Genomic DNA, 57,238 nt, shown 5'->3' on the forward strand with positions numbered 1-57,238 from the left:
GTCACTCCACCCGGATCTCCAGCGCGGCGCGCGCCAGGCGAGGGCCGCCGGCGGCTTCGAAGATCCCGTCCAGCGCCTCCGCCAGCCCGTCCGGCAAGGGCGTGCCGGAGGCGTCGAGCAGCGCCGGCGGCAGCGCCGGCCCGATATCCCGCTCCGCCAGCCAGCAGCGCACGCGCTCCGTCCCGCGCGGGCCGGCCCGCAGCGCCAGGCTCTGCCGTTGCGCCGAGAGCGAGGCCGGCGCGGCGGCGGGCAGCCGGGCGCCGCCGACGGCACCGGCCGGGAAGACCGCCACCACCCCGCCATCGCTGCGGGCCGAGACGCAGTAGAGCCAGCCATCCTGCCCGGCCATCGCCACCAGGCCGATCGCCTCGGCCGGGGCATAGACCGGGCTCCGCCCGCGCTCGGTGCTGAGCCAGAGCTCGGGCGGCAGGCTGGCCCGGGCGAGGCGGCGCAGCGCCGCCTCATGCTGCTCGCGGCAGCCGAGCAGCAGTCCCTGCGCCAGGGCCGCGGCCTCGGAGGGCGCGGGCGTGGCCAGCACGCGGAAGGTGAGCGTCGCCAGGACCTGTCCCCTGATCTCCCCTCTGATCTCCCCCCTGGCCTGCCCCTCCGCCATCACCTCGAAGGCGTCGCCATCCTCGATCGTCAGGTCGCCCGGCCATTCGATGCGGGCGGCGCCCGCCGGCCAGGCGAGGCGGCGCAGGCTGCCGCGGCGGCGCAGGGCGATCTCCGTCCGCTCCGCCGCGGGACGCAACAGCCAGACCGTATCCGCGGGGCGCAGGCACCAGGTGCCCGACCGATCGGTCTCCACGGCAATGTCGGCCGGCGGCGGCGACCGCCGGCCGAGGGTCGCGCGCGTGCCGCCGATGGCGCTGGCATCGAGGCCGCGCAGGCGGAAGGCGCCGGCGAGCGCTGCCGCCGAGCCCTCCTGCCCGCCCGGCAGGGTGGGATCGAAGCGCGTCTCGAGCGGGCCGCGCAGCCGCAGCATCTCGCCCGAGCGGAGCAGCAGCGTCATGCTGGCGCCGTCCGGCAGCCGCAGCCGCTCGCCGGGCGCGAGCACCATGCCCGGCGCATAGCCGGGCGCCGTCGCGCTCAGCAGCACGGCGCCCTCCGCGGCCCGCGCGGCCTGGCCGGCGGCGCAGCCCAGCAGCAATGCCGCGATGATGGCGGGGAGGCTCCTCGGCAACATGGCATCCTCCTACGCGCGGCAGCCTGCCGCAGGCGGCGCATCCCTGCTGTGATGCGCGGCACAGGCCGTGCGGGTCCGATGATGCCGAAAACGTTCCTTGAACTCGGGCGGAGGGCGGCGTGCAGTTGGCACCGGCCAGGTTGCCCTGGGGACACCCGCTCTTGACCGAGGGAGAGGGCAGGATGACGGTCAGCCGACTCCTCGTGGTCCTTTTCGCCGCGCTGCTGCTCGCCGGGCCGCCGGCCAGCGCGCAGCGCCGTTCGATGCCGGAGGAGGCGCGCGTCTACATCCTCTGGCCCTATGACGGGATGGCGATCCGCGGCGGCTTCTGGGTGCGGATGGGGCTGAGCGAGGGCGGCATCGCGCCGGCGAATGTCGAGAAGGCGCTGACCGGGCACCACCACCTGCTGGTGGATGTGGACCTGCCGGCCATGGACAAGCCGATCCCGAACGACCGCAACCACCTGCATTTCGGCCTCGGCCAGACCGAGGCGCGGCTGGAACTGCCGCCGGGCAGGCACACGCTGCAACTGCTGCTCGGCGATGCGGACCATGTGCCGCACGACCCGCCGCTCTATTCGAAGCGGATCACCATCACCGTGCTGCCCTGAGGCGGGGCGGTGACGGTCTGAACCGGTCCGCCCGGCCGGGCGGGCCAGCAGGGAGGGAGATGGGGATGCCCGCCACGCGACGCCTCGTGCTGCTGGTCTCGGCCGCCGCGATGGGCCGCGCCGCGGCCCAGGTTCCGGCCCAGGATCAGCCGCAGGACCCGGGCCATGCCCATGGCGCGCCGCCGCCCGGGGAAGGCCAGGCCGCGACGCCGCGGGTGCGCGTCCCCGCCCCGCCGGATGCCTATTGCTATATCGGCTGGCCGCAGGACCGGCAGGTCATCAGCGGCACGCGCTTCAAGGTCTGGTTCGGCACGCGCAATTTCGGCGTCGCCCCGGCCGGCGTCACCACGCGCAATACCGGCCACCACCACCTGCTGATCAACGTGCCTCTGCCGCCGCTCGACAAGCCGATCCCGAACGACCGCAACCACCTGCATTTCGGCCTGGGCCAGACCGAGACCATGCTGGAATTGCCGCCGGGGACGCATACCCTGCAACTGCTGATGGGCGATGCGGACCATGTGCCGCATGACCCGCCGGTGATGTCGAAGCGCATCACCATCACCGTGCGTCCGGGCCGGCCGCAGGCGATGGCATCGGGGCCGCAATAGGCCGCGCCGCGCAGGTGCTGCACCGTGCCCGGCGGGCTCGGCCATGGCCTGGAAGGGCCGGTTGCGCGGCCTGGTCGGGTCCAGTCAGGCCGCGTTTGCTCCACCGCAGATCGTGGCGGACCGTGAGAGGCCGCGCGCCCGACTCTGCCCGCTGTAGTGGCACGGCTTATTCCAGGTTGCGCGCCACCCGGAAACCATTCACCTGGTAGCGCACCGGCGCATCGTAGAAATTGCGCGCGACCGGCAGGATGTCCTCGCTGCCCGAACGGAAGGAGCCGCCGCGCAGCACGCGCCGCATGCAGCCGCGCGACTCCCGCGCCGAGCCATCCACCGGCGCGCCCTGGTAGTTCGGCACCCAGCAATCCTGCACCCATTGCGCGACCCCGCCGAGCATGCCGTAGAGGCCGAAGGCATTGGGCCGGAAGCTGTCCACCGGCATCGGCCCCCGCGCATCCTGGGTGCCGCCGCATTCCTCGCAATTCGCCTGCGCGACGCCGACCTGGTCGCCCCACCAGTAGCGGGTCTGCGTGCCGGCGCGGGCGGCATATTCCCATTCCGCCTCGCTCGGCAGGCGGTAGGGCCGGCCGGTCACGCGCGACAGCCAGCGGATGTATTGCTGCGCGTCGTCCCAGCTGACGTTGTGCAGCGGCGTCGACTCCTCGGCCACGGACTGGCGCGGCAGCGGCCCGCAGCCGCCCTGCGCGGCGCAGGCCTTCCACTCCGCCACCGTCACCGGATACTGGCCGAGCGCGAAGGCGCGCAGCGTGACGCGGCGTACCGGCCGCGCGGCGCTGTCATTGGCGCCCTGGCCCATCATCAGCGTGCCCGCCGGCACCCGCACCATCCAGGGACAGTGCGGGCAGTCCTGGAAATAGCGTTCCTCCGCGGCGGGCGGCGCCGGCACCGGTGTGGCCCGGGGCGGCGGCACCGGCTGCAGCGCCGCGAGCCGCTCGCCGGGCGCGGGCGGCGGCATGGGGGTGGTGGCCTGGGACGCGGCCGGCGGTGGTGCGGCAGGCGGCACCGGGGCCGCCGCCTGGGAAGCCGGCGGCGAGGCAGCCGGTGGCGGGGCAACAGCCTGTGTGGCAGGCAGGGAGGCTGCCGGCACAGGGGCAGCGGCCTGGACCGATGGCGGCGCGGGTGCAATGGCCTGGGCCGGGGGCGGCGAGGCGGCCGGCGGCGGCGTGGCGGGCGGCACAGGGCCAGCGGCCTGGGCAGGCGGCGGCTCCGGCGCGGGCTGTGCCGCCCGCAGTGCCGGGTCCGCCCCGTTGGCCGCCGGGCCGCGCAGCTCCGCCAGCCGCCGGCGCGCCGCCGGCACATAGCGCGAATCCGGGTAGAGCCGGAGGAAGGCCTCGACATCCTCCGCCCGGCCGCTGCCGCGCAGCCTTTCCCACAGCGCCGTCTCGGCAAGCTGGGCGGCGGCCTCGGCGGCGTCCATCACCTCGATCTCGACCGCCCCCTCCGCCCTGCCGCCGCGGCTGTCCTCCACCGCATAGGCCAGGCGGCCGGCGCTGCCGGTGAAGCCCGGCTCGGGCAGGTAGACGAGGGATGCCAGCTCCTCCGGCCGCAGCCGCTCTCCGCCGCGCAGCGCGACGGCGCCGTTGCGCACCACGCCGCGCGGCAGGGTACGGATCGTCACCACCATGGCGTCGCCATCCGGATCCTCCGGCCGGGCGATCTCCAGCCCGCCCGTATAGATGCGCAGGCGGCGCGGCGCCTCCACCAGCGGCGCGCGGTTGGTGGGCAGGACGGCGATGGCGAGGCTGCCGAGCGCGCTGCCGCCCCGCCCGTCCTCCACCAGGATGTCGAGCGTGCCGACCGGCCCGGTCGTGCTGCCATCCGGCTTGTAGGTGGCGGAGGCGAAGCGGTCCGCGGCATAGACCGCGCCGGGGGTCACCACCCGCCCTTCCACCCGCACCTCCCCCGCGCGCGGCAGGCCGGTGATGCGGATGGAAAGCGGGTCCTGGTCCGGATCGGTCGGGCGCGGGATCGGCAGTGGGGTCGGCCCGGCGCTGTCCTTCACCTCCAGCGCCGGGATGGCGGCCAGCAGCGGCGGCCGGTTGGGCGGGCGCGGGTAGAAGTAGAAGGGCTCGGCGCCGAGCGAGCTGAAGATGAAGGGCTCCTGCCGGTTGCTGGTGGTGCGCAGCACGGTGTCGCGCACGCTGCGGAAGAACAGGCTGAGCTCCAGGCCGGGGATCTGGAAATGCGCCAGCAGCGCCTCGGCGAAGGGGCTGTGGCTGCCGGCGCCGTCCTCGGCGATCTGGTCCGCCTTGGTCGCCAGCACCACCATGGTGTTGCGCGGGACATTGTCCACGCGGGCGAGGCCGGGCGCGGTGGAGCCGCGGCCGGCGATGGTCATGGACCGCGACATGCGGTCGACAAAGGGGTTGTTGCGGCAGGCATCGAGCAGGACGATGCCGATCTTCCGGGCCTGCGACGCCTCGCCGAGGATGAGCTCGAGCGGCATCGCCTCGTAGAGCAGGTCGCGCTCCCGCTCCAGCCGCGCATCGGCGGGCAGCAGGTAGTTCTCCCGCGCCACCTGCACGCCATGCCCGGCATAGTAGACCAGGGCGACATCGGCCCGCTGCGCCTTCACGCCGAACTCCCGCACGGAGCGGGTGAGGCGGCGCGCATCGGGGTCGAAGACCTCGTCCACCTCGAAGCTCAGGCGGCGCAGCGCCTCGCCGACGGCGCGCGCGTCATTCACCGGGTTGGCGAGCGGCGGTGCGTTCTGGTAGGCGCCGATGCCGATCACCAGCGCCACGCGCCGCTCGGGCGGCGGCGTCGGCTGCGCCGGTCCCGCCGCCGGGACAAGCATGGCCGGCAGGACCAGGATGAGCAACAGCAGCGCCCACCGCAGCAGCGGCGGGCGGCGGGGCTGTCCAGGCCTCATCGGGTCACCTCGATCGGCAGCCTCGCATCCTCCTCCCGCGCAGCCGCGGGGTCAGGCAGTCACGCCTCCATGGCCTGCGGGGCGAGGACGACAGCATGGGCCCAAAGCCGCGCCCGGGGCTGTGCGCCATGTCGCATGGCCTGCGCAATTTCCGGTGAAGGAGACATGGCGGAAACCGCAGGCGGGGCGATCCCTCAGCCCGGTTCCACCGGGCCCGGTTGCGCTTGCGCCTGCAGCGCCAGCACGGCGGCGCGGTCGATCCGCCAGGCCCCCATCCGCGCGTTACGGTTGCGCAGCGCCACCTCCCCGATCGGCAGGCCGGGGACGGTGCCGTCCAGCAGCCGCCAGCTCGGCTCGCCGAGGATGATGGTGCAGCGCCCCGGACCCTCGCCGCCATGCTGCTTGCCGAGCTGCTCCAGCCGCGCGCCGACATTGACCGTGTCGCCCAGCAGGCAGAACTCCATCCGCTCCTTCTGCCCGACGCTGCCCGCCACCAGCGGCCCGGTATGGATGCCGATGCGCAGGCCCGCCTCCGGCAGTCCCTCGGCCCGCCATTCGGCGTTCAGTGCCGCCAGGGCCTGCTCCATGGCGAGGGCGCAGCGCGCCGCGGCGCGCGCATCCTCGGCCACCGCCGCGCGGTCCTGGCGCGGCACCGGCACCCCGAAGCCGATGAAGATGCCATCGCCGAGGAAATGCAGCACCACCCCGCCATGCGCCAGCGCCACCTGCGCCATGCGGTCCATGTAGCGGTCGAGCCAGGTGATCAGCGGCGCCGGCGGCAATTGCTCGCAGATGCGGGTGAAGCCGGCGATGTCGGAGAAGAGGACCGTCGCCGTCAGCTCCTGCGGCTTCGGCCGGCCGCCGGCAAGGAAGAGTTCGCGGTCGCGCAGCAGCGCCTCGGCCACCTCCGCGCCGAGGAAGCGGGCGAAGAGGCTGCGCACCACCGCGCGGTCGCGCCGCTCCGCCGCGCCGGCCCAGGCCCGCGCCGCCCCGCCGGCGAGCAGGCCGGCGAGCGGCGGCGCGAGCGCCGGCCAGCCGGGGGCGCCGGCGGCATTCGCCGCCAGCACCGCCGCCGGCCAGGCGAGCAGGAGCAGGCCGAGCACCAGGATCAGCCGCCGGCCGGCGAGGCGGAGGCCGGCGAGCAGGCCGAGCGTCGCCAGCGCGGCCGCCGCCAGCACCTCCCGCCAGGGCAGGAGGCTGCCGCCGGCCCGGCCATCGAGGAGTTGCGCCAGCACCTGGGCATGGACCTCCACCCCATAGCTCGGCGGGCCGAAGGCGGAGGCGAGGGTGCGGTGCTCGTCGCTGCCCGGCAGCAGGGCGCCCACCAGCGCCACCCGGCCCCGCAGCCAGTCGGGCGGCAGCAGCGGCACCGCCTCGGCCGGGTAGAGCGGCGCGACCGGGCCGGTGGCGGTGCGGCGCCAGTGCATCGGGAAGGGCTGGTCCGGCACCGCGGCGCCGGCCGCCAGGGCCAGCGCGGCCGGGAAGCTCGGCGCACCGGTTTCGGGATGCCAGGGCAGGTGCACGCGCACCAGCCCGTCGAAGACGTCGCGCGCGAGGTTGGCGGTGCCCGAGGGCAGGCCCTCAAGGAAGCCCGCCAGCACCTGCGCCCGCTCCGGCGGCAAGGGGGTCTCCGGCCCGAGCGAGATGACGATGGTGGGCACCGCCTGCCGCCGGAGCGCCTGCAGCAGCGCCGCGTCCTTGGCCGGCTCCGTCGCCCGGTCGAGCAGGATGTCGAGGCCGATGGCGGCGACCCCGGCCGCCGCCAGCCGCTCGACCAGGGCGGCGAGGAAGCCGCGATCCACCGGCGAGCGGTAGGGGAATTGCGCGAGCGTCTCCTCGGTGATGCCGATCAGCACCAGGCGCGGATGCGGCGGCTGCACCGGGGCGAGCCAGCGGAAGGCGGCGGCCTGGAACAGCCGCTCCGCCGCGGCGAGCGGCAGGGGCGGCGAGACGAGCAGCAGGCCGAGGCCGGTGGCCAGGACCAGGAGGAGCGCCGCCCGCGCCGCATCGAGCATCCGCCGCCGGGGCATCGCCTCCTCGTCTCGGCAGGCGGCCATCCTCCGCGCAGGCGATGGCGGGGCGCAATGCCCGCGGCGCGCCCACCGCGTCACGCCCTGCGGAGCGCCTGCCCGCCCCGGGCTGGCCGGGCCAGGGCCGAGGGCATTCCGGCGGCGCGCCTGCCGCCCCGGCCGGGTTGGTGCCGCCGCGGAGGGCCCCTGCCGGGGCTGCCGCCGGGCCGGTCCCTGCGTCCCGGAACGTCACTTGGCAGCGGTCCCGCCCACTCCCTACAGTTTCCATGGCGAATGACGCATCGCGCAGCAGACCTGGATGCGCGGGGACGGGAGCCCAGGCCGCCGCTTCGGCGGCGACCCGCTGAACTGTCGCGCCGGCCCGCCGCCGGGGCCGCCCGCAACGTCCTGCCTGCGTTCGGGCAGGCAGGCCCGAGCCGCCGGCCGGATGCCGCGTCGCGGCCCGGCTGCAAACCAGACCAACCGAGGGGGACGCCGCCATGTCAGGTTTCGCCAGCACCAGGGACCTTGCGGAGAAGCAGGTCTCCTTCGAGGAGCTCGGCCCCGGCCTCTATGGCTGGACGGCGGAGGGCGATCCGAATTCCGGCGTGGTCATCGGCGATGACAGCGTGCTGGTGGTGGATGCGCAGGCGACGCCGAGGATGGCGGCCGACGTTATCGCGAAGATCCGCGGCGTCACGGACAAGCCGGTGAGGCATGTGGTGCTGAGCCACTACCACGCGGTGCGCGTCCTCGGCGCCTCCGGCTACCAGGGGGCGGAGATCATCGCCTCCGACGTCACGCGCGACCTGATCGTCGAGCGCGGGCAGCAGGACATGGACAGCGAGATCGGCCGCTTTCCCCGCCTGTTCCGCGGCAAGGAGAGCATTCCGGGCCTGACCTGGCCGCACCTGACGTTCCACCGCAGGATGACGCTGTGGATGGGCAGCCGGGAGGTGCAGATCATCCATATCGGCCGCAGCCACACCGCGGGCGACACGGTGGTCTGGTTGCCGAAGGAGAAGGTCTGCTTCGCCGGCGACGTGGTGGAGTTCGGCGCGACGCCCTATTGCGGCGACGCGCATTTCACCGACTGGCCCGGCACGCTGGCGGCGCTGAAGGCGCTGGGGGCGGAGAAGCTGGTGCCCGGCCGCGGCCGCAGCCTGATGAGCAGGGCGGAGGTCGAGGAAGGCATCGCCGGCACCGCCGCCTTCACCAGCGACCTCTTCGCCATCGCCAGGGAGGGCGCGGCCAGGGGCGCGACGCTGAAGCAGGTCTATGACGAGGCGATGGACCGGATGCGCCCGGGATACGGCCATTGGGTGATCTTCGAGCACTGCATGCCCTTCAACGTCTCCCGCGCCTATGACGAGGCGAAGGGCCTGGACCACCCGCGCATCTGGACCGCCGAGCGCGATATCGAGATGTGGCGGGCGCTGGAGCAAGGCGCGGCGGCAAAGTCGGGCGAGATCAAGGCCTGAGAGGGAGGAGGCGAGTGCGATGACCATCGTCCAGCCCATGACCCCGGCGCGCATGGGGACCGCGGAGCCCGGCTACATGGCCGGCTTCGGCAACCAGTTCGAGACGGAGGCGCTGCCGGGCGCCCTGCCCGTCGGCCGCAACAGCCCGCAGAAATGCGCCTATGGCCTCTATGCCGAGCAGTTGTCAGGCTCCCCCTTCACCGCGCCGCGGGCCAGCAACGAGCGGTCCTGGCTCTACCGCATCCGCCCGACCGTCGCGCATTGGGGGCGGTTCGAGAGGATCGATGCCGGGCTCTGGCGCACCGCGCCCTGCGCCGAGGTGGAGATGCCGATCCAGCCGCTGCGCTGGAACCCGGTGCCGATCCCCGAGGAAGGGCTGACCCTCATCCAGGGGATGCGCACCATCACCACCGCGGGCGATGCCGCGGCGCAGTCCGGCATGGCGGCGCATGTCTATGTGGCGACCCGGTCCATGCAGGACGAGGTCTTCTACAACGCGGATGCCGAGATGCTCTTCGTCCCGCAGCAGGGGGCGCTGCGGCTGGCGACCGAGTTCGGCATCATCGACATCGCGCCCGGCGAGATCGCGGTGGTGCCGCGCGGGGTGAAGTTCCGCGCGGAACTGCCGGGCAGTCCGGCACGGGGCTATGCCTGCGAGAATTACGGCGGCGCGCTGACCCTGCCGGAGCGCGGGCCGATCGGCGCCAATTGCCTGGCCAACCCCCGCGACTTTCTGACGCCGGTCGCAGCCTATGAGGACAGGGACGCGCCGACCCGCATGGTGGTGAAGTGGGGCGGCACTCTCTGGGCGACGGAGCTTACCGCCTCGCCGCTCGATGTCGTGGCCTGGCATGGCAATTACGCGCCCTACAAATACGACCTGCGGCGCTATTCGCCGGTCGGGCCGGTGCTGTTCGACCATGCCGACCCGTCGATCTTCACCGTGCTGACCTCGCCGAGCGAGACGCCGGGCACGGCCAATATCGACTTCGTCATCTTCCCCGACCGCTGGATGGTGGCGGAGAACACCTTCCGGCCGCCCTGGTACCACATGAACATCATGAGCGAGTTCATGGGCCTGATCTACGGCCAGTACGACGCCAAGCCGCAGGGCTTCGTCCCCGGCGGCTTCAGCCTGCACAACTGCATGCTGCCGCACGGGCCGGATATGGACGCCTTCGAGGGCGCGTCCAACGCGCCGCTGAAGCCGCACAAGCTGGAAGGCACCATGGCCTTCATGTTCGAGACGCGCTTCCCCCAGCGCGTCACGCGCTACGCCGCCGAACTGCCGGAGCGGCAGCAGGAGTACGGCCTCTACGGCGCGAAGCTGCGGAAGCACTTCAACCCGGATCGGCGCGAGCCCTGATACGCGGCGCAGGATGCCCCGGCATTCTGCGCCGGGCCAGAAGCCGTTCCGCGCCGCGGGCGGACGGCACCCCCGCCTGCGGCAGGCGACCCGTATGCCGGCCCGCAGCGGTCAGCCGCGGATAGCGGCCCAGCCGGGCAGTCCAACCCTGCCGGCCGCCCCGGCCATGCCAGCGGCCGTGTCCGGTGGCCCCGGCCGCGCGGGTGGCAGCCCGTGCCGACGCAGCCTCTGCCGCCCGCCGCGCATGCGGCGCTCCTGCCCGGATGCGGTCACGCATCCGGGCCCCTGGCATCAGTCCCGGTGCACGCGCAGTGGCGCGAAGCTCTGCACCACCGGCATCACCTGCAGCGTGTTGACATTCACCCGTGCCGGCCGCGTCGCCACCCAATGGACCGCATCCGCGATGTCCTCCGGCGTCAGCGGCTCCGTCCCGGCATAGACGCTGTTCGCCTTGGCGTCGTCGCCCTTGAAGCGGACACTGGAGAACTCCGTGCCGCCGACCAGGCCCGGCTCGATATCCGTCACGCGCAACTTCGTCCCGAACAGGTCGGCGCGCAGGTTCAGGCTGAATTGCCGGACGAAGGCCTTGGTCGCGCCATAGACATTGCCGCCGGGATAGGGCCATTCGCCGGCGGTCGAGCCGATGTTCACAATATGTCCGACATCGCGCGCGACCATGCCCGGCAGCACCGCGCGCGTCATGTACATCAGGCCCTTCACATTGGTATCGACCATCGCGTCCCAGTCATCGAGATCGGCGGACTGCGCCGGCTCCAGCCCGCGCGCCAGGCCGGCATTGTTCACCAGCACGTCGATGGCGGCGAAGGCGGCCGGCAGGCCGGCGATGGCCGCCTCCACCGCCGCCCGGTCGGCGACGTCCAGCGCCACCCTGTGCACGCGCTCCTCGCCGAGTTCCGCGGCGAGCGCCGCCAGCCGCTCCTGCCGCCGCCCGACGGCGATGATGCGGGCGCCATCCGTGGCGAAGCGCCGGGCGATGGCAAGGCCGAAGCCGGCGGTCGCGCCGGTAACCAGTACGATCATGAATGTTTCCTTCGCAGTTGCGTGATGCCTGGATCAGGCCAAGGGGGTTGAACCAGCTTACGGGATATCCATTGTGAGCAGGTCGGCCGGCGTTGCAGACCGCGAACCTATTGCGGCGTGTCCTGCCAGGAAGGACCTAATTGAGCCGACGCGCGCCCTCGCTCAATGGCGCGCATATGCGGGCGCTGAGCCGTGCGCCTCCCGTCTCGTCACGATTGGGGGCTTCATCTGTGTCTTCCGGAAACACCGCACGCCTTTGGCTGCGTGCCCTGGCTGTTGTCGCGACCTTGGCGTCGCCGGCGCTGGCCCTGGCCGCCGAACCCGTGGGCAATGACGTCCTGCTGCGGATGGATGAGCGGCGTGCCCGCGCCGCCGGCATCGACGTCACCCGGGTGGAGGCCGAGGCCGGCACCACGCAGACCATGCTGCCCGGCACCGTCGTGGTGCCGCCGCAGCAATTGCGCATCGTGGCCGCGCCCGCGGCGGGCCTGGTCGAAGCCGTGCTGGTCGCGCCGAATGAGGCGGTGCGCGCCGGCGAACCCATCGCCCGGCTGCGCAGCACCGACCTGCTGGAGGCGCAGCGCACCTATCTCCAGGCCCTTTCGGCCGAGGAGCTGGCGCGGCAGAGGCTGCGGCGCGACGAGCAGATGTTCAAGGAGCGCATCATTGCCGAGCGCCGCCTGCTGACGACCCGCGCCGACTACGACTTCGCCCGTACGACCCTGCAGGAGCGCGAGCAGATGCTCGCCCTGCTCGGCATGGCGGAGCCCGATATCGGGGAGTTGCGCGAGAGCCGGAGGATGGTCGCCGCGCTGACCGTCACCGCGCCGGTCGATGGGGTGGTGCTGGAGACGAAGGCCAGCGCCGGCGAGCGCGTCCCTGCCTCCGACCCGCTCTTCTCCATCGCCCAGCTCAAGCCGCTCTGGGTCAACCTCCAGGTGCCGTTGCCGCAGGCCATGGTGATCGAGCCGGGCACGCGCATGAGCGTCCCCGGCACCACGGCGCAGGGGGAGGTGGTGCGGCTCGGCCGCCTGGTCGACCCGACCACCCAGTCGGTGACGGCGGTGGTGGAGGTGAGCGACGGCGCCGAGGCGCTGCGCCCCGGCCAGGTCGTGAATGCCTCGGTCGCGCTGCGGCCGAACGGTGCGCCGCAATGGCGCGTGCCCGCCGGCGCGGTGGTGCGCCATGCCGGCAAGTCCTGGGTCTTCGTCCGGACGGCGGAGGGCTTCCGGGCCAAGCCGGTGACGGTGATCGCCGAGACGCCGAACGCCACCTCGATCCGCGCCGGCCTCGCGCCCGACGACCAGGTGGCGTCGCGCGGGATCCTGACGCTGCTCGCGGAACTCACCGACGTCTACGGGGGCTGATCAGCCATGCTCGGCCGTCTCGTCAACCTGGCGCTGCGCCAGCGCCTGCTTATCCTGCTGGCCACCCTGGGCCTGCTGATCTGGGGCATCGATTCCTATCGCAAGCTGCCGATCGACGCCTTCCCCGATGTCTCGCCGGCCCAGGTGCTGGTCGCCATGCAGGCGCCCGGCCTGCCGCCGGAGGAGCTGGAGGCGCAGGTCACCAACCCGATCGAGATCGCGATGCGCGGCATCCCGAACCTGGTCGGCATCCGCTCCATCACGCGCTACGCCGTCGCGCTGATGACCTTCGAGTTCGCGCCCGGGACCGACATCTACTGGGCGCGGACCCAGGTGGACCAGCGGCTGGACGACCTGGAATCGCAATTGCCGGACGGCGTCTCGGGCGGGCTCGCGCCGGTCGTCACGCCGCTCGGCGAGATGCTGATGTTCACGCTGGAGGGCGGCGCGCTCTCGCCCATGCAGCGGCGGACGATCCTGGACTGGGTGATCCGCCCGCAGCTTCGCGGCCTGCCCGGCATCGCCGATGTCAACACGCTCGGCGGCTTCGTCCGCACCTATGAGGTCGCGCCCGATCCGGCGGCGATGGCCGCGCGCGGCATCACCACCGCGATGCTGGCCGAGGCGCTGGAGCAGAACAACCGCAACGACGGCGCCGGCCGGGTGCGCGATGGCGAGGAGGCGCTGCTGGTCCGCGCCGAGGGCCGCATCCGCACCATGGAGGATATCCGCCAGATCGTCGTCGCGGCCCACCCCACGGGCATCGTCCGCGTCTCCGACGTCGCCGATGTGCGCGTCGGCGCGCTGGCCCGCAACGGCGTGGTGACAAGGAACGGGGAGGGCGAGGCGGTCTGGGGCATCGTGCTCGGGCTGCGCGGCGCCAATGCCAAGACCGTCGTCAACAACGCCAAGGCGAAGCTCGCCGAGATCCAGAGGACCCTGCCGGAGGACGTCCGGATCGAGGTCTTCTACGACCGCAACGACCTGATCGAGAAGGCGGTCTGGACGGTCCAGAAGGTGCTGCTGGAGGCGATCGCACTGGTCGTCGTCCTGCTCATCCTCTTCCTCGGCAACCTCCGCGCCGCGCTGGTCGTCTCGCTCTCGCTCCCGCTCGCGGTGCTGGCGACCTTCGGCGTCATGAAGCTGACCGGCATCTCGGCCAACATCATGTCGCTCGGCGGGCTCGCCATCGCCATCGGCCTGCTGGTGGACTGCGCCGTGGTGGTGGTGGAGAACACCGCCCACCGCCTCGGCACCGCGCATGGCAAGGCGGACTACCGCGCCCGCATGCGCATGACGGCGGAGGCGGTGCGGGAAGTGGCGGTGCCGCTCGTCTCGGGCGTCGTCATCATCATCACCGTCTTCCTCCCCCTGCTGTCGCTGCAGGGGCTTGAGGGGCGGCTCTTCGCCCCCGTCGCGCTCACCATCACCTTCGCGCTCTGCGCCGCGCTGCTCGTCTCCCTCACCGTCGTGCCCGCCATGGCCGCGACGCTGCTGAAGGTCGGCGGGCACGAGAGGGAGCCCTGGCTGGTCCGCCTGCTGCACAGGGGCTACGACCCCTTCCTGGCCTGGGCCATGCGCAACCCGCTGAAGGTCGGCGCCGTCGCCGTCGCCGGCCTGGTGGTGGCGGGCCTGCTCTTCACCCGCATCGGCTCCACCTTCATGCCGGTGATGGATGAGGGCACGCCGGTCATCACCCTGCGCAAGCACCCGACCGTGAATGTCGATGCCGCCGCCTCCACCGACCTCATCATCCAGCAGCAGATCATGGCGGCGGTGCCGGAAGTGCGCGGCATCATGGGCCGCGCCGGCGCCGATGAGCTCGGGATCGACCCGGTCGGCCTGAACGAGAGCGACCTGTTCCTCGACATCGTGCCGCGCGAGCAGTGGCGGCAGCCGAAGAACCGTGACTTCGTCCTGGACGAGGTCCGCAAGGTGCTGGACCACATCCCCGGCATCTCCTACGCCATCAACCAGCCGATCGACATGCGGGTGCAGGAGATGATCATCGGCGCCCGCGGCGATGTGGTGGTCAAGGTCTTCGGCTGGTCGATCCCCGAGCTGAACCGGCTGGCGGGGGAGATCGAGAGGGCGGTGCGGGGCATTCCCGGCGCCGCCGATGTCTTCGCCCTCCGCAACGAAGGCATGAAGTACCTGAAGGTGGATATCGACCGCTTCGCGGTCGGCCGCCTCGGCCTCAATGTCCGGGACGTGCAGCAGGCGCTGCGCGTCTGGGTGGACGGCCGCGAGCTGGGCCTGGTGCTGGAGCAGGAGCGGCGCATCCCGCTGATGCTGCGGGGCGAAGGGAGCCTCCGCCGCTCCGCCACCGATCTCTCGCGCGTCATCCTCGCCCTGCCGGGCGGGCGCACCGTCGCCCTCTCCCAGGTCGCGCAGATCTCCGAGGAGGAGGGGCCGATCCAGGTGATCCGGGAGGGCACGCAGCGCTACGCCACCGTGCTCGCCAATGTCCGCGGCCGCGACCTGGTGGGCTTCGTGTCGGAGGCGCAGGCGGCGGTCGCGCAGCAGGTGCAGGTGCCGGATGGCTACCGCCTGGAATGGGGCGGGCAGTTCGAGAACCAGCAGCGCGCCTCCGCCCGGCTGGCGATCGTCGTGCCCATCGCCCTCGCGCTGATCTTCCTGCTGCTCTACTTCACCTTCAACTCCGCGCGGCAGGCGGCGCTGGTCTTCTGCAACGTGCCCTTCGCGGCCATCGGCGGCGTGATCGCCCTCTACCTCTCCGGCGAGTTCCTCTCCGTCCCCGCTTCGGTCGGCTTCATCGCGCTGGTCGGCATCGCGGTGCTGAACGGCGTCGTGCTGGTGTCCTACATCAACCGGCTGATCGCGGAGGAAGGGCTCAACCTGCGCCGCGCCGTGCTGGAAGGTGCCAGGCGGCGGATGACGCCGGTGACGCTGACGGCGACCATCGCCGCCTTCGGCCTGGTGCCCTTCCTCTTCGCGGAGGGGCCGGGCGCCGAGATCCAGCGGCCGCTCGCCATCGTCGTCATCGGCGGCCTCGTCACCGCCACCATCCTGACGCTGGTGCTGCTGCCGATCCTGTATGACCGCTTCGCCCTCGGCCGGGCCGGGCAGGCGGAGGCGCACCCGCCCGCGGCGCCTGCCCCGGCGGCACAGCCAGCCCCGGCGAAGCAGCCGGCCGTCGCGGAGTAGCGCGCATGCATCGGGTCTTCCTCGCCGCGGCGGGTGCCGCGGCGCTCCTCGCCGCGCAGCCCCGCGATGCGGCGGCGCAACAGACGCCGCTCGCCCGCCCCCCGCTGGCCCTGCCGCCGGACGCCAACCCGCAGGGACCGGCGGCGCGGCCGCCCGCGCCTGCCCCCCGCCGCGCGGCGCCGCCGCGGGAGGCGCCGCCCCCGCCCCTCCGCGCCCGCCGTGCCGTGCCGCCGCCGCCGCCCGTCGCGCTGCCGGCCGAGAGCACCGGCCTCGCCCGCGACCTCGACGCCGCGCTGGCGATCGACGCCACCGCGCGCGCGATCCAGGGCCAGCGCCAGGCGGTGCAGGCGCGCGACGCGCTGGTCCGCTCCCCCATCCCCGGCTCCCCCGCCATCGGCGGCTCCTTCCGTTCCGACACGCGCGGGCCGCGGCTGGCGAATGAGTGGGACGTGGAATTCGGCGCGCCGCTCTGGCTGCCGGGGCAGCGCGGGGCGCTGGCCGGCACCGTGGCCGCTGGCATCGAGGAACAGGAGCGGCGCCTCGCGCTGCGCCGGCTGGAACTCGCCGGCCTGCTGCGCGACGCCTACTGGGCGGTGGGCGCCGCGGAGTCCGAGTTGCGCGTGGCGCGCGACAGGCTGGCGACGGCGCGCGATATCGGCCGCGACGTGCAGCGCCGGGTGGAGCTGGGCGACATCCCGGCGACCGAGGCGCTGCTGACCCGCAACGAGGAGCTGGCCGCGGCGCTCGACCTGGCCAGGGCAGAGGCGGCGGTGAGCGCGACGCGCGCCGCCTACCGCACGCTGACCGGCGGCACCGAGGCGGCGCTGCTGCCCCCGGGCACCGCGGCCGGGATGGCCGGCGCGCGGCCGGAACCCGTCATGACTGACGGCAACGGCACTGCCCACCCGGCGCTCCGCGCCGCCGCGGCCGCGCTGGCCAATGCCGAGGCGCGCGCCCGGCTGGTGGCGGCCACGCCGATCGACAATCCGGAGCTCGGCCTCTTCACCCGCGGCCAGGGCGGGCCGCTGACGGAGAACGGCACCTCGCTGGGGCTCCGCGTCCGCATCCCGCTGCCGAGCGAGGCCCGCAACGCGCCCCGCCGCGCCGATGCCGAGGCCGAGCGGACCCGGGCGGAGGGCGAGCTGATCCAGACCCGCCGCGTGGTGGAGGGAGAGGTCCGCCTGGCGCGGCTGGGCCTTGCCGCCGCGGCCCGGGCGCAGCGGCTGGCGGCCGAGCGGCGGGCGGTGGCGGAGCAGCAGCTCGCCGCGGCGCGCACGGCCTTCCGCAGCGGCGAGATCGGCGCCTTCGACCTGTTCCGCGTGCGGCAATTGCAGATCGAGGCGGTGGCGGTGGATGCCCAGGCGGAGGTGGAGGCGGGCAGAGCGCGCAGCCGGCTGAACCAGGCGCTGGGCCTGGCGCCGGGAGGATAGCGAAGGGGCTTCGCCCCCTCGCGCTCCCCCACCAAGGGCCGAAGTTCCTTTGGAACCTTCGGGTTTGCGCCGGGGAGGGCAGCGTCCTCCCCGGGCCGTGGCTCACGTCCCGCAGAAGGTCTGCAGCACGCGCTCTTCCGGCTCCGGCGGCAGCATGTAGCGGTCCAGCCCCGGCCGCTCCTCGAAGGGGCGGGAGGTGGCGTCGAGCAGCGCCTCGAAGGGGGCAAGGTCGCCCTGTTCCACCGCCGCCCTGATGGCGGCCTCCACCTGGTGGTTGCGGGGGATGATGGCGGGGTTCACGGCCCGCATCGCCGCCTGCCGCTCGGCCGGTGCCGCGCCCTCCTCCGCCAGCCGGGCACGCCAGCCCTCCGCCCAGGCATCATAGGCCGTGGGGTCGGTGAACAGCGCCCGCACGCCCACATCGCCCTCAGGGCCCGTGGCGGCGTCGCAGAGGCGGCGGAAGGTCAGGGTGAAGTCGGCCCCGTTCGCCTGCATGCGGCCGAGCAGGTCCTCGGCCAGGGCCAGGTCGCTCTCCTTCGTCTCCAGGAAGCCGAGCTTCCGGCGCAGCCCGGCATGCCAGGCGGCCTCGAAGGCCGGGGCGAAGCGGGCCAGCTCCTGTTTGGCGATCTCGATCGCCGGCTCGGTCTCCTCCGCCAGCAGGGGCAGCAGCGTCTCGGCCAGCCGCGTCAGGTTCCACTGCGCGATGCCCGGCTGGTTCGCATAGGCATAGCGGCCATAGGCGTCGATCGAGCTGAACACCGTGGCGGGATCGTAGGCATCCATGAAGGCGCAGGGGCCGTAGTCGATCGTCTCGCCGGAGATGGTGCAGTTGTCGGTGTTCATCACGCCATGGATGAAGCCGATCAGCAGCCATTGCGCGACCAGCCGCGCCTGCGCCTCGACGACGGCGCCGAGGAAGGCGGCGTAGGGCTGCTCCGCCCCCGCCGCCTCGGGGTAGTGGCGGGCGATGGCGTAGACGGCGAGGAGCTTCAGCGCCTCCACGTCCTGGCGCGCCGCGAAGTACTGGAAGGTGCCGACGCGCAGGTGGCTCGCCGCCACGCGAGTCAGCACCGCGCCGGGCAGCGGCGTTTCGCGATAGACCCGCTCCCCCGTCATGACCGCGGCGAGGGAACGGGTGGTCGGCACGCCGAGGGCGTGCATCGCCTCGCTCACGATGTATTCGCGCATGACGGGGCCGAGCGCGGCGCGGCCATCGCCGCGGCGGGAGAAGGGGGTGGGGCCGGAGCCCTTGAGCTGGATGTCGCGCCGCACCCCGTCGCGCCCCACCACCTCCCCGAGCAGGATGGCGCGGCCATCGCCGAGTTGCGGGACGAAGCCGCCGAATTGGTGGCCGGCATAGGCCTGGGCGATCGGCTCCGCCCCTTCCGGCACCTGGTTGCCGGCAAGGATGGCGACCCCTTCCGGGCTCGCCAGCGCCGCGGGATCGAGGCCGAGCGTCCCGGCGAGTCCGGCATTGATGCGGACCAGCACCGGCTCGGCCACCGGGGTGGGCGGCAGGCGCGCGTAGAAGCGTTCCGGCAGGCGGGCGTAGCTGTTATCGAAGGCGAAGGCGGCGGCCATGCGGTCGGGCTCCCGGGGCGGTCGGCCCCAAATCGGGCGGCGGGTCGGCAACGGCAAGGCCGGACCGCCAGGGGCAGGTCGCTCCGGGGCGTTCACGCCCCGGGGCACGGCTCTGCACCCCAACCAACGACCCGCGATGGCCGGGCGTTCGGGCATGAACGCAATCCGTTGCTGCTCCCGCGCCCCTCCCGGGGAGGGGGCGACGCGCCGCGGAGGTCGGGCGGGCCGGGGGCTCCGCGCCCGGCGGCCGGGTGCGGGCGTCCGGCCCGGTCGCCGCCTGCCTCGCGCATGACATGCGCTGGCATGTCATGCGCAAACGCCGGCGGCTCTGCGGGCCTTGGCTTCAAGGCACTGGCCGCGACGCATCCGCGCCCGGCCCGCCCCGCGGGCCAGAGCGTCATGAGCCGGGTAGGCCCAACCGCACCGGAGATCGGTGGGCGCTTCCGTCGCAGGCCCGGGCGTGACGCCAGCCTGCCACGGAGAGGTTGATCAGAACCCCTCCAGCACCGCCTTGCCGCGCATGGTGCCGCTTTCCACCAGCGCATGGGCGCGCTTCAGGTTGGCGACGTCTATCCGGCCGAGATGCTGCGTCACGGTGTGCCGCACGCGCCCGGCATCGATCAGCCCCGCCACCTCGGCCAGCAGCCGGTGCTGCTCGGCCATGTCGGGCGTCTGGTGCAGGGCGCGGGTGAACATGCCCTCGAAGACCAGGCCGGCGGATTTCGGCCGCAGCTTCTGCACATCGGTCCCCATGGTGGCATCGATGACGCAGACCAGGCCGAAGGGGGCGATCAGCCGGCAGATCGCATCCCAATGCGCATCGGTCCGGTTGATGGCGAAGACATGCGGCACCCGCAGCCCCAGCGCCTTCACCTGCGCGGGCAGGTCCCCACTGTGGTCCAGAACGTGATGCGCGCCGAGCGAGAGGCACCAGTCCCGCGTCTCGGGCCGGGAGGCGCTGGCGAGCACCGTCAGCCCGGTGAGCTGCCGCGCGAGCTGGATGGCGATGGAGGCGACGCCCCCGCCGCCGCCGAGGATCAGCACCGCCTCGCCGGGGCGGTCGGCGCCGCGCGGCACCCGCAGCCGGTCGAACAGCGCCTCATAGGCCGTGATGGTGGTCAGCGGCATGGCCGCCGCCTCGCCGAAGGAGAGGCTCGCGGGCTTCGGCCCGACGATCCGCTCATCCACCAATTGCAGCTCGGCATTGCTGCCGGGGCGGTTGATGACGCCGGCATAAAAGACCGCGTCGCCCGGCCGGAACAGCGTGCAGCCGGGCCCCGTCGCGCGCACCACCCCCGCCGCATCGAAGCCCAGCACCCGGACCTTGCCGCCCGGATCGGCGCCCAGCCGCTGCTTGGCATCCACCGGGTTCACCGAGACGGCCCGCACCTCCACCAGCAGCTCCCGCCCCTGCGGGGGCGGGGGATCCGGCAGGTCGAGGTCGAGCAGCGCCTCCGGATGGTCGATCGGATGGCTCCTGGCATAGCCGATGGCCTTCATGGTCCCTCCCGTCCCAGGACTCCCCGCGCCGATCCTGCCGCGTGGAAAGGTCCTGGCTTGTCGCGTGCCGGGCGGATTCGCGCCTCGGGGCGATGCCGCCCCGAGGCCATCCGCATCGGCCCGGAGAGTGGCCCGGGATGCCGCGCCTGTCACCGCGGCCCGGCCGCGCCTTGCATGGGGCCGGGCGGCCGGCGCCCGCGGGCCGGTCCGCCGGTCGCCAGGGGCGGCGCAGGGTCATCCTCCCTGCGGCGGATCGCGGGCAGGACCGAATGCAATCCGCCGAAGCTCCCTGGCGTCCGAGCGGGTTCGCGCGTCCGGCCCGTTCACGGCCTCCCGCATCTGCCCGACAGCGGATGGGCGTTCACGCCCGTCCGCGATCCGCTGGTGCTTCTTGTTTTCCAAGCAGATTCACGCCTTCGGCCGTTCACGGCCTCCGGCGATCTGCTCTACAGCGGATTGCGTTCAAAACTGAACGCCAATCCGCTGCAGACCGCTGTTTGTAGAGCAGATTCACGCTGCGGGGCGTTCACGCCCCTCCGCGATCCGCTCTAGCCGCGCAGCAGCGTCTCGGTTCGGCGGCGCAGCTCCGCCTCCAGCCGCGCCGCCCCGCCCTCACGCAGCAGCGCGGTGAATTCGGCCCGGCGGCTGGCCAGCTCGCTCACCGTGCCGGCGAGGTAGACATCCACCACCCGCCAGGCGCCGCCCGACTCCCGCATCAGGTAGTTGAGCGCCACCGGCTCGTCCCGCGGCCGGACCAGCTGGGTGCGGACCAGCCGGTCGCCGCTCTGCAGCGGGTTCTCGCCCACCAGCTGGAAGCTCTCGCCCGACCAGCCGTCAAAGCGGTTGGCGAAGGTGGCGATCGACCAGTCGGAGAAGGCCCGGATCAGCGCCTGCCGCTCGGCCGGCTGCAACTGGGCCCAGGGCGGGCCGACCGAAATGCGGGTCATCGCCTCCAGGTTGAAGGCGGCCTGCATGGCGGGGCGCAGCCGCTGCTCCCGCCCGCGGACGCCGAGGCGCTGGGCATTGCGCATGACCTCCAGCAGCGTGGCGTGGAAGCCCTCGATGACCGCGGCGGGGCTGCCCTGGGCCCGCGCGGCGAGCGGCAGGAGGACGGCGGCGAGGAGGAGGGGGCGGCGCGGCAGCGTCATCATGGCGCGGGGCTTAACACGCGGCGCGGGCATGGGGCGATGCGGGGCGGGATCAAGCCGGCTGGAAAAGCCGCGCCGGCCGGGCCACAACCCGCAGCGCAAGCGGGGTGGGGGTGCATGGCGGATCGCGTGATGCTGACGGGCGGGACCGGGTTCCTCGGCTCCGCCATTGCCCGCGCCCTGGTGGCGGCGGGGCACGAGGTGCGGGCGCTGGCCCGGCCCGGCACGCCGCGCGATGTGCTGGCCGGCGTGCCGGTGGACATCGCCGCGGGCGACCTGACCAATGCCGCCTCCCTCGCCGCGGCGGTGCAGGGCTGCGCGGCGGTGATCCATTGCGCGGCCGATTACCGCATCTGGGTGCCCGACCCGGCGCGCATGACGGCGGTGAACGTGGCTGGGACCGAGGCGGTGATGCGTGCGGCGCTGGCGGCGGGCTGCGGCCGGGTCGTCCATGTCTCCTCCGTTGCCACGCTGAAGCCGCGCGCCGATGGCACGCCGGCGACCGAGGCGGATGCCGCGCGGCCGGAGGAGGCGATCGGCCCCTACAAGCGCAGCAAGACCGAGGCGGAGCGGGTGGTAGAGCGGCTGGTGGCCGAGGAGGGGCTGCCGGCCGTGATCGTGAACCCCTCGACCCCGATCGGCCCACGCGACCGCCGCCCGACGCCGACCGGGCGCGTCATCCTGGAGGCGGCGCGGGGGAAGATGCCGGCCTATGTCGATACCGGCCTCAACCTGGCGCATGTGGACGATGTCGCCGCCGGCTGCGTGGCGGCGCTGACGCGCGGCGCGGTGGGGGAGCGGCATATCCTCGGCGGGCAGGACGTGCCGCTTGGCGAGCTGCTGGCGCGGATCGCGGCGCTGTTCGGCCACAGGCGCCCGGTGCGGCTGCCGCGGGCGCCGCTCTGGCCCATGGCGCTGGTCGCCGAGGCGGCGGCGCGGGTGACGGGGCGGGAGCCGATGCTGACCCTGGATGGCCTGCGGATGGCCGGGCACCGGATGTATTTCTCCTCGGCCAAGGCGGAGCGGGTGCTGGGCTACCGCGCCCGCCCCTGGCAGGAAGGCGTGGCGGACGCCGTCACCTGGTTCCGCGAGCAGGGGATGCTGCGTTGACCGAACTTACACCGGTCCAGGCCGTCGGACGTATACGTCCGACCCGGCCTGGTGGGGGAGCGCGAGGGGGCAAAGCCGCCTCGTATCTGCGTTGATGCTGTGGTTCGGTGTCGCCGCCTGCCTAGCCTGGCTGGTGCTGCTCTTCGGCCGCGGCTGGTTCTGGCTGGCCCGCGATGATGACCGCGACGCCGCCCGCCTGCCCGATCCGCCGGCCTGGCCGAGCGTGACGGCGGTGGTCCCGGCGCGGGACGAGGCGGAGACGATCGGCGCGACGGTCGCTTCCCTGCTCGCCCAGGACTATCCCGGCGAATTCCGGCTGGTGGTGGTGGATGACCGCTCCACCGACGGCACGGGCGAGGTCGCCCGCGCCGCGGCGGCCGGCGATCCCCGCCTGACGGTGCTACGCGGCGGCCCGCGCGCGCCGGGCTGGACCGGCAAGCTCTGGGCACTGGAGCAGGGGCTGCGGGAGGCGCTGCCCAGGGGAGGGGATGCCGCGCCGGACCACCTGCTCTTCACCGATGCCGATATCCGCCATGCCCCGGACAGCCTGCGGATGCTGGTGCGGCGGGCGGCGGCGGAGCGCCGGGTGCTCGTCTCCCTCATGGCGCGGCTGCGCTGCGAGAGCCCGGCGGAGCGCTGGCTGATCCCGGCCTTCATCTTCTTCTTCCAGATGCTCTACCCCTTCCGCTGGTCCAATGACCCGCGGGCCCGCACGGCGGCGGCGGCGGGGGGGTGCGTGCTGCTGGAGCGCGCGGCCTTCGAGGCGGCCGGCGGCCTCGCGCCGATCCGAGGCGCGCTGATCGATGACTGCGCGCTGGCGCGGCGGATGAAGCGCGTCGGGCCGATCTGGACCGGGCTGAGCGCATCCGATGAGCGGCAGGGCGCCGGCCCCGGAGGCCTGGACCGGTCGCGCCGGGTTGCGCGGGTGGAGAGCCTGCGCCCCTATGAGACGGTGGGGCCGATCCGCCGGATGGTGGCGCGCACCGCCTATGCCCAGCTCGGCTACCTGGTCGCGGCGCTGATCGGGATGATCGCGGCGCTGGCGCTGGTCTTCCTGGCGCCGCCCCTGTTGGCCCTGTTCGCGGGCGGGACGGCGGCCCTGCTCGGCGCCGTGGCCTGGCTGGCCATGGCTGTGGCTTTTGCGCCGACGCTCCGGCGATTCCGCCTCTCGCCGCTGCGCGGCCTCGCCCTGCCCGGCATCGCCGCCGCCTACATGGCGTTCACGCTGGACTCGGCGCTCGCCGAATGGCGCGGCCGGGGCGGCATGTGGAAGGGGGAGGCCGGCCCGCGCACGGATACGGGAGCCGGTCCACCCCTGCACTGAGCCACACCGCAGCATTAAAGCGACACCAGACCCCGCCTTCGGACTTCGCAACCGCAAAAAATCGCCGTATTCGATATGAAATGGCCTTCGTTCCGGCGGGTCGCCCTCCGGACGGGCAAGGAGATTGTTCGAGTTGTCGAGAATCCAGGACCTTGCCGCAGCGGCGGCGCGGCCGGACCTTGCATTGGCAGAGCACCCCACCGCCCTTCTGGTGCGGGAGCCGCTGGATGCCGCCATCGGCCGCGCGACCGACCATCTGCTCCGCCGGCAGCAGGCCGACGGCCACTGGGTGTTCGAGCTGGAGGCGGACGCCACCATCCCGTCCGAGTACCTGATGCTGAAGCGCTTCTTCGGGAAGCGCGACCCGGCGCAGGAAGCCCGCATCGGCCGCTATCTCCGCCGCATCCAGGCGCAGGAGGAGGCGACCTGCCGCGGCGGCTGGCCGCTGTTCCATGGCGGGCCGCTCGACATCTCCTGCTCGGTGAAGGCCTATTTCGCGCTGCGTCTCATCGGCGACGCGCCGGAGGCGCCGCATATGGCGCGCGCCCGCGCCGCCATCCTGCAGGCGGGCGGGGCGGAGAAGTCCAACGTCTTCACCCGCGCGACGCTGGCGCTGTTCGGTGAGGTGCCCTGGCGGGCGGTGCCGGTGATGCCGCCCGAGATCTGCCTGCTGCCGCGCTGGTTCCCCTTCCACCTCTCCAAGGTCAGCTACTGGGCGCGCACCGTGCTGGTGCCGCTGACCGTGGTGATGGCCCGCCGGCCGCGGCCGCTGGTGGAGACCGGCGTCACGCTGCGCGAGCTGTTCGTGACACCGCCCGAGCAGGTGCGGCGCTGGCCCGGCGGCGCGCATGCCGCGGAGCCCTGGCGGACGCTGTTCGGCGCGCTGGATCGTGTGCTGCAGCGGACCCAGCACCTCTTTCCCCGCGGCGCGCGGGCCCGGGCGGAGGCCTGCGCGGAAGCCTTCGTGACGGAGCGGCTGAACGGCGAGGATGGGCTGGGTGCCATCTACCCCGCCATGGCCAATGCCATCTGGATGTACCATTGCCTCGGCGTGCCGGAGGACGACCCGCGCGTCGTCACAGCCTGGGCGGCGGTGGACAAGCTGGTGATGCACCGGCCCGCCCGGGACCCGGCCCAGGCCGAGACCTATGTGCAGCCCTGCCTCTCCCCGATCTGGGACACGGCGCTGGTCAGCCATGCCCTGCTCGAGACCGGCGAGCCGCAGGCCGAGGCGGCGGTCTCCCGCGGCCTCGCTTGGCTGCTGGACCGGCAGGTGACCGATGTGGCGGGCGACTGGGCGGAGGCGCGGCCCGGCCTGCCGCCGGGCGGCTGGGCCTTCCAGTATGCCAACCCGCACTACCCCGATGTGGACGACACCGCGGTGGTGGTGCTCGCCCTCGACCGCGCCGCGAAGCAGGTGGGGGATGCCGGGCCGCGGATGCAGCGCGCGATCTCGCTGGCGACCGAATGGGTGGTCGGCATGCAGTCCAAGGGCGGCGGCTGGGGCGCCTTCGACGCCGACAACACCCATCACCACCTGAACAGCATCCCCTTCGCCGATCATGGCGCGCTGCTCGACCCGCCGACCGCCGATGTCTCCGGCCGCTGCCTCGCCATGCTGGCGCAGCTCGGCCATGGGCCGGAACACCCGGCGGTGCGGCAGGGCATCGACTACTTGCTGGCGGAGCAGGAGCCGGACGGGGCCTGGTACGGCCGCTGGGGCGTGAATTACGTCTATGGCACCTGGTCGGCCGTGACCGCACTGAACGCCGCCGGCCTGCCGCCGGAGCATCCGGCGATGCGCAAGGCCGTCGCCTGGCTGAAGGCGCACCAGAACGAGGATGGCGGCTGGGGCGAGGACGGCTTCACCTATCCGCGCCGCGGCGGCACCCGCGCCGATGCGGATCTGCGGATGGGCCCGAGCACCGCGAGCCAGACCGCCTGGGCGCTGCTGGCCCTGATGGCGGCCGGGGCGGCGGATGACGTGGCGGTGGACCGCGGCGCGCTCTGGCTGATGCGGAACCAGGTGCAGGACGGGTCCTGGCCGGAGGAGGACTATACCGGCACGGGTTTCCCGCGCGTTTTCTACCTCCGCTACCATGGCTATGCGCGGCTCTTCCCGCTCTGGGCCCTGGCGCGGCTGCGCAACCTGCGCCGCGGCAATTCGCGGCACGTCCCGCACGGGCTCTGACGCCAGCCCTCCCCCCGATGAGGGCGGAGGAGGGCGGTTGGCCGCCAGGGCAGGGGCCGGGACCGATCCGGGCCGCGCCCGGCGTGGCAATGCATGGCCGGCGGGCCTGCCCGGGGGCCAGCCCTGACCGGGCGTGTCGCGACGGCGGGCAGGCGGGCCGGAGGGTCACACTGGCAAGACCATGCCGCCGCCCCGACGGATTCCCCTGCACAGATCGGCCGGCTACCCCCTATAGTGCAGCGCAGCAAAGGAGACGCCCGGGCCGCCATGCCTCTCAGCTCGATCCTTGCCGTGGTCGGCATGCGCTCCGAGGCGGCCCTGCTGCCGAAGGGGATGCCCGTCATCGTCAGTGGCGGCGACCCCGCCCTGCTGCGCGACCGCCTGCGCCGGGCGCCCGCGGGGCTGACCGGCGTCCTCAGCTTCGGCATCGCCGGCGGGCTCGACCCCACCCTCACCTGCGGCGACCTGGTGGTGGCGACGAAGGTCCGTGGCCCCGGTGGCGCCTATGCCGCCGACCTCGCCTGGTCGGCCGAACTCGCCCGGCTCTGCGGCGCGCGGCTCGGCATGGTGGCCGGCGCGCCGGCGGTGGTGGGGGAACCGGCGCGCAAGAGGGCGCTGCGGAATGCGACCGGCGCCCTGGTGGTGGACCTGGAGACCGAGGCGGCGGCGGCCTTCGCCGCCTCCCGCCGGTTGCCCTTCGCGGCGCTGCGCGCGGTGGCCGATACGGCGGAGGAGGTGCTGCCGCGCGCCGCCGCGGTGGGGCTGCGGCCGGATGGCCGCCCGGCGGCGGGGCGCGTCGCGCTCGCCCTGCTGCGCCAGCCACGGGAACTGCCGGCGCTGCTGACGGTGGCCCGGCGCAGCCGCGTGGCGCTGCAGGCGCTGGGCGGGGCGCGGGAGGCGCTGCGGCAGGCCTGCGCGGCCTGAGCCGCGGTCCCGGAGCAGGTCCGGGACGGCCGCCCCGGGGCGGGAGGCGGCCATTCGCATCGCGCAAGGAAGGGCCGTGCCAGCGACGCTGCCGGCGTGGCGCGCTAGAGCAGATCGCGGAGGGGCGTGAACGCCCCGCAGCGTGAATCTGCTCTACGGACAATGGCCTGCAGCGGATTGGCGTTCAGTTTTGAACGCAATCCGCTGTAGAATTCCATTGGCCCTGCAGAACAGCGCTTGATCCCGCACCGGCGGCCAAAGCAATGATGCACTCGCATGCACCCCGAGGAGAGCCGCGCGCCGGCCCAGGCGGTCGGCGTGCCCGTCTCGCCACGGGCCGAACCCGCCCATCCCGACCAGGACACGTCCATGCCGGGCGGCGCGCGGCTGGGGCTGCGGACGCATCTCGTCCTCCTCGTCGTCCTCGCCCTCGCCCCGGCACTCCTGCTCGGTGCGGCCACGACATGGCAACTCGGGATGGCCTACCGGCGGGCGGCGGATACCGGCCTCGCCAGCACGGCCCGGGCGCTCGCGACAGCGCTCGACCGCGAACTCGAGACAGCGATGACGGCGCTCACCACCCTCGCTGCCTCGCCGTTCCTGGAGGGCGGCGACGTCGAACCCACGTACCACCAAGCCGCCGCCGTGGGGCGGGCCTTCGGGGGGTGGGTGGCCCTGCTGGACCGGGATCTCCGGCAGGTCTTCAACACGCGCCTGCCACTGGGCGCCGAGCTGCCGGTCGGGGCCGGTAACCCCTTCGTCGCGCGTGCGATTGCCACCGGGACGCCGGTCGTGAGCGACCTGTTCATGGGCGCTACCGCGCGCCGGCCGGTCGTCGCGGTGTTCCGGCCGCTGCCACCCGGGACGGCCGGCGCTGCGGTGGGGGAGAGGCGTGTCCTGCTCCTGGCCTTCGGCCCGGAGCGCCTCGCCTCCCTCCTGGAGCGCCAGGACCTCGACCGTGCCGGAGGCTTCGCGGTGCTGAACGACGGCGCACATCGCGTGGTCGCTCGCTCGGCGGAGCACGGGCGCTTCCTCGGCCAGCAGGCGCCGCCCTGGTATGCGGAAGGCGTTCGCGGCCGTGCCACCGGACGCCTGCAGGGCGCCTCCCTGGCGGGGCCCGAGATGACGCTCGCCTTCAGCCGCCTGCAGCACGCGCCCTCCTGGACGCTGGCCGTGACGATGCCCCTGGCCACCCACCAGGCCGAATGGCGCGGGCCGGCCCTGCGCTTCGGGCTCGGGGCGGCAGCGACGGTCGGCGTGGCCGCCGGGCTTGCCGTGCTGCTGGCCGGCCGGCTCCTGCGGCCCATGCGCGCGCTGGCGCAGGACGCCGAGCGCCTGCGGCACGGCAGGGAGCCGGCGGCAAGCCCGGCGCCCGAGCCGATTGCCGAGTTCGAGGCGCTGCGCCGGGCCTTGTGGCGCTCCGGCCTGGCGCTCCGGGAACGGGCCGTCGCCGAGGGCCGCGCCGCCGCGGCGGAGGAGGCCGCGGCGGAACTGCGGGACGCGGCCGGGCGGCGTGAGTTGCTGGTCGCGGAGCTGAACCACCGTGTCAAGAACATGCTTGCCACGGTGCAATCCCTGGCGGCCCAGACCTTGAAGGGCACGAACGGCGATCCCGGTCGGTTCGCCCGCCACTTCTCAGCCCGGCTGCGGACGCTCGCGCGCGCGCACGACCTGCTGTCCCGCGACGACTGGCGGCCGGCGGATTTCCAGACCGTGGCGCGTGCCGCGCTGGCGCCCTGGCTGGACGGGATCGCGGGGGAGGAGCGCGTCGTCATCTCCGGCGAGGGGCCCCTGGCCGTGTCACCGCAGCAGACACAGGCCCTTGTGCTCGCGCTGCACGAGCTGGCGACCAACGCGACCAAATACGGCGCGCTGTCCCGGCGCGGCGGCCGCGTCGAACTCCGGCACGAGCTGGACGCCGACGGCATCGCCACCCTGCGCTGGACCGAAACGGGCGGCCCGCCCCTGGCCGGACCGCCGCTGCGGCGCGGCTTCGGCACGCGGCTGCTCGAGCGCGGGCTGGCGCATGATCTCGGGGCAGGGTCCTCCGTCGAACTGCGCTTCGAACCCGCGGGCCTCCGCGCCGCCCTTCGGTTCAAGGCATCGGGGCCGAGCGTGGCGTGACGCGCCGTCTCTCCGCCCGGCAAGGCGCGGCCACGCGCCCATGGGGCCGGCTTCCGGCCGGGCGGAAGCACGCAGCCCGGAGCATGGCCGCACCGGCACCGCACGGAACACGGCAGCCGCCCGCGGCAGCGCGTGGGCTGCGCGGCGCCATGCCCGCGGCCCGCATAGCGTGACCGCATCCGGGCAGGAGCGCCGCACCTGGGCCCCTGGGCGCGGGCTGGCGCCCGCGCCGCGGGGGGCGACGACCGGGCCGTTGGCATGACCCGCAGGACCGGTTCGGGCCGGGCGCGGGCATCCCGCCGCTGGATCCCGGCCGGCTTGCCCCCATGCCCGCCGGCGCTACCCTGACCCGATGCCCCCCGCCATCCCCGCGCCCCTGCCGGCGCTCCCGCGCATGCCCTGGGCGCTGCTGGCGGCCGCTTGCCTCGGCATGTTCGCGGCATCCTCCAGCGGCACCACCCGCGCGCCCTTCCTGATCGACATGGCGCGGGATCTGGATGCCAGCCTGCCGCTGGTCGCCAACCTGATGGCGCTGACCTCCATCGCCTGGGGCGCCGCCTCGCTCCTCGCCGGCGCCGGGTCGGATCGCTGGGGGCGGCGGCCCTTCCTGATCGGCGGGCCCATCGCCCTCGCCCTCTGCATGGGCGGCCTCTCGACCTCCCAGACCTATCTGGCGGCCGCCATCTGGTCCACGCTCGCGGGCGGCTGCGCCGGTGCCTTCACCGGCGTGCTGATGGCCGAGGCCTCGGCCCGCACCGTCGATCGCCAGCGCGGCCGGGCGCTCGGCTGGGTCATGGCCGGGCAGTCCCTGACGCTGCTGGTCGGCGTGCCCGCCGCCGCCTGGGTCGGCACCTGGGTCGGCTGGCGCGGGGTCAATCTCGGCGTCGGCGCGCTGGCGCTGGTCGCGGCGGCGAGCCTCTTCCTCACCACGCTGCGGCCGGTGGACGGGCCGCGCGCGGCGGGCGCGCCGGCGCCGAGCCTCAGCGCCGCCCTGTCCGGCCCGGTGCTGCGGCTGCTGGCCATGGGGGTGGCGGAGCGGATCTGCTACGGCCTGACCGCGGTCTATTTCGCCACCTTCCTGCAATCCACCTATGCGCTCTCGCTCAGCCAGGTGGCGCTGCCGCTGGCGGTCTTCGCGCTCGGCAACATCCTCGGCACCATCATCGGCGGGCAGATGGCGGACCGGCTGCCGAACCGGCTGCTGACCTTCGCCGGCGCCATGTTCGGCTCGGCGCTGGCGGCGCTGGCGCTGTTCGGCTGGACATCCGGCCTCGCCGCCTCGGTCGCGCTCGGCTTCGGCTATGTCCTCATCAACGCCATCGCGCGGCCGAGCCTGATGGCCGCGATGGCCAATGTGCCGGATGAGGTGCGCGGCACCGTGCTCGGCCTCAACGTCACCTCGGCGAGCTTCGGCTGGCTCGGCGCCGCGGCGCTCGGCGGCTGGATGATGGCGGAATTCGGCTTCGCCGGCTTCGGCCCGCTGGCCGCCGGCATCGCCGTGCTGGGCGGGGCGCTGGCCTTCATCGGGCGGCGCTGACCAGGCCGCGGGGGCAGGGGCCGGGCCCGCCGGCCGCCCCCCGCAATCCGCGTCTCAGGCGGCGGCCCGCAGCGCGGCCTCGGCACGGCTGCGCGGATCGCCGCTCGCCGCCGCAACCGGGCCGAAATCGCCGCGCAGCGCCTTCAGCGCCGTGCGCTCCCGGTTGATCTCCGCCGCCGTCCGCACGCCGAGCCGGCGGATGACCGGCAGCGGCGGGCACCAGCCCTGCAAGGCGTGTTGCAGCAGGAAGGCGGTGACCAGGACGGGCAGGGCCAGGAAGCGCCGGTCCTCGAGGATGCCGAGCACGGTCCCACCGAGCGCGAGGGTGGCGGCATTCGCCTCCAGCGTCCGCTCGGTGTCCCATTCCCGGTCCAGCTCGGCCAGGCGCCGGTCGATCAGCGCGGGATGCGCGGCATGGAAGGCGACGTCGCGCACCATGCGGTCGGCGATGCGGCGGTTCACCGTCTCGGACGTGCTGCGGCGGACGCGGGCCGTGGTGGCGGGCAGGGTCGGCATGCGGCGATCCTCCTCCTGGCGGGAACGGGGCCCGGGGCGTCGCGGCCCGGCCCCCCCTGCCGGCCAGGGTCGGCCGGCAGGGGGGGGATGGCGGCGGAACGGTCCGGGCCGCGCCATCCGAAGCCGCCCGATGAACCCGGCGGAGGCACGACGGTTTCCCGGCCCCGCCGCCGGGCCGGCGGCGCTACATCTTCTTGCCGGTGGTCCAGCCGCCATCCACCGTCAGCACGCTGCCCGTCATGAAGCCGTTCGCCTCCTCGGCCAGGAAGAGGATGGCGCGGGCGATATCCTCCGGCTCGCCCCAGCTCGCGGTCGCGTGCAGGCCGCGGATCATCTGCGACAGCTCGGGGTCCTGGAAATAGCGTTCGGTCAGCGGGGTGCGGATGACGCCCGGCGCCACGGCATTCACGCGGATGCCCTTCTCGCCGAGTTCCAGCGCCATCTCCTTGGTCAGGCCGACGACGCCGTGCTTGGAGGCGACATAGGCGGCCCGGTTCGGCGCCGCGACCAAGCCGAGGGTGGAGGCGAGGTTGACGATCCGCCCCGGCCGGCCCTGCGCGACCAGCCGCCGGGCGAAGGCCTGGCTCGGCAGGAAGGTGCCGGTGAGGTTGATGGCGATGACGCGCTGCCATTCCTCGAGCGGCAGGTCGAGCACCGAGGCGATCTCCCGCACCCCGGCCGAATTCACCAGCACGTCGAGCCGTCCGAGCGCGGTCTCCGCCCCCTCGACGAAGGCATGGACCGAGGCTTGGTCGGCGACGTCGAGCGCGAAGCCATGCGCCTCGCCGCCCTGGCGGCGGATCTCCTCGGCCACCGCCCCGGCGCGCTGCGCGTCGAGATCGCCGATGGCGACCCGCGCCCCTTCCCGCGCCGCCGAGATGCAGACCTGCCGGCCGATGCCGCTGCCCCCGCCGGTGACCAGCACCGCGTGATCCTGGAACCGCATGTCCTTCTCCTCCCATGGGCGCCGTGTTGGCCCTGGCGCCGCGGGGAGGAGTGTGCAGGCTGGCGGCGGCGGGGCCAACCATGGACGCCGCGGCCCGGTGGCGTCCGGACGGAGATGCGCCGGGGCGCCCGCCCCCGCCCGCGGCTATTCGGCCGCGACCGCCGGCGGCGCCGTGCCGCCATGCTTGGCGCCGCGGCCTTTCGCCCCTTGCGGCGGCTCATGCGCCATCTCGGCCATCGCCTTCTCCACATGCCGGCCGAAGACGTATTCCGCCGGGCGCTGGTGGGAGAGGTCGATCTCCGGCGCGAACGCGCCTTCCGTCCTCGGGCCGCGCATCTGCACCGCCAGCGCCTTCCAGGGGCGCTTCACGGCATCGACCACCGCCGTCGCCTCGAAGCCGCTATGGACCATGCAATCGGCGCATTTCTCGTAGTTGCCGGTGCCGTACTTGTCCCAGTCGGTCGTCTCCATCAGCTCCGTGAAGGACTTCGCATAGCCCTCGCCCAGCAGGTAGCAGGGCCGCTGCCAGCCGAAGATGTTGCGCGTCGGGTTGCCCCAGGGCGTGCAGTGGTAGCTCTGGTTGCCTGCGAGGAAATCGAGGAAGAGCGGGCTGTTGCCCATCTTCCAGCCCTTGCCCTGGCCGCGGGCGAAGATGCCGCGGAACAGCTCCTTGGTCTTGCGGCGGTTCAGGAAGTGCTGCTGGTCCGGCGCCCGTTCATAGGCATAGCCGGGGGAGACCATGATGGCATCGACGCCCATCGTGGTGACGTCGTCGAAGAACCGCGCCATCCGCTCGGGCTCGGCATTGTTGAAGAGCGTGGCATTGATCGCCACCCGGAAGCCGCGCGCCTTGGCATCCTTCAGCGCGGCCACGGCGCGGTCGTAGACGCCCTTCTGGCTGACGGCCCAGTCATGCTGGTCCTTGTCGCCGTCCAGGTGGATGTCCCAGGTGAAGCGCGGATGCGGCTTGTAGGCCGCGATCTTCTTCTCCAGCAGCAGGGCGTTGGTGCAGAGGATGATGATCTTGCCGCGCGCCAGGATCTTCTCGACGATCTCCGGCATCTCCTTGTGCAGCAGCGGCTCCCCGCCCGCGATGGCGACCACCGGCGCGCCGCACTCATCCACCGCGTCGAGGCATTCCTGCACCGACAGGCGCTTGTTCAGGATGGGATCGGGATAGTCGATCTTGCCGCAGCCGGCGCAGGCCAGGTTGCAGCGGAACAGCGGCTCCAGCATCAGCACCAGCGGGTAGCGCTTCCGCCCCAGCAGATGCTGTTTCAGGATATAGGCGCCGACCTTGATCTGCTGCCGCAGCGGGATACCCATACGCTGTCCACTCCTCCTCGGGCGGCGGCGCCGGCCCGCGATGATCCGCCACGGATGGCATGTCACCCATGGTCATTTCCACACCCAATCCCGGCAGGGCAGGGTCGCGCCAGGCGGCGGCCTTGCCCCGGAACCCTGCGGCCGGACCCGAACCCGTGACGCCGGGCGCGACGCCGCCCGGCCCCGTGCCCGGCGTCAGGAGGCCGCGCTGGCCGCCGGCTCCAGCAGCGCCGCCGGCAGCTTGAACTGCACATCCTCCACGAGGCCCGGCATGGTCGAGACCTCGACCGGCCCGAGCGCGCCGATGGCCGCGATCACCTCCTGCACCAGCGCCTCGGGCGCGGAGGCGCCGGCGGTGATCCCCACCGTCTCCGCCCCCCGAAGCCATTCGGGCCGCAACCCGGCCGCGTCCGCGATCAGGTAGCAGGGCAGGCCCTGCTCGCTCCCGATCTCCCGCAGCCGGTTGGAATTGGAACTGTTGGCCGCGCCGACAACCAGCAGCACGTCCACCCGCTTCGCCAATTCCCGGACCGCCACCTGGCGGTTCTGGGTGGCATAGCAGATGTCGCGCGTGTCCGGCCCGATGATGTCGCGGAACCGGCGGTGCAGCGCCTCGATCGTCGCGCGGGTGTCGTCCACCGAGAGAGTCGTCTGGGTGACATAGGCGACCGGCCGGTCGCGCGGGATCGGCAGCCGCGCCACCTCCTCGGGCTTCGCGACCAGATGGACCTCCCCGGGAAGCTGGCCGAGCGTGCCGACCACCTCGGGATGGCCGGCATGGCCGATGAGGATGACGGTCCGCCCCATGGAGAGATAGCGCCGCCCCTCGACATGCACCTTGGAGACCAGCGGGCAGGTCGCGTCCAGCACCGGCAGGCCGCGCGCCGCCGCCGCGTCCTCCACCGCCCGGGCGACGCCATGGGCGGAGAAGACCGTCACCGCGCCGTCCGGCACCTCCTCCAGCTCCTGCACGAAGCGGGCGCCCTTGGCCTCCAGCGCCTCGACCACGCGCCGGTTGTGCACGATCTCGTGCCGGACATAGACGGGCCGGCCGTATCGCTCGAGGGCGCGCTCGACGATCTCGACCGCCCTGACGACCCCGGCGCAGAAGCCCCTGGGCTGCGCCAGTATGATCCGCATCCCCTCGCCCCCGTGGTTGCCGCGCATTCCCACATGCCACAGCCGGGAGCGCCCGGCACCGCAGCATCTTGCGCCGGTGGAATTTTGCGCCCGCTTGCGGCAGGCTTGCAACCCGGGGCCGGGCCGGAAGGCCGCCCGGGGCGGGGCAGCGCGCCGCAGCGGGGTCTCCGCCGCGCCGCCGGCCCTGCGCGCGAGCCGGCCGGGGGCGCATCCGGCGGGTGAGGCGACCGCCCGCGGCGGCCGGGGCCGGCGCGATCCAGGGCCGCTCCTCCATCCCGCCCCATTGCAGACCGGCCCCGGCGCCTTCAGAAGTCTGCCCGTGTCCCCGCCCGCTGCCCCGATCCGGCCTGGCCGCCGCCGCCTGCTCGCCCTCGCCGCCCCGCTTCTGCTGCCGGCGCGGCGCGCCGCGGCGCATGCGGTGGTCGTCGCGTCCGATCCCGCGGCGGGGGCGAGCCTCGCCGCCCCGCCCCGGCGCGTCACCCTCCGCTTCAACAGCCGCATCGACCAGGCCCGCAGCCGGCTGGTGCTGGCCGGGCCGGACGGGGCGCAGGTGCCGCTGGAGGTTGCACCGGCGGGCGAGCCGACGGTGCTGGAGGCCGTGCTGGACCCGGCCGCGACGCTGGCCCCCGGCGCCTGGCGGCTGCGCTGGCAGGTGCTGGCGCTGGACGGCCATGTCACCCGCGGCGACATCCCCTTCACGGTCCGGCCGCGCTGAGCCCCGCCCTTGGACCTCCTCCCCGATCTCCACGGCGCCTTCGGCGTGGTGCTGCATGCGGGGGAACTGGCCGCGCGCACCGCGCTGCTCGGCAGCGTCGCCTTCTGGGTGCTGCTGGCCCTGCCGCTCGCGCCCTGGCTGCCGCCCGGGGATGCCGGAAGGCTGCGGGCGATCGGCCGCGGCGCGGCGATAGTGTCGGCTATCGCCGCCCTGGCTCTCACCTGCGTCTCGGCCGGCCTCGCCCTGCTCGTCCTGGCGGCGACGCTGGATGCGCCCCTTGGCAGCCTGCTGGGCGCCGATTTCGTCCGGGCGGCTGCCCTTGCCCTGGCCGCCATCCTCGCTCTCCTGGCGCTGGCGGCGGGCCGTGGCGTGCCGGGCCCGGCGCGGCGCGCGGCGCTGCTGGCCGCGGCGCTGGCCCTGCTGGCCGGCATGATGGCCAGCAGCCATGCGATGGCGCGCACGCAGGACCGGGCGATGCTGCTGGCCGCGACCGGGCTGCACCAGTTGGGCGCCGCGCTCTGGCTCGGCGGCCTGCCGGCGCTGCTGGCGAGCCTGCGGTTGACCCCCGGCTCCGCCCGCCGCATCGGGCAGCGCTATTCGGCCCTGGCGGCCGCGGGCGTCGGGCTGATCCTGCTCGGCGCCGCCGGCTACTGGCTGGGCTATATCGGGGAGGTCGGGGCGCTGTACGAGACGGCCTATGGCGCCCTGTCCGCGACCAAGGCGGTGATGGTCGGGCTGCTCCTGCTGCTGGGCGCGTCCAACTGGCTGCTGCTGCACCGCCTCCCCGGCGCGGAGCGCGGCCTCGCGCGCCTGCGCTGCTTCGTCGAATCGGAGATCCTGATCGGCATCGCGGTGCTGGCGGCCGCGGCCGCCAGCACCGCGATGCCGCCGGCGGCCGATATGCCGGGGGACCGGGTGACCTGGGCCGAGGTCACGCAGCGCTTCACCCCCGCCCTGCCGTGGCCGGAGGGGCCGAGGCATGGAGACCCGGCCCTGACGGCGCCGCAGGCCGCCACTTCGGGCGAGGGGCCACCGCCGCGCCAGGCCCGGGACACCGCCCGGGGCGGGGCCAACCACCGCTCGGTCGGCCTCGTGCTGCTGCTGGCCGGCCTCGCGGCGCTGCTGGACGCGACCGGGCGGGTGCCGCTCACGCGGCACTGGCCGCTGGCCTTCCTCGGGCTCGCCGGCCTCATCCTGCTGCGCGCCGACCCGGAGGCGGCGCATTCCTTGCTGGCCGGGCTGCTGGTGGCGGGCCTCGCCATCGCCGAATGGGGGGCGCGGCTCGGCCGCATCACCGGCCGGGCCCGCGCCATCCTGCCTTCGGCCATGCTGGCCGGCGGCGTGCTGCTGCTGGCGCAGACGGCGGCCCTCGCCCATGGGAAGGAGGCTCTGCTGGTCAGGCTGCCGAACCTGCCGCTCGCCGTGCTGGCGGTGGCCGGCGGCTGCGCGCGATTCGCGGAACTGCGTGGCCCGGCGGACATCGCCCGCCTTGCCCGCTGGATCTGGCCGGCATGCCTGGTGCTGATCGGCCTGTTGCTGGTCCTCTCCCATGAAGCGTGACGCCGCCGGGCGGGCTGCCGGGGGGAGTCTTCCCCCCGGGGGGGAGGCAAGGGGGCCGGGCTCCCTGGCCGGCCGGGTCGCCTCGGCGCTCGTCGGCTGGAGCACGCACCGCCCCCGCCTGGTGCTGCTGCTCTCGCTGCTGGTCGGCGCCTTGTCCTGCTGGGTGGTGGCGACCCGCTTCGCCCTGAACACCGATATCGGCGCGCTCTTCCCCCCGGACCTGCCCTGGCGGCAGACCGAGCACGCGATGGACCGCGCCTTCCCGCAGCGGGACGATGTCATCGCGGTGGTGGTGGACGGCGCGACGCCGGATGTGGCGGAGCGCGCGGCGGCCGCGCTGGCCGAGGCGCTCTCCGCCCGCCCGGCGCTGTTCCGCCGCGTCGCGCGCCCGGATGCCGACCCCTTCTTCCGCCGTAGCGCGCTGCTGTTCCCGGAGGAGGCGGAGGTCCGCAGCGCGACCGAGCGGATCATCGCGGCCCAGCCCATGCTCGGGACGCTGGCCGCCGATCCGAGCCTGCGCGGCGTCGCCCGCACCCTCGAACTGGTCGCCGAGGGGCTGCAGCGGGGCGAGGGCGACCCGGCCGTGCTCCGCCCGGCGCTGGGCGCCCTGGCGGCGAGCGCCGAGGCGGCCGCGGAAGGCCGCCTCGCGCCGCTCGACTGGGCGGCGCTCTTCACCGGGCTCGCGCCCGACCCGCGCGCGCTCCGGCGCTTCGTGCTGGTGCAGCCGGTGCCCGATTACGGCGCCCTGGCGCCGACCGCGACGGCGACGGCGATGGTGCGGGCGGAGGCGGCGCGGCTCGGCCTGACGCCGGAGAACGGGGTGCGGATGCGCCTGACCGGCGACCTGGTCATGGGGGATGAGGAATTCTCCACCGTCTTCGGCGGGGCGATCACGGAGAACCTCCTCGCCCTGCTCTCGGTCGGGCTGCTGCTCTGGCTGGGGCTGCGCTCGGGCCGGCTGATCTTCCCGATCCTCGGGACGCTGGTGCTCGGCCTGCCCGTCACGGCCGCCTTCGGGCTGCTGGTCGTCGGGCCCTTCAACCCGCTTTCCATCGCCTTCGCCGTGCTCTTCATCGGCTTCGGCGTGGATTTCGGCATCCAGTACGCGGTCCGCCTGCGGGAGCAGCGGCACCGGCTGCCGAACCAGGCGCTGCGCCCGGCGCTGGTGGCGGCGGCGGGGATGGCGGGGGAGGGGATCGCGCTCGCCGCCCTCGCCCTCGGCCTCGGCTTCCTCGCCTTCCTGCCGACCGACTACCGGGGCCTGTCGGATCTCGGCGTCATCGCCGCGGCGGGGATGCTGATCGCGGTGGTGATCAGCCTGACCACCCTGCCGGCCTGGCTGGTCTTCACCAGGCCGAAGCCGGAGCCGGAAGGGGTGGGCTATGCCATGCTGGCGCCGCTCGACCGCTTCCTCGCGCGGCGGGCGCGGGGCGTCGCCCTGGCGGCGCTGCTGGTCGGCCTGCTCTGCGCCGCGCTGCTGCCGCTGCTGCGCTTCGACACCAACCCGGTGAATCTCCGCGACCCGCAGACCGAGGCGGTCTCCACCTTCCGCGAGCTGATGCGGGATCCGGCCACCACCCCCAACACCATCGAGGTGCTGGCGCCCGACCTGCCCGCGGCGCAGGCCCTGGCGCGCCGGCTGGAGGCGCTGCCCGAGGTCTCCGGCAGCATGACCCTGGCGAGCTTCGTGCCGGGGGGGCAGGACGCGAAGCTCGCGCTGATCGAGGATGCGCGCGACCTGCTGGGACCGACGCTGGAGCCGCCCGTCACGGCCGGGCCGCCGAGCGATGCGGAGGCCGGGGCGGCGCTCGCCAGGGCCGCGGCGGCGCTGCGCGGGGCGGGCGGCGCGCTGGCGGCGGAGGCCGGGCGGCTGGCGGCGGCGCTGGAGCACCTCGCGGCCGGGCCGGCGGCGGGCCGCGAGCGGCTGGCCGCCGCGCTGCTGCCCGGGCTGGGCTGGACGCTCGACACGCTGCGCCAGGCCCTCGCGGCCCGGCCGGTGACGGTGGAGACCCTGCCGGCGGACCTCGTCCGCAACTGGATCACGCCCGAGGGCCAGGCACGGGTCGAGGTCCGGCCGCGCGACCTCTCCGACCGGTCGGAGGCCATGGCACGCTTCGCCCGGGCGGTGCAGGCCGTGGTGCCGGCGGCCTCCGGCCCGGCCATCTCCGTCCAGGAGGCCTCCCGCACCATCCAGCTCGCCTTCCTCAAGGCCGGCGCGCTGGCGACCGTGCTGATCATGGTCCTGCTGCTGGTCACGCTGCGGTCCTGGCGGCTGGCGCTGCTGGCCCTGGCGCCGCTGGCGCTCGCCGGGCTGCTGACCCTGGTGACCTGCATCGCCATCGGCATGCCGCTCAACCTCGCCAACATCATCGCCCTGCCGCTGCTCTTCGCCCAGGGCGTCGCCTTCGACATCTACTATGTCGCGGCCTGGCGGAAGGGGGAGCGGTCGCTGCTGCCTTCCTCCCTGACGCGGGCGATGCTCTACAGCGCGCTGACCAACGGCACCGCCTTCGGCTCGCTGGCGCTGTCGGGCCACCCCGGCACGGCCAGCATGGGCGTGCTGCTGGCCATGAGCCTGGTCTTCGCGCTGGCGACGGTGATGCTGACCCTGCCGGCGCTGCTGCCACTGTTTGCCGGGGACCGGCACAGGCCGTAACGCGCGCCTCCCTTGCGGCGGCCTGGGCGTGAGGGGTAGGGGGAGCGCGTGTTCCGCTCCTTCCCCGACCGCCTCGCGGCCCTCCCCTGGCGCCGGCAGCTCCTCCTCGCCTTCGGCCTCGGCCTTCTCTCCGCCCTCGCCTTCCCGCCGGTGCATGCGGTGCCGGTGCTGCTGCTCTCGGTGCCCGGGCTGCTGGCCCTGGCCGGGGCGCAGCAGGGATGGCGCCGGGCGGCCTGGATCGCCTTCGGCTGGGGCTGGGGCCAGGGGCTGGCCGGCATCTACTGGGTGACCGAGGCCATCCTGACGGATACGGCGAATTTCTGGTGGCTGGTGCCGCTGGCGGCGCCGGCCCTGGCCATCGCCTTCGGCCTCTTCGCCATTCCCCCGGTGCTGGCGGCGCGCGCCCTGCCGGCGGGCTGGCCGCGCGTGGCGGGCTTCGCCGGCGCCTGGGTGCTGGCGGAGATGGCGCGCGGGGTGCTGTTCACCGGCTTTCCCTGGAACCTGATGGGCACGGCCTGGGCCTTCGCGGCGCTGCCGGTGCAGGCGGCCTCCCTCATCGGCGTGCACGGGCTCTCGCTGGCGACGATGCTGCTGGCCGGCCTGCCGCTGCTGCGCGGCTGGCGGCACTGGGCGGCGGGGGCGCTGGCGCTGGTGGCCTTCGCCGGTTTCGGAACCTGGCGGCTGGCCCAGCCTGCGCCACCGGCCCAGCCGGTGCGGCTGGTGCTGGTGCAGGGCAATGTGGCGCAGGAGGTGAAGTGGCGGCAGGACCAGCGCCTGCCGATCTTCCGCCGCTACCTCGCGCTGACCGAGGGGGCGGCGCAGGCCGCCCGTGCCGTCGATCCAGAGGCGCGCATCGCGGTGATCTGGCCGGAAACCGCCAGCCCCTTCCTGCTGACCCAGGACCCGGAGGCGCGCCGGCTGGCGGCCGAGGCGCTGCCGGAAGGTGCGACGCTGCTCGCCGGCACGGTGCGGGCCGAATGGGGGCCGGACGGTCGCGCCAGCCAGGTCTGGAACAGCCTGGCGGTGCTGGAGCGCGACGGCAGCGTGCCCGCGGTCTATGACAAGGCGCATCTGGTGCCCTTCGGGGAATACATGCCGCTCTCCGGCATCCTGCCGATCCGGCTGGTGGCGGGGGGCATGGATTTCTCGGCGGGGCCCGGCCCGGTCACGCTGGCGCCGCCCGGCCTGCCGCCCTTCGGCGCGCTGATCTGCTACGAGGTGATCTTCCCCGCCGCGGTCACGCCCTCCCCCCGGCCGGACTGGCTGGTGAACATCACCAATGATGCCTGGTTCGGCGTCTCCTCCGGCCCGTGGCAGCATCTGGCGGCGGCGCGGCTCCGGGCGGTGGAGGAAGGTCTGCCGCTGGCGCGCGCCGCGCAGACCGGCATCTCCGCGGTGTTCGACGCGCGCGGCCGCCGGCTCGCCCTGTTGCCGACCGGGGCGACCGGCACGCTCGAGACCCCGCTGCCGGGCGCGGATCCGGCGCCGCTCTTCGCGCGCTTCGGGCTGGCCCTGCCCGGCCTCGCGGCGCTGCTGTGCCTGCTGGTGGCCTTCGTGGCGCGGCACCGGGCCACCCCGGACATGAAAGCTTGATGCGGGATCGTTTTTGAGAAATCTGGACAGTATTGACGATTTCTCAACCTTCGCGTATAGCGGGTACCCGAAGGGTCGTCAGCGCGGCAGCGTTGAGCGCGGAGTGTGTCCGGGCCGGCCCAGCAGCAGGATGAACGGCCTATGCCGAGCGACGGAAGCGGCGAGCGCGCCGAACGGGAACACCGCCCCAGCCCGATCGATGTGCATGTCGGCGCCCGGGTCCGCCTGCGCCGCACGCTGCTCGGGATGAGCCAGGAGAAGCTGGGCGATGCGCTCGGCCTGACCTTCCAGCAGGTCCAGAAATACGAGCGCGGGGTGAACCGCATCGGCGCGAGCCGGCTTTTCGACCTCTCCCGCGTGCTCGACGTGCCGATCGGGTTCTTCTTCGACGATATGCCGGATGCGCTCGGCGGTGGCGGCGCCAGCGCCGCCCGCCGCAGCTATGGCCTAGCGGAGCAGCAGGAAGGCTTCGACGACGATACCCTGCACCGGCGGGAGACGCTGGAATTGGTGCGCGCCTATTACCGCATCACCGAGCCGGCCGTGCGCAAGCGCGTCTTCGAACTGATCAAGAGCCTGACGCCGTCCGAATAGGATGCGCCGGCGGCCGGGCCATCGGGCACCGGCGGTGAAGGCCCCAACCGGGTCGTATCACTCCTCCCGTAACTGCGGGTTGTCGAAAACCGGCTCCCGGTAGCGGCGCAGCGCGGCCTCCAGCGCGGCCGCCAGGTCGCGTTTCTGCTCCTCGCCCAGCAATGTCCCGATCTCCACCTCCCGCTGGCGCTGGCGCAGCACCAGCAGGCTGACCCGGCCCGGCCGTTCCTCCAGCCGCAGCCGGGCCCAGTAGGGGTCCAGCACCAGCTCCTCCCGCCGGCCGCGGGCATCGGTGCGGCGGATCAGCAGGCGCTCCTCCGTCAGCACCAGGACTTCCATGGACCGCGCCGCCCAGCGCCGGTGCAGCCCCATCAGGCCGAGCAGCAGCGCCGCTTCCAGCCCGGTGAAGCCCAGCACCGGCCAGGCGCCGAAGACGGAGAAGCCGAGGCCGACGGCGACCGAGACCAGCAGCACGGCGCCGGCCACCCAGGCCATGCCGCGCCGACTCAGGCTGCGCGCCGGGGTGCAGATGGCCTCGAACAGGATGCGGTCGGGATGGGCTGACATCAGGCACGTGACATGGGATGGATCGGCCTTCCCGCCAGCGTCGGAGAGAAAGCCATGCCGCGTCAATCGGCCCGGGAGGCCCCGCCCCTGCACGGTTCGGCGCGCGCCCCGCGCCGGGCGCGGCTGATGTCGCGCGACCAGGCGGCGGCTTTCATCCGGGCCCTGGCCACCGCCAACCCGGCGCCGGAGACGGAGCTGCTCTATGGGGATCCCTTCAGCCTGCTGGTGGCCGTGGTGCTCTCCGCCCAGACCACCGATGCGGCGGTGAACAAGTGCACCCCCGCCCTGTTCGCCGCGGCGCCGACCCCGGCCGCCATGGCGGCGCTGGGGGCCGAGGGCATCGCCCCGCATATCCGCCGGATCGGGCTGTGGCAGGCCAAGGCGCGCAACCTGGCGGCGCTGGCGCAGCAACTGGTGGAGCGGCATGGCGGCGAGGTGCCGCGCGACCGCGCGGCGCTGGAGGCGCTGCCGGGGGTGGGGCGCAAGACCGCCAATGTCGTGCTGAACGTCGCCTTCGGCGAGAGCACCATGGCGGTCGATACCCATATCTTCCGCCTCGGCAACCGCACCGGCCTCGCGCCCGGGAAGACCCCGCGGGAGGTGGAGGATGCGCTGGTGAGGCGCTGCCCGCCGGAGCTGCTGCGGGATGCCCATCACTGGCTGATCCTGCACGGCCGCTATGTCTGCAAGGCGCGGGCGCCGGAATGCTGGCGCTGCGTGACCGCGGCGCATTGCAACTACCGCGACAAGGTGCCCGCCCCGCCGGCATGAGGCCTGCGCCGTTGCCGCTGGCGGTCCCGCCGACGCAGGCGTGATAGGAACCCGGTCTGGCCAGCGCGCGTTACGGTTGCACAGCGAATCATTGCCGCCCGAGGACATCAAGGCCCTCATTCGGGTTCGCTGCTCCGTCGGCACTTCCCGTCCGACGGCCCCCGACGTCTGGTCAGATCAGGAAGGGATTCCGCATGACCGATGCCCTGCCGGGCAGCGTTGCCCACGCTTCGGCCCTTTCCCAGCCCGCCCGGCGGTCGCTGTTGCTCTGCCTTTCGCATCTGCGCTGGAATTTCGTGTTCCAGCGGCCGCAGCACCTGCTGACGCGGGCGGCGCGTGACCATGACGTGATCTTCTTCGAGGAGCCGCTCTTCCAGCCCGGCATCGTCCCGCGGCTGGACCTGCACCGCGTGCCGGAGGGCGTGACGGTGGCGGTGCCGCTGCTGCCGGAGGGGCTGCAAGGCCCGGCCATCGCCGCCGCCCAGCGCAGCCTGCTGGACGGGCTGCTGGAGGCCGAGGCGGGGCGGGAGATGATCGCCTGGTTCTACACGCCGATGGCGCTGGAATTCGCCGCGCATCTGCGGCCCGACCTGACGGTCTATGACTGCATGGATGAGCTCTCCGCCTTCCGCGGCGCGCCGCCGCGCATGCTGGATCTTGAGCGCGCGCTGCTCGGCCGCGCCGACCTGGTCTTCACCGGCGGCCGCAGCCTCTATGAGGCGAAGCGCGGCCGGCACCCGCGGGTGCATTGCTTCCCCTCCTCGATCGATGCCGCGCATTTCGCCGCGGCGCGGGTGACGCAGCCGGATGCGGCCGACCAGGCGGCGCTGCCGCGCCCGCGCATCGGCTTCTTCGGCGTGGTGGATGAGCGGATGGACCTCGGGCTGGTCGCGGCCCTGGCGGCGGCGCGGCCGGACTGGACCTTCGCCATGATCGGGCCGGTGGTGAAGATCGATCCGGAGGGCCTGCCGCGCCTGCCCAACATCCACTGGCTGGGCGGGAAGCGTTACGCCGAGCTGCCGCACTATCTCGCGGGCTGGGATGCCGGCTTCATGCCCTTCGCGCGGAACGAGAGCACGCGCTTCATCAGCCCGACCAAGACACCGGAATTCCTGGCGGCCGGGCTGCCCGTGGTCTCCACGCCCATCACTGACGTGCTGCGGGACTGGGGTCCGAAGGAGGCCGGCGGGCCGGGGCTGGTGGAGATCGCGGCCGATCCGGTGGCCTTCGCCGCGGCGCTGCAGGCGGTGCTGGCGCGGCCGCGCGGGCCCTGGCTGAAGCAGGTGGACCGGCGGCTGGCGCAGCTTTCCTGGGACCGCACCTGGGCGGAGATGAAGGGGCTGATCGCGGCGCGGCGGACGGTGACGCGGTTGCCGGCGCGGGAGGAGGCATCGGCGGCACGGATCGCGTAACGGGGACGCCGCCTCCCTTGAACTCCGCCGGGGACCGAACCGGGTCCCCATAGGGGTTTCCCGACGCCCGAGGCTGCCGCCAAGGGAGCCTCGGGCTCCGCTGACCTGCAGGTTCCAACGGCCCCTCGCGGGCCGGCGGCATTGCCGCCGAGGCAGGAGGGAGGGGCAAGCGCCTCCCTCGCGCCGCTACCGCGGCACGCCCGCCCATTCCGGCAGTTGCGTCTCCTGCCGCAGCCGCAGCCGGCGGAAATCGAGCGCGGCGAAGAGCTCCTCCAGCGCCGGTTCGCGGTCCTGCGGCAGGGGCAGCGTCGTTCGCGCCTCCTCCAGGAAGCGGGTGCGGATGACGGGCCCGGCCTCCAGATAGGCCTCCTCCCACCAGCGGAGGATGCGCGGCCGGGCCTCCGTCAGCGCGCCGGCGGCGACGATCCTCTCCCGCTTGCCGTTGCGGTTCACCGCGGGCACCGCCGGCAGCAGGTTCCAGAGATCGCCGCAGGGCCAGGCGGACCAGGGCAGGCAGTGGTCGATATCGAGCGCGCCGGCGCCGAGGCGGCGGCCGCTCCAGACGCATTCGACCATGCGCCCCTCGGTGATCCGCCGCTCCGCCAGGGCGCGGACCAGGTTGGTGTCGCGCTCCGGCTCCAGCCAGCGCAGCGCGCGCAGCACCTCATCCGCCGGCACGGGGCGGCCGGCGCGATCGGCATAGAGCTGCGTCAGCCGCACCCATTCGGCCACCAGCATCGGTTCGATCCAGGCGGCCATGCGCCGCAGCGCGTGCCAGACATGCAGCGGGACCGCCGTGGTGCCGTAGGACCACAGCAGCCCGGTGCCGAGGGTCAGCGCCTCGCCCGCGCGCTCCGGGCGGCGCGGCGTGGTTGGGAAGACCGGCGTGTCGTCGGCGAAGGTCAGGTGGGTGGCCGGCATGGTGGCGATCAGCCGCGCCGCATCCGCCAGGGCGCGGTGCAGCGCCGCCGCCAGATCGCCGGCGAAGCGCGCGCCCGGCCGCAGGTCATGCGGCGCGAGCGGGGCGAGGGCGCGGAAGGCCGGCGTGACGAAGCCCATGCCCTCGCCCGGCCGCTGCGGCAGGCCGCGCTCCACCAGCGGCTTGAACATCCGGACCCAGTAGAGGGCGATCAGGCCAAGCGGCAGCTCGACATGCCCGCCCGCCTCCCGCGCCGCATTGGGGGAGGCATCGGCGATGCGGGCGATGCAGCGCAGCAGGGCGAGCTTGTAGGTCGCAGCCTTCTCCTGCCGCAGGATCACGCTGCGCAGCAGGGGCAGCGCGCCCGCCCCGTCATCCGGCAGATCCAGGATGACGGTCTGCCACCGGACGTCGCGCCGTCCCTGCCGGTCCTCCACCCGCTCCGTCGCCACGCGCAGCGCAAGGCCGTGGTCGAGGCCGAGCCGCTCCACCTCATGCGCGTCCACCGGCCACATCGGCCGGTCCTCCGGCGCCGGGCCGTGGCGCAGGGTCAGCATCATCCGACCGCCCGGCTTCAGCAGCGTCGCCAGCTTGCGCATGGCGCGCGGCCGCTCCTCCGGCGGGATGTGCATCCAGACGCCGCTGAGCCAGATGAGGTCGAAGCCGAGGCCGAGGCGGTGCAGGTTGGCCAGCGCCGGCAGCCGGTCATCCACCCAGCGGATCAGCGGGGAGGGGTGACGCCGTGCCGCCTCCTGCCGCAGCGCCGCGGCGGGCTCGACCGCCACCACCTCCCAGCCGCGCGCCGCGAACCAGGCGGCATCGCGCCCGCTGCCGGCGCCGACATCGAGCAGGAGCCCGGACCTGGCCGGCAGGAAGGGAAGGGCGCCGGCATGGACCTCCTCGAAGCCGAAGGCCTCATAGGTCTCGGCGAATTCCCGGAAGCCGCGGTGGTAGGGGGTGACGGTGTCCCAGGTCACGGCAGGGTCCGGGCGCAGGTCATGGTGTGTCGGGCGGATGCACCCATCCGGGAAAGCGCGCCCGGCCGCGATCTGCCTGATTTCACGCGGTCGAGATTAGAGCGGCCCGAGGCCGCGCCGGAAGGGCCCGCGCTTGCGCCGCCCGCCTTGCGATGCCCTGATGCGCTGCAAGCAAGCGCCCCGGCAGCGGGCGCGGAGGAGGAAGCGCCATGAAGATCGGCTTCGTCGGCCTCGGCAATATGGGTGGCCCGATGTGCCGCAACCTGGTGAAGGGCGTGAACCACGAGGTGGTTGTGCACGACCTGAACCCGGAGGCGGTGCGCGCCTGCACGGAGCAGGGCGCGACCGCCGCGGCGAGCCTCGCCGCGCTGGCCGGGACCTGCGACGTCATCCTCACCTCCCTGCCGACACCGAGGCATGTGGAAGCGGTGGCGACGGAGATCGCGGCATCGGCCCGGCCGGGCACCGCGTTCTTCGACCTCAGCACCAACGCGCCCGCCGTGGTGCGGCGGCTGCACGAGGAACTGGCGCCGCGGGGCATCACGCTGCTGGACGCGCCGGTGACGGGCGGCGTGGCGCGCGCGGTGGATGGCAGCATCGTCGTCATGGTGGGCGGCGAGGAGGCGGTGTTCGAGCAGCACCGCGCCATCCTTGCCGCCTTCAGCGGCACGCTGGTGCATGTCGGGCCGGTCGGCAGCGCCTCGGTCGCCAAGCTGATCAACAACATGCTGGTGCTGTGCAACATCGCGGTCGCGGCCGAGGGCATGATGATCGGCCGCATGGCCGGCATCGACCTGACGAAGCTGGTGAACATCATCGAGAACGGCTCGGGCGACAGCGTCGGCTTCCGCGGCCTCGCCGCGCGCGGGCTGAAGGGGGAGTTCAAGGCGAGCTTCGCGCTCGACCTCGCCTACAAGGATCTGGGCCTGGCGGTGGACCTGGCGACGGAGCATGGGGTGCCCGGCCTGATGGCGCCGCAGGCGCTGGCACTGATGCGCATGGGCCGCGCGCTGGGCCATGGCGGGCTCGACAGCACCGCGATGCTCAAGGTGTACGAGGTGCTGATGGGCAAGGAGGTGCGGCTGTAGCAGGCGGCGCGCGGGGCGGCAGGGCGCGCCTGCCGCCCCGGGCTGCGGGCACTGTGCATGCCGCCGCCGATGCGCTGCGCCGGGCGGCGCCGCTGGCATCCGGTTGCGGCGGCCGGGCTGTCCGCCGCAGGTATGGCGTTGCCACAGGTTTTGCGGTGCAAACCGCCCGGCGATGGAGGGGCCGTTGACTGGGCCACCATCAACGGCCGTTGGTGGAGGTCCTCCTGAAGCCGATATTGGCGGCCGAGGTTTGCTCCGGCTGCTGCAGCGGATGGTATTCATACCAACCCGCATAGATGCTGACGCCTTCATGCGGCCTCGGGCGCTCAGCCGCCTGCGGCGGCTGCAGGTCATGGATTGCAGAGTAGATTTCCGCTCCCCGGCGACGGGGCACCCCGCTGGTTTTGCTCCGCGAACCTTGCGGGCTGCCCCGTTCCCGCCGGTCCGCGATCTGCTCCAGAAGTGTATCGCCCAGCGCTGCCGTCTCAACCGGGCGGCGCAAGCGGGCGGGGCGGGCGGAATCCGCTTGCCGCCCGGGCCCTGGGGTGTAGCCTTTCCAGCACGGTGCGCGAGACACCGACGGAGGACGGACCATGGACGGCAATGCGGCGGGCGCCACGCGCCCCGATGTCAAGCTGGTGATCGCGAAGAAGGAGAACACGCCCTTCGTGAAGGGGCGGCGGAAATTCTTCCGCTACCGCGATCTCGGCGTCTCCGACGCGACCGGCGGCACCATGCGCGCGCAGGTGATGGAGGCGATCACCGGCATGACTGAGCCGACCGGCTGGCATGTCCACCACTGCCAGGCGCAGTTCATCTATGTGCTGAAGGGCTGGGTCGAGCTGGAGTTCGAGGACGGCACGCGCACGCGGATGGAGACGGGCGATGCCGGGCTGATCCCGGGCGAGATGAAGCACAACGAGATCGCCACCTCCGACGATGTGGAGATCCTCGAGCTTTCGATCCCGGGCCCGATGGGCACCACGCCCTGCGACCCGCCGGCCGCCAGGGGCTGATCGCCGCTTCCACCCGCTGACGGCCCAGGCACCGCGACGGCGGCCGCGGCGCCCGGGCTTGCCCGTGCCGCCGGGGGGAAGCGACCATCATGATCCTCGATCGACGCGCGCTGCTGCTCGGCGGCGCGGCTTTCGGCGCGCTGCCGCGCCTCGGCCGGGCGCAGGCCCAGCAGACCATCCGCCTCGGCATCATCTCGGACATGAGCGGGCCCTTCGCCGACCTCTCCGGCCCGAATTCCGTGCTGGCGGTGCGGCAGGCGGTGCAGGACGCGGCCCCGCTCGGCCTGAAGGTGGAGGTCGTGGCGGCCGACCACCAGAACAAGCCGGATGTCGCCACCAACATCACCCGGCAGTGGTTCGACCGCGACGGGGTGGATGCGCTGATCGACGTGCCCGCCTCCTCCGCCGCCCTCGCGGTGAACGGCGTGGTGCGGGAGAAGAACAAGGTCTTCCTCGCATCATCCCCCGGCACGGCGGAACTGACCGGGGCGCAGTGCAGCCCGAACACGGTGCAGTGGACCTATGACACCTGGATGCTGGCGAATTCCACCGCCCGCGCGATGGTGCGGGAGGGCGGCGACACCTGGTTCTTCGTGACCGCCGACTATGCCTTCGGCCATTCGATGGAGGTGGAGGGCGGCAAGATCATCGCCGCCGAGGGCGGCAAGGTGCTGGGCAATGCCCGCTTCCCCTTCCCCGGCACCACGGATTTCTCCGCCTTCCTGCTGCGGGCCCAGGCCAGCCGCGCCAAGGTCGTAGGCCTCGCCTTCGGCGGGGTGGACATGGCGAATGCGGTGAAGCAGGCGGCCGAGTTCGGCCTGCAGCGGCGCGGGCAGCGGATCGCGGCGCTGATCCTCTTCATCTCCGAGGTGCATTCGATGGGCCTCGAGACGGCGAAGGGCCTGGTCTGCTCGGAGAGCTTCTACTGGGACCTGAACGATCGCACCCGCGCCCTGACGCAGCGCCTGAAGCAGAATTTCAACGCCCCGCCGCCCACCATGGTGCAGGCCGGCTGCTACGGCGTGGTGATGCACTACCTGAAGGCGGTGGCCGATATGGGCGTGGCCGCGGCGAAGGCGAACGGCGCCGCCACGGTCGCGCGCATGAAGGCCATGCCCTGCGACGACGACGCCTTCGGCCCGGGAACCATCCGGGCGGATGGCCGCAAGCTCCACCCGGCCTATCTGCTGGAGGTGAAGTCGCCGGCCGAGAGCAGGGGGCCGTGGGACTACTACAAGGTCCTGCAGACCGTGCCGGGCGACCAGGCCTTCCGGCCGATGGCGGAAGGCGGCTGCCCGCTGGTGTAGAGCGGATCGCGGAGGGGCGCGAACGCCCGGTGGCGTGAATCTTCCCGAAAAACAAGGAGCTGCAGCGGATCGCCGCGGAACGGAAAGGACCGGGGGTGTGAAGCCGCCCCACAAACCATAAGCCGCGGCGGCCTGCCTTCAGGCACGAAGCCAGGCCGCCATGGCGGCAGGCCGGCCGGGCGTGTGGCGCGCCCGGCCGGCCCGGGTCAGCCGCGGGCGAAGTTCCGCAGCTCCCCTTCCGCCCAGGCCATCGCCTGGTCGATGCTCTGCCCGCCCTGGGCGATGCGCGCGATCATCTTGGTGTTGATCGCCTGGTTGTAGGCCTGCACCGCGATCTCGGCCGGCGCCGGGGCGAAGGTCACGTGCAACTGCCCCTGCTGGTGCGGCTTGTTCGGGTAGTTGTAGGCGAAGCCGGTGGGCGGGCCCTCCGTCTCCCAGACCTTGAAGTCGGACATGCTCTGGAAGGGCGGCATGTCGTAGCCGCTGGTGATGGTGGTCTGCCGCTCGGCGCTCGTGCGCTCGGAGAGGAACTCGATCAGCCCCTTGGCCGCGGTCTTGTTCCGCGAGAAGCTCCAGATGCCCCAGAAGAAGGGCAGGTAGGGCGCGAAGCGGCCTTCCGGTCCGGCCGGGAAGGGCGCGTACCAGCATTTCTCGGCGACCTGCGGGTTGTCGCGCCTGGCCACCGCCCAGGCCGAGGGCGGGTTGAAGATCAGCGCGCTGCGGCCGGAGATCAGCGCCCGGTTGTTCGAGGCGTCGTCCCAGGCCCAGACGTCGTTGGGCAGGAATTTCGACAGGCGGATGCAGTACTCCACCGCCTGGCGCAGCTTCGGGTTGTTGCGGACGGTGACCTTGCCGTCCTCGTCCATCATCTGCGCACCGAAGCTGCGGAACAGCGTACCGACCCAGTCCACCGCGTCGGAGAACTGGCCCATCGGCAGGCCGAAGGGGAAGCCGGCGGCGTGGCACTTCTCCGCCGCCGTCAGGAAAGTATCCCAGTTCCAGGTCTCGGCGCCCGGCCCGCGTTCCGGCCTGGCCGGCCACATGCTGCGGATGTCGATCCCGGCATGCTCCTGGAACAGGTCGAAGCGGATGCAGGCGGGCTTGATCTGGGTGCCGGCGATGGCCGGCACGCCGCGCCAGGCGCCCTCCCGCTTTGCCAGGTATTCCGCCGCCGGGGTGATGGCGCCGTATTTCTGCTGCAGCCGCCCGACCACGTCGTCCACCGGCTCCAGCAGCCGGGCATGGGCGGAGGGTTCCCAGGTGGGGAAGGCCAGGATGTCATGGCCGCTGCGGGCCTGGGCCTGGGCCGCGATGGTCAGCAGGGTCTGGTTGCCGACCGAGGTGATGAAGTCGATCTGCACATCGACCCGGTTCTTGTCGCCCCATTCCTTGCAGAGCTCGCGCATGACGCCGTTGCCGGCCGGGACCCAGTGGTCCCAGAAGCCGCAGCGCAGCACCCCCGCCGAGCCCTGGCCATGCACGTTGAACACCGGCAGCGCGGCCCCGGCCGCGCCCGCCAGGCCTGCCCGCAGCGCCGCACGCCGCGTCATCCCATATCGGGTCATGATGTTTGCCTCCCGCCGGCGGCTTGCTGCCGCCTTGCGGGAGGAAGTCTAAGCGGCAGCGCGGCGGGAACGGCGGGCTGCCTGCAATCCCGCCGGATACTGTGATCGGCAGCGCCGGCCTCAGCCCATGGCCTTCAGCTCCCGCTCCACCACCGCCGCCAGCAGGCCGGCGCCATAGGGGATGGCAGCGTCGTTGAAGTCATAGGCGGGGTTGTGCAGCTCGCAGCCGCCCGCGCCGGGGCCGTTGCCGACATAGATATAGGCGCCCGGCCGCTCGGCCAGCATGTAGGAGAAATCCTCCGAGCCCATGGCGGCCAGGCGCTCGCGGTCCACATGCGCCTCTCCCACCAGGGCGGCGGCGGCATCCGCCATCAGCGCGGTCTGCTCGGCGCCGTTGACGACGGGCACGGTGATCTCGCGGAAGTCGAGCTCGGCGGTGCCGCCGAAGCCGGTGGCGATGCTCTGCGCCAGGGCGCGCATCCGCTGCTCCAGCAGGCGCATCGTCCCGGTCCGGAAGGCGCGCACCGTGCCGCGCAGCGCCACCCGCTCCGGGATCACGTTGTAGGCGGTGCCGCCCTCGAAGCCCGTCACGCTGATCACCGCCGTGTCGTTCGGCGCGACATTGCGCCCGACGATGCTCTGCCAGGCGGAGATGATCTGGGCGCCGCAGACCACCGGGTCCACCGTTGCCTCGGGCCGCGCCGCATGGCCGCCCTTGCCATGGATATGCAGGTCGAAGAAGGCGCAGCCCGCCATCATCGGGCCGGGGCGGATGGCATAGTGCCCGACCGGCAGGCCAGGGCGGTTGTGCAGCCCATAGACCGCATCGCAGGGGAAGCGCTCGAACAGCCCGTCGGCGATCATCGCCTGGGCGCCGCCCTGGCCTTCCTCGGCCGGCTGGAAGATGAAGTGGACGGTGCCGTCGAAATTCCTGGTCTCCGCCAGGTAGCGGGCGGCGCCGAGCAGCATGGTGGTGTGCCCGTCATGGCCGCAGCCATGCATCTTGCCCGGCACGGTGGAGCGGTGGGCGAAGGTGTTCGCCTCCGGCATGTCCAGCGCATCCATGTCGGCGCGCAGCCCGATGGCGCGGTTGCCGTTGCCGAAACCGACACGGGATCCTGATCCGGCGCGCAGCACCCCGACCACGCCGGTGCGGCCTATGCCGCGATGCACCTCGATGCCCCAGGACTCCAGGCGTTCGGCCACCAGCGCGCTGGTGCGGTGCTCCTCGAAGCCGGTCTCGGGATGGGCATGGAAGTCGCGGCGCCAGGCGGTCAGCTGGTCATGGAAGCCGCGGATATGGTCGATCGGGTTCACGCATCTCTCCTGCCGGCGCCGCGGGACACAAGCCATCCATCCCGGCGCCCCGCCCGCCCTGCCACCCTTGTCGGTGGGCCGTGATCCTCGGCAAGGGCGGAAGGCGCGGCGCGGGCCGGCAATCGGCAGTCTGTCCGGGCTGCACAAGGCCGGGGCCAGGATAGGCCCGCAGGGCACCGCCGGGCAAACCCGCAGCGCCGGCGGCAGCGCGTCGTCGCGGGGTGTTTCCCTGGCGGATTCGCCCGGCCGGGCGTTCCTGCCGGAGAGCCTCTGCTCTATGCCTGCAGCAAGAAACGGGACGGCCCGCGATCCATGGAACAGCGGACGGAGGAAGCGGCCAGGCCGCAGCGCACGGTGCCGGCACCGACCGGCCTTTCGCGGGGGGTGCCGGTCCCCTGGTGGGTGAAACTCGGGCTGAAGCTCGGCCTGGCCGCCCTCGGCATCCATGGCGCGCGCGCCCGGGCACTCGGCATCGGCCGGCATTCCGCCGGGGCGACGGATCCCGGCAAGATCCTCGATGCGCCGCGCGCCTGGATGGACCAGGCCGCCGCCCTGCGCGGCCGCCGCCCGCGCACGGTGCTGGAGCTTGGACCGGGCGGCATGGTGGTACGCGCCCCGGTGCTGGCCGGGCTCGGCGCCCGGCGGATCTGGTTCGTCGATCCGGTGGACTGCGCGCCCAAGGCGCCCGGCCCCTATCTTTCGGCCGCGGCGCTGGCCTGGACGCAGGGCGTGCCCGCCCCCGACCTGGCGGGCTGCGCCGACCGCAACACGGTGCTGACCCGCTGCGGCGCCACGCTGCTGTTCGGGGGGGCGAGCGCGCTCGCCGCCATCCCGGATGGCAGCATCGACCTGGTGGTGAGCGAGGCGGTGCTGGAGCATGTCCGGCGGGAGGAGCTGGTGCCGCTGCTGCAGCAGTTGCGGCGGGTGACGGCGCCGGACGGGGTCGGGCTGCATTTCATCGATTTCCAGGATCATCTGGGCGGCGGCCTGCAGCACCTGCGCTTCAGCGACGCCTTCTGGGCCAGCCCGCTGGTCGGGCGCGCGGGGGTCTATGTGAACCGGCTTGGCCTCTCCGCCATGGTCCGGCGGTTCCGGCGCGCCGGCTTCGCCGTGACGGTGCGCGAGGCGGTGGTGTGGGAGAAGCGCCCGACCGGGCCGGCGAAGCCGCACCCCGAGGCGATGCGCCCGGCGGCGGACGACCTGGTGGCGCGGGCGGCGATCGAGGTCAGGCCGGCGTAGCGGCCGGGCGCGTGAGTCTGCTCTGCCGTCGATGAACCGCAGCGGATCGGCGTTCGGTTCCGAACGCAATCCGCTGTGGGGCTGGCATCGGGGTGGCGGCCATCGGGGCGTCCGCCGCCGGTGTCAGCCCCGGGCGCCGGGCGCCGCCTGCGCGGGCGCGACTGCCTCCCGCGCCAGCCGGATCGCCTCCAGCAGCACGGCCGCGTCGCCGATCTGGTTCGCCAGCAGCAGGACCAGCGCGGCATCGAGGCGGCGGGAACTGGCATCGTCCAGGCCCCGATGCGCCTCCATCAGCGCGGCATAGAAACCGTCCGGATCGGTCAGCCGGGGTTCGGTGGCGAGCGTCATGCGGCCCTTCCCAGCGCCCGGGCCCGGGCGGCGGCGATGGCGGCGGGATCGGGGTGGCGGAAGCGGGCGGCGACATGCTGGTCCGGGCGGAGCAGCACCGCCTCCCCCGGCGCCAGGCCCCAGCGGCGGGCGACCAGGCCGCTGTGGTCGAACAGCGCGCCGGTGGTCTCCGTCTCCCCCACCACCACCCGGGCCAGGCCATCCGGCACCGCCGGCGGCGGCGCGCCTTCGCCGGCCAGGGCCAGCAGGGTGAAGGCGCCCTGTTCCGCCGGGCCGTTCAGGTGGCGCAGCAGCCAGTCCGGCCGGCCGCGGTCCAGCACCGGCGCGTCGATGGCGGGGGCGCCGGGCGGCAGGGGCGTCTCCTCCCCGCCCGGGGTCGAGAGCGGGCTGCCGCGCAGCAGGGCGGGGCGGGAGAGGCGGCCGGAATTGACCAGCGGCCGCGCCAGGGGATACCGGGCCGAGAGGGCCAGCACGGCATCCCGCCAGGCCCGCGCCGCCGCGTTCTTCGGCGTGATGAAATCGGTGCTGCGGGCCGAGTTCAGGATGTTCTCCTCGGCCGCCGGGATGCGCTCGGCATCGTAGGAATCGATCAGCGCCTCCCGCGCCTCGCCCGCCAGCAGGGCGGCCAGCTTCCAGCCGAGATTGTCGGCATCCTGCACGCCGCCATTGCCGCCCCGGGCGCCGAAGGGGCTGACCTGGTGGGCGGCATCGCCGAGGAAGAGGATGCGGCCATGGCGGAAGCGCTCCAGCCGCCGGCAGCGGAAGGTGTAGACGCTGACCCAGTCCAGCTCGAAGCGGACTTTCGGCCCCAGCATCTGCGCGACGCGGGCGCGCACCTTCTCCGGCCGCTTCTCCTCCTCCGGGTCGGCATCCGGGCCGAGCTGGAAGTCGATGCGCCAGACATCGTCGGGCTGCTTGTGCAGCAGCACGGACTGGCCGGGATGGAAGGGCGGGTCGAACCAGAAGCGGCGTTCGGCGGGAAACGGGGCTTGCATGACGATGTCGGCGATCAGGAAGCGGTCACGGAAGACCTGGCCGAGGAAGGGCAGGCCCAATTGCTCCCGCACCAGGCTGCGGGCCCCGTCGCAGGCCAGCAGCCAGGCGGCGTGCAGGCGATAGGGACCGTCCGGCGTCTCGACCGACAGCAGGGCGCCGTCCGGGCGGTTCTCCACCGCCGTCACCTTGTTGCGCCAGCGGAGGTCGACGCGGCCGGTCGCCTCGCAGGCCGCGACCAGCCATGCCTCGACATAGTATTGCTGCAGGTTCACGAAGGCCGGGTATTCATGGCCCTGCTCCGGCAGCAGGTTGAAGGCATAGGCCTCCTCCTCCCCCACATAGACCCGGCCGGTATTCCAGGTGATGCCCTTCTCCAGGAAGCGCCGGCCGAGGCCGAGCCGGCCCATGATCTCCAGCGTGCGCTTGGCCCAGCAGATGGCGCGGCTGCCGACCGAGACCGTGTCGTCGTCATCGAGCAGCACGGAGACCACACCGCGCCGGGCCAGATCGAGCGCCAGCGTCAGCCCGACCAGCCCGCCGCCCAGGATGACGACCGGCGCTTCCTCGGCCGCCGCCTGCCCGACCGCGGCGGGGCGGCGCCAGGCATAGCGCGGGTTCCGGTCGATGAGGGGCATGGCCCGCCTCCCTCAGCCGCGCCAGGGCATGGCGGATGGGGCGGCGGTTCCGCCGGAATGCCGGGACGCGGCGAAGCCGGACATGACGTTTTCCCTGGCGCCTGTTGCCGGAGAGATGGACCGGCGTGCCGCGGCTGCCAAGCGGGTCCGCGGTGCCGATCCCGGTATTGGCGGGCCGGCACTTTTGACGGAACATTGAAGTCTGTTCGCAGAAGGCAACGTCTGGTTGCGCAATGGTGCGTTGCCCTAGATACCGGATCGTGCCGAGGGAGGTTTCCATGCTGCGTCGCGTGCTGCTTGCCGCGCTCGTCGGGCTGCTCGCACAGCCCGCACTGGCCCAGTCGGGCGACCCGTCCTTCAGGATCGTCAACAACACGCCGAACGTCATCAACGAGGTCTATGCCTCCCCCGCCAACCAGCAGACCTGGGGGCATGACCGGCTTGGCTCCGAGGTGGTGCCGCCCGGGGGCCGGCACATCATCCGCCTGCCGCAGGACGGCAACTGCCTCTATGACGTGCGGGTGGTCTTCCAGGGCGGGGCCGCACCGGAGGAGCGGCGGAACCTCAACACCTGCGGCATGACCGATCTGGTGTTCGGCGGCGGCGGGGCGGCGCCGCGCGGCGCGGCGCAGGGCAACCCCTCCTTCAACCTGGTGAACCAGAGCGGCCGGGTGATCGAGGAATTCTACGCCTCCCCCTCCTCCCAGCAGAGCTGGGGGCCGGACCGGCTGGGCGAGGCCGTGGTGGCGCCGGGCACGAATTTCGCAGTGCGGCTGCCGCAGGGCGAGTGCACCTACGACCTGCGTTGGGTCTGGCAGGGCGGCGAGGCGCAGGAGCGGCGGAGCGTGAACGCCTGCTCGATGACGAATTACGTGGTGCGGTAGAGCGGAGCGCGGCGGGCGTGAGGCCGCCCCGCGGGCCATGAGCCCCCGAGGATGGGCGGCCGGTCCTGGACGCCATCCGCCATCCTGGTGCGGCCGCCGCCACCCCCGTGGCAGAAAGGCCGGACTGGCGAACCGGTCGGGCCGTCATCGCCGCCGTGGCGTCTGGTGCAGATCGCGGAGGGGCTGAAGGCCGGGAGCGTGGCTCCGCCCTGCCATCCATGACCCAATGGCGGATCGGCGTTCAGGTCTGAACGCGATCCGCCATGGTCGGTCCCTCCGCCGCCGATGGCGGCGGAGGAAAGGGCGGGAAGGCTACGCCGCCTTCGCCCCGGCAATCGCCTTCCACACCGCCTCCGGCGTGGCCGGCATGTCGATATGCTGCACCCCGACGGTCGAGAGCGCGTCCACCAGCGCGTTCATCATGGCGGGCGGGGAGCCGACCGCGCCTGCCTCGCCTGCGCCCTTCACGCCGAGCGGGTTGGTCTCGCAGGGCACCTCGATCAGGTCCACCTCGATATCCGGCAGGTCCTCCGCCCGCGGCAGGGCATAGTC

Annotated in this window: 43 protein-coding genes (1 of these 43 only partly in view); 25 read left to right on the forward strand and 18 right to left on the reverse strand. The window is 73.5% G+C overall.

Annotated features, from left to right (window positions below):
- Position 1: 1 nt before the first annotated feature.
- On the reverse strand, positions 2-1,186 hold the full coding sequence (locus LHA35_RS00255; RefSeq protein WP_226603007.1) for a hypothetical protein: 1,185 nt from the start codon (positions 1,184-1,186) through the stop codon (positions 2-4).
- 182 nt (positions 1,187-1,368) lie between these two features.
- Between LHA35_RS00255 and LHA35_RS00260 the strand changes: the two genes are divergently transcribed.
- Positions 1,369-1,797 (forward strand): DUF4399 domain-containing protein, encoded by a 429-nt coding sequence (locus LHA35_RS00260; RefSeq protein WP_226603008.1) that lies wholly within the window; start codon positions 1,369-1,371, stop codon positions 1,795-1,797.
- A gap of 65 nt (positions 1,798-1,862) precedes the next feature.
- A complete protein-coding gene (locus LHA35_RS00265) occupies positions 1,863-2,408 on the forward strand; it encodes a DUF4399 domain-containing protein (protein WP_226603009.1) in 546 nt (181 codons plus the stop codon).
- Between the two features lie 166 nt (positions 2,409-2,574).
- Here LHA35_RS00265 and LHA35_RS28535 read toward each other — a convergent pair whose 3' ends face one another.
- Both LHA35_RS28535 and LHA35_RS00280 read right to left on the reverse strand, forming a co-directional pair.
- Positions 2,575-5,298, reverse strand: coding sequence for an SUMF1/EgtB/PvdO family nonheme iron enzyme (locus LHA35_RS28535; RefSeq protein ID WP_264185095.1), 2,724 nt, complete (start codon positions 5,296-5,298; stop codon positions 2,575-2,577).
- A 194-nt stretch (positions 5,299-5,492) separates the two neighbouring features.
- Entirely contained in the window at positions 5,493-7,355 is a 1,863-nt protein-coding gene (locus LHA35_RS00280) for an adenylate/guanylate cyclase domain-containing protein (protein WP_226603010.1), read from the reverse strand.
- Positions 7,356-7,807: 452 nt separating this feature from the next.
- Between LHA35_RS00280 and LHA35_RS00285 the strand changes: the two genes are divergently transcribed.
- Both LHA35_RS00285 and hmgA read left to right on the forward strand, forming a co-directional pair.
- Positions 7,808-8,788, forward strand: a complete 981-nt coding sequence (locus tag LHA35_RS00285; protein WP_226603011.1) for an MBL fold metallo-hydrolase — start codon at positions 7,808-7,810, stop codon at positions 8,786-8,788.
- Between the two features lie 19 nt (positions 8,789-8,807).
- Positions 8,808-10,154 carry a homogentisate 1,2-dioxygenase gene (gene hmgA / locus LHA35_RS00290; RefSeq protein ID WP_226603013.1) on the forward strand — a complete coding sequence of 449 codons (1,347 nt, stop codon included), beginning with the start codon at positions 8,808-8,810 and terminating at the stop codon, positions 10,152-10,154.
- A 291-nt stretch (positions 10,155-10,445) separates the two neighbouring features.
- Here the strand turns inward: hmgA and ydfG are convergent, their stop codons facing one another.
- A complete protein-coding gene (ydfG, locus tag LHA35_RS00295) occupies positions 10,446-11,195 on the reverse strand; it encodes a bifunctional NADP-dependent 3-hydroxy acid dehydrogenase/3-hydroxypropionate dehydrogenase YdfG (RefSeq protein ID WP_226603016.1) in 750 nt (249 codons plus the stop codon).
- Between the two features lie 323 nt (positions 11,196-11,518).
- Here ydfG and LHA35_RS00300 point away from each other — a divergent pair, with 323 nt between their 5' ends.
- From LHA35_RS00300 to LHA35_RS00310, 3 genes are read left to right on the forward strand one after another with little or no spacing between them, the layout of a single operon-like run.
- Entirely contained in the window at positions 11,519-12,562 is a 1,044-nt protein-coding gene (locus LHA35_RS00300) for an efflux RND transporter periplasmic adaptor subunit (protein ID WP_226603020.1), read from the forward strand.
- Between the two features lie 6 nt (positions 12,563-12,568).
- Positions 12,569-15,730 carry an efflux RND transporter permease subunit gene (locus LHA35_RS00305; RefSeq protein WP_226603022.1) on the forward strand — a complete coding sequence of 1,054 codons (3,162 nt, stop codon included), beginning with the start codon at positions 12,569-12,571 and terminating at the stop codon, positions 15,728-15,730.
- A 5-nt stretch (positions 15,731-15,735) separates the two neighbouring features.
- On the forward strand, positions 15,736-17,160 hold the full coding sequence (locus LHA35_RS00310) for a TolC family protein (protein ID WP_226603024.1): 1,425 nt from the start codon (positions 15,736-15,738) through the stop codon (positions 17,158-17,160).
- Between the two features lie 102 nt (positions 17,161-17,262).
- Here the strand turns inward: LHA35_RS00310 and LHA35_RS00315 are convergent, their stop codons facing one another.
- The 3 genes from LHA35_RS00315 to LHA35_RS00325 all read right to left on the reverse strand — a co-directional run bounded on the left by LHA35_RS00315 (position 17,263) and on the right by LHA35_RS00325 (position 21,422).
- Positions 17,263-18,741, reverse strand: coding sequence for a protein adenylyltransferase SelO (locus LHA35_RS00315; RefSeq protein WP_226603026.1), 1,479 nt, complete (start codon positions 18,739-18,741; stop codon positions 17,263-17,265).
- A 489-nt stretch (positions 18,742-19,230) separates the two neighbouring features.
- Positions 19,231-20,241, reverse strand: coding sequence for a zinc-binding alcohol dehydrogenase family protein (locus LHA35_RS00320; protein ID WP_226603027.1), 1,011 nt, complete (start codon positions 20,239-20,241; stop codon positions 19,231-19,233).
- A gap of 548 nt (positions 20,242-20,789) precedes the next feature.
- Positions 20,790-21,422, reverse strand: a complete 633-nt coding sequence (locus LHA35_RS00325) for an ABC transporter substrate-binding protein (protein WP_226603028.1) — start codon at positions 21,420-21,422, stop codon at positions 20,790-20,792.
- Positions 21,423-21,506: 84 nt separating this feature from the next.
- Between LHA35_RS00325 and hpnA the strand changes: the two genes are divergently transcribed.
- The 6 genes from hpnA (at position 21,507) to LHA35_RS00355 (ending at position 30,599) form a co-directional block, all read left to right on the forward strand.
- Positions 21,507-22,499, forward strand: coding sequence for a hopanoid-associated sugar epimerase (gene hpnA / locus LHA35_RS00330; protein ID WP_226603029.1), 993 nt, complete (start codon positions 21,507-21,509; stop codon positions 22,497-22,499).
- 94 nt (positions 22,500-22,593) lie between these two features.
- Positions 22,594-23,823, forward strand: a complete 1,230-nt coding sequence (locus LHA35_RS00335) for a glycosyltransferase (RefSeq protein WP_226603031.1) — start codon at positions 22,594-22,596, stop codon at positions 23,821-23,823.
- A 184-nt stretch (positions 23,824-24,007) separates the two neighbouring features.
- A complete protein-coding gene (gene shc / locus LHA35_RS00340; RefSeq protein ID WP_456316066.1) occupies positions 24,008-26,014 on the forward strand; it encodes a squalene--hopene cyclase in 2,007 nt (668 codons plus the stop codon).
- A 267-nt stretch (positions 26,015-26,281) separates the two neighbouring features.
- A complete protein-coding gene (locus tag LHA35_RS00345; protein ID WP_226603035.1) occupies positions 26,282-26,938 on the forward strand; it encodes a phosphorylase family protein in 657 nt (218 codons plus the stop codon).
- 276 nt (positions 26,939-27,214) lie between these two features.
- Positions 27,215-29,062, forward strand: coding sequence for a sensor histidine kinase (locus tag LHA35_RS00350; protein ID WP_226603037.1), 1,848 nt, complete (start codon positions 27,215-27,217; stop codon positions 29,060-29,062).
- Positions 29,063-29,414: 352 nt separating this feature from the next.
- Positions 29,415-30,599: an MFS transporter gene (locus LHA35_RS00355; RefSeq protein WP_226603040.1), complete on the forward strand. Its 1,185-nt coding sequence runs from the start codon at positions 29,415-29,417 to the stop codon at positions 30,597-30,599.
- 54 nt (positions 30,600-30,653) lie between these two features.
- Here the strand turns inward: LHA35_RS00355 and LHA35_RS00360 are convergent, their stop codons facing one another.
- The 4 genes from LHA35_RS00360 to ispH all read right to left on the reverse strand — a co-directional run bounded on the left by LHA35_RS00360 (position 30,654) and on the right by ispH (position 34,527).
- Positions 30,654-31,115, reverse strand: a complete 462-nt coding sequence (locus LHA35_RS00360) for a hypothetical protein (RefSeq protein ID WP_226603043.1) — start codon at positions 31,113-31,115, stop codon at positions 30,654-30,656.
- A 184-nt stretch (positions 31,116-31,299) separates the two neighbouring features.
- Positions 31,300-32,061: an SDR family NAD(P)-dependent oxidoreductase gene (locus tag LHA35_RS00365; RefSeq protein WP_226603045.1), complete on the reverse strand. Its 762-nt coding sequence runs from the start codon at positions 32,059-32,061 to the stop codon at positions 31,300-31,302.
- Positions 32,062-32,205: 144 nt separating this feature from the next.
- Positions 32,206-33,387: an adenosyl-hopene transferase HpnH gene (gene hpnH / locus LHA35_RS00370; RefSeq protein WP_226603048.1), complete on the reverse strand. Its 1,182-nt coding sequence runs from the start codon at positions 33,385-33,387 to the stop codon at positions 32,206-32,208.
- A gap of 195 nt (positions 33,388-33,582) precedes the next feature.
- Positions 33,583-34,527, reverse strand: a complete 945-nt coding sequence (ispH, locus tag LHA35_RS00375; protein ID WP_226603052.1) for a 4-hydroxy-3-methylbut-2-enyl diphosphate reductase — start codon at positions 34,525-34,527, stop codon at positions 33,583-33,585.
- A 319-nt stretch (positions 34,528-34,846) separates the two neighbouring features.
- On the opposite strand from ispH, the gene LHA35_RS28915 reads away from it, so the two are divergent.
- From LHA35_RS28915 to LHA35_RS00400, 5 genes are all read left to right on the forward strand, one after another.
- On the forward strand, positions 34,847-35,242 hold the full coding sequence (locus LHA35_RS28915; RefSeq protein ID WP_226603054.1) for a copper resistance CopC family protein: 396 nt from the start codon (positions 34,847-34,849) through the stop codon (positions 35,240-35,242).
- A gap of 9 nt (positions 35,243-35,251) precedes the next feature.
- On the forward strand, positions 35,252-36,802 hold the full coding sequence (locus tag LHA35_RS00385) for a CopD family protein (RefSeq protein ID WP_226603057.1): 1,551 nt from the start codon (positions 35,252-35,254) through the stop codon (positions 36,800-36,802).
- The gene (locus LHA35_RS00390; protein WP_226603059.1) at positions 36,792-39,458 is read left to right on the forward strand and encodes an MMPL family transporter; all 2,667 of its coding nucleotides are present in this window, start codon (positions 36,792-36,794) and stop codon (positions 39,456-39,458) included. Before LHA35_RS00385 ends, LHA35_RS00390 begins: the two co-directional genes overlap by 11 nt.
- 48 nt (positions 39,459-39,506) lie before the next feature.
- A complete protein-coding gene (gene lnt / locus LHA35_RS00395) occupies positions 39,507-41,051 on the forward strand; it encodes an apolipoprotein N-acyltransferase (protein ID WP_226603062.1) in 1,545 nt (514 codons plus the stop codon).
- A gap of 141 nt (positions 41,052-41,192) precedes the next feature.
- Entirely contained in the window at positions 41,193-41,645 is a 453-nt protein-coding gene (locus LHA35_RS00400) for a helix-turn-helix domain-containing protein (RefSeq protein ID WP_226603065.1), read from the forward strand.
- Positions 41,646-41,702: 57 nt separating this feature from the next.
- Here LHA35_RS00400 and LHA35_RS00405 read toward each other — a convergent pair whose 3' ends face one another.
- Positions 41,703-42,212 (reverse strand): DUF2244 domain-containing protein, encoded by a 510-nt coding sequence (locus LHA35_RS00405; RefSeq protein WP_226603068.1) that lies wholly within the window; start codon positions 42,210-42,212, stop codon positions 41,703-41,705.
- Positions 42,213-42,338: 126 nt separating this feature from the next.
- Between LHA35_RS00405 and nth the strand changes: the two genes are divergently transcribed.
- Together nth and LHA35_RS00415 are read left to right on the forward strand one after the other, a co-directional pair.
- Positions 42,339-42,983, forward strand: coding sequence for an endonuclease III (nth, locus tag LHA35_RS00410; RefSeq protein WP_226603504.1), 645 nt, complete (start codon positions 42,339-42,341; stop codon positions 42,981-42,983).
- 194 nt (positions 42,984-43,177) lie between these two features.
- Positions 43,178-44,395, forward strand: coding sequence for a glycosyltransferase (locus LHA35_RS00415; protein ID WP_226603069.1), 1,218 nt, complete (start codon positions 43,178-43,180; stop codon positions 44,393-44,395).
- A 186-nt stretch (positions 44,396-44,581) separates the two neighbouring features.
- Here the strand turns inward: LHA35_RS00415 and LHA35_RS00420 are convergent, their stop codons facing one another.
- Positions 44,582-46,291 (reverse strand): methyltransferase domain-containing protein, encoded by a 1,710-nt coding sequence (locus tag LHA35_RS00420; protein ID WP_226603072.1) that lies wholly within the window; start codon positions 46,289-46,291, stop codon positions 44,582-44,584.
- Positions 46,292-46,500: 209 nt separating this feature from the next.
- Here LHA35_RS00420 and LHA35_RS00425 point away from each other — a divergent pair, with 209 nt between their 5' ends.
- The 3 genes from LHA35_RS00425 to LHA35_RS00435 all read left to right on the forward strand — a co-directional run bounded on the left by LHA35_RS00425 (position 46,501) and on the right by LHA35_RS00435 (position 49,702).
- Entirely contained in the window at positions 46,501-47,379 is an 879-nt protein-coding gene (locus LHA35_RS00425; RefSeq protein WP_226603074.1) for an NAD(P)-dependent oxidoreductase, read from the forward strand.
- A gap of 593 nt (positions 47,380-47,972) precedes the next feature.
- Positions 47,973-48,395: a cupin domain-containing protein gene (locus LHA35_RS00430; RefSeq protein ID WP_226603077.1), complete on the forward strand. Its 423-nt coding sequence runs from the start codon at positions 47,973-47,975 to the stop codon at positions 48,393-48,395.
- An 89-nt stretch (positions 48,396-48,484) separates the two neighbouring features.
- A complete protein-coding gene (locus LHA35_RS00435; RefSeq protein ID WP_226603079.1) occupies positions 48,485-49,702 on the forward strand; it encodes an ABC transporter substrate-binding protein in 1,218 nt (405 codons plus the stop codon).
- Between the two features lie 206 nt (positions 49,703-49,908).
- Here the strand turns inward: LHA35_RS00435 and LHA35_RS00440 are convergent, their stop codons facing one another.
- Together LHA35_RS00440 and LHA35_RS00445 are read right to left on the reverse strand one after the other, a co-directional pair.
- Complete coding sequence (locus tag LHA35_RS00440; protein ID WP_226603080.1) at positions 49,909-51,267, reverse strand: ABC transporter substrate-binding protein; 1,359 nt, start codon at positions 51,265-51,267, stop codon at positions 49,909-49,911.
- 120 nt (positions 51,268-51,387) lie between these two features.
- Positions 51,388-52,584 carry a M20 aminoacylase family protein gene (locus LHA35_RS00445; RefSeq protein ID WP_226603082.1) on the reverse strand — a complete coding sequence of 399 codons (1,197 nt, stop codon included), beginning with the start codon at positions 52,582-52,584 and terminating at the stop codon, positions 51,388-51,390.
- A 312-nt stretch (positions 52,585-52,896) separates the two neighbouring features.
- On the opposite strand from LHA35_RS00445, the gene LHA35_RS00450 reads away from it, so the two are divergent.
- Positions 52,897-53,823: a class I SAM-dependent methyltransferase gene (locus LHA35_RS00450; RefSeq protein WP_226603084.1), complete on the forward strand. Its 927-nt coding sequence runs from the start codon at positions 52,897-52,899 to the stop codon at positions 53,821-53,823.
- 123 nt (positions 53,824-53,946) lie between these two features.
- Here the strand turns inward: LHA35_RS00450 and LHA35_RS00455 are convergent, their stop codons facing one another.
- Together LHA35_RS00455 and LHA35_RS00460 are read right to left on the reverse strand one after the other, a co-directional pair.
- Complete coding sequence (locus LHA35_RS00455) at positions 53,947-54,171, reverse strand: DUF2783 domain-containing protein (RefSeq protein ID WP_226603087.1); 225 nt, start codon at positions 54,169-54,171, stop codon at positions 53,947-53,949.
- A complete protein-coding gene (locus LHA35_RS00460) occupies positions 54,168-55,802 on the reverse strand; it encodes an FAD-dependent oxidoreductase (protein ID WP_226603089.1) in 1,635 nt (544 codons plus the stop codon). Before LHA35_RS00460 ends, LHA35_RS00455 begins: the two co-directional genes overlap by 4 nt.
- Positions 55,803-56,080: 278 nt before the next feature.
- On the opposite strand from LHA35_RS00460, the gene LHA35_RS00465 reads away from it, so the two are divergent.
- Complete coding sequence (locus LHA35_RS00465; RefSeq protein WP_226603093.1) at positions 56,081-56,686, forward strand: hypothetical protein; 606 nt, start codon at positions 56,081-56,083, stop codon at positions 56,684-56,686.
- 312 nt (positions 56,687-56,998) lie between these two features.
- Here the strand turns inward: LHA35_RS00465 and LHA35_RS00470 are convergent, their stop codons facing one another.
- A protein-coding gene (locus LHA35_RS00470) for a xanthine dehydrogenase family protein molybdopterin-binding subunit (protein WP_226603095.1) crosses the window boundary here: on the reverse strand, positions 56,999-57,238 show its 3' portion. Its footprint extends 2,115 nt past the window's final position; only the last 240 of its 2,355 coding nucleotides appear in the window; its start codon lies off the right edge, out of view — the gene reads right to left on this strand; the stop codon is at positions 56,999-57,001.

The sequence above is a fragment of the Roseicella aerolata genome (assembly GCF_020523605.1).
Taxonomy (GTDB): domain Bacteria; phylum Pseudomonadota; class Alphaproteobacteria; order Acetobacterales; family Acetobacteraceae; genus Paracraurococcus; species Paracraurococcus aerolatus.

What these genes read in the sequence shown, in the direction of transcription:
- hmgA (WP_226603013.1), top strand. Translation starts at nt 8,808, where the DNA reads ATGACCATCGTCCAGCCCATGACCCCGGCGCGCATGGGGACCGCGGAG.
- LHA35_RS00325 (WP_226603028.1), bottom strand. Translation starts at nt 21,422, where the DNA reads ATGCCCGCGCCGCGTGTTAAGCCCCGCGCCATGATGACGCTGCCGCGC.
- LHA35_RS00310 (WP_226603024.1), top strand. Translation starts at nt 15,736, where the DNA reads ATGCATCGGGTCTTCCTCGCCGCGGCGGGTGCCGCGGCGCTCCTCGCC.
- LHA35_RS00465 (WP_226603093.1), top strand. Translation starts at nt 56,081, where the DNA reads ATGCTGCGTCGCGTGCTGCTTGCCGCGCTCGTCGGGCTGCTCGCACAG.
- LHA35_RS00460 (WP_226603089.1), bottom strand. Translation starts at nt 55,802, where the DNA reads ATGCCCCTCATCGACCGGAACCCGCGCTATGCCTGGCGCCGCCCCGCC.
- ispH (WP_226603052.1), bottom strand. Translation starts at nt 34,527, where the DNA reads ATGCGGATCATACTGGCGCAGCCCAGGGGCTTCTGCGCCGGGGTCGTC.
- LHA35_RS00260 (WP_226603008.1), top strand. Translation starts at nt 1,369, where the DNA reads ATGACGGTCAGCCGACTCCTCGTGGTCCTTTTCGCCGCGCTGCTGCTC.
- hpnA (WP_226603029.1), top strand. Translation starts at nt 21,507, where the DNA reads ATGGCGGATCGCGTGATGCTGACGGGCGGGACCGGGTTCCTCGGCTCC.
- LHA35_RS00365 (WP_226603045.1), bottom strand. Translation starts at nt 32,061, where the DNA reads ATGCGGTTCCAGGATCACGCGGTGCTGGTCACCGGCGGGGGCAGCGGC.
- LHA35_RS00305 (WP_226603022.1), top strand. Translation starts at nt 12,569, where the DNA reads ATGCTCGGCCGTCTCGTCAACCTGGCGCTGCGCCAGCGCCTGCTTATC.
- LHA35_RS00265 (WP_226603009.1), top strand. Translation starts at nt 1,863, where the DNA reads ATGCCCGCCACGCGACGCCTCGTGCTGCTGGTCTCGGCCGCCGCGATG.
- LHA35_RS00355 (WP_226603040.1), top strand. Translation starts at nt 29,415, where the DNA reads ATGCCCCCCGCCATCCCCGCGCCCCTGCCGGCGCTCCCGCGCATGCCC.
- LHA35_RS00335 (WP_226603031.1), top strand. Translation starts at nt 22,594, where the DNA reads ATGCTGTGGTTCGGTGTCGCCGCCTGCCTAGCCTGGCTGGTGCTGCTC.
- LHA35_RS00400 (WP_226603065.1), top strand. Translation starts at nt 41,193, where the DNA reads ATGCCGAGCGACGGAAGCGGCGAGCGCGCCGAACGGGAACACCGCCCC.
- LHA35_RS00255 (WP_226603007.1), bottom strand. Translation starts at nt 1,186, where the DNA reads ATGTTGCCGAGGAGCCTCCCCGCCATCATCGCGGCATTGCTGCTGGGC.
- LHA35_RS00425 (WP_226603074.1), top strand. Translation starts at nt 46,501, where the DNA reads ATGAAGATCGGCTTCGTCGGCCTCGGCAATATGGGTGGCCCGATGTGC.
- ydfG (WP_226603016.1), bottom strand. Translation starts at nt 11,195, where the DNA reads ATGATCGTACTGGTTACCGGCGCGACCGCCGGCTTCGGCCTTGCCATC.
- LHA35_RS00360 (WP_226603043.1), bottom strand. Translation starts at nt 31,115, where the DNA reads ATGCCGACCCTGCCCGCCACCACGGCCCGCGTCCGCCGCAGCACGTCC.
- LHA35_RS00350 (WP_226603037.1), top strand. Translation starts at nt 27,215, where the DNA reads ATGCACCCCGAGGAGAGCCGCGCGCCGGCCCAGGCGGTCGGCGTGCCC.
- LHA35_RS00320 (WP_226603027.1), bottom strand. Translation starts at nt 20,241, where the DNA reads ATGAAGGCCATCGGCTATGCCAGGAGCCATCCGATCGACCATCCGGAG.
- hpnH (WP_226603048.1), bottom strand. Translation starts at nt 33,387, where the DNA reads ATGGGTATCCCGCTGCGGCAGCAGATCAAGGTCGGCGCCTATATCCTG.
- LHA35_RS00455 (WP_226603087.1), bottom strand. Translation starts at nt 54,171, where the DNA reads ATGACGCTCGCCACCGAACCCCGGCTGACCGATCCGGACGGTTTCTAT.
- LHA35_RS00450 (WP_226603084.1), top strand. Translation starts at nt 52,897, where the DNA reads ATGGAACAGCGGACGGAGGAAGCGGCCAGGCCGCAGCGCACGGTGCCG.
- LHA35_RS00280 (WP_226603010.1), bottom strand. Translation starts at nt 7,355, where the DNA reads ATGGCCGCCTGCCGAGACGAGGAGGCGATGCCCCGGCGGCGGATGCTC.
- LHA35_RS00435 (WP_226603079.1), top strand. Translation starts at nt 48,485, where the DNA reads ATGATCCTCGATCGACGCGCGCTGCTGCTCGGCGGCGCGGCTTTCGGC.
- LHA35_RS00285 (WP_226603011.1), top strand. Translation starts at nt 7,808, where the DNA reads ATGTCAGGTTTCGCCAGCACCAGGGACCTTGCGGAGAAGCAGGTCTCC.
- LHA35_RS00315 (WP_226603026.1), bottom strand. Translation starts at nt 18,741, where the DNA reads ATGGCCGCCGCCTTCGCCTTCGATAACAGCTACGCCCGCCTGCCGGAA.
- LHA35_RS00415 (WP_226603069.1), top strand. Translation starts at nt 43,178, where the DNA reads ATGACCGATGCCCTGCCGGGCAGCGTTGCCCACGCTTCGGCCCTTTCC.
- LHA35_RS00440 (WP_226603080.1), bottom strand. Translation starts at nt 51,267, where the DNA reads ATGACCCGATATGGGATGACGCGGCGTGCGGCGCTGCGGGCAGGCCTG.
- LHA35_RS00390 (WP_226603059.1), top strand. Translation starts at nt 36,792, where the DNA reads ATGAAGCGTGACGCCGCCGGGCGGGCTGCCGGGGGGAGTCTTCCCCCC.
- nth (WP_226603504.1), top strand. Translation starts at nt 42,339, where the DNA reads ATGTCGCGCGACCAGGCGGCGGCTTTCATCCGGGCCCTGGCCACCGCC.
- LHA35_RS00430 (WP_226603077.1), top strand. Translation starts at nt 47,973, where the DNA reads ATGGACGGCAATGCGGCGGGCGCCACGCGCCCCGATGTCAAGCTGGTG.
- LHA35_RS00345 (WP_226603035.1), top strand. Translation starts at nt 26,282, where the DNA reads ATGCCTCTCAGCTCGATCCTTGCCGTGGTCGGCATGCGCTCCGAGGCG.
- LHA35_RS28535 (WP_264185095.1), bottom strand. Translation starts at nt 5,298, where the DNA reads ATGAGGCCTGGACAGCCCCGCCGCCCGCCGCTGCTGCGGTGGGCGCTG.
- LHA35_RS00405 (WP_226603068.1), bottom strand. Translation starts at nt 42,212, where the DNA reads ATGTCAGCCCATCCCGACCGCATCCTGTTCGAGGCCATCTGCACCCCG.